Source organism: Nesterenkonia aethiopica (assembly GCF_039534665.1).
Classification (GTDB): Bacteria; Actinomycetota; Actinomycetes; order Actinomycetales; family Micrococcaceae; genus Nesterenkonia; species Nesterenkonia aethiopica.
In genome coordinates this window covers 112,028-160,902 of record NZ_BAAAVT010000010.1, presented here as the reverse complement: position 1 = coordinate 160,902, position 48,875 = coordinate 112,028, and the positions used below count along the sequence as shown (strand labels likewise).

General features: G+C 69.6%; 45 protein-coding genes (1 of these 45 cut by a window edge). 29 read left to right on the top strand and 16 right to left on the bottom strand.

The annotated features are described in order from the left end of the window. A partial coding sequence (locus tag ABD658_RS09430) for a PhoX family protein (protein WP_344744348.1) occupies nucleotides 1-1,917 on the top strand: 1,917 nt, incomplete at its 5' end. Nucleotides 1,918-1,986: 69 nt separating this feature from the next. Beyond that, a complete protein-coding gene (locus tag ABD658_RS09425) occupies nucleotides 1,987-3,015 on the top strand; it encodes a LacI family DNA-binding transcriptional regulator (protein WP_344683704.1) in 1,029 nt (342 codons plus the stop codon). On the opposite strand, the gene ABD658_RS09420 is transcribed toward ABD658_RS09425, so the two are convergent. The 4 genes from ABD658_RS09420 to ABD658_RS09405 are packed head-to-tail and all read right to left on the bottom strand — an operon-like array spanning nucleotide 2,978 to nucleotide 7,695. Next, nucleotides 2,978-4,402 (bottom strand): glycoside hydrolase family 32 protein, encoded by a 1,425-nt coding sequence (locus ABD658_RS09420; RefSeq protein ID WP_344744346.1) that lies wholly within the window; start codon nucleotides 4,400-4,402, stop codon nucleotides 2,978-2,980. The genes ABD658_RS09425 and ABD658_RS09420 overlap by 38 nt on opposite strands. Next, the gene (locus ABD658_RS09415) at nucleotides 4,399-5,265 is read right to left on the bottom strand and encodes a carbohydrate ABC transporter permease (RefSeq protein ID WP_311025870.1); all 867 of its coding nucleotides are present in this window, start codon (nucleotides 5,263-5,265) and stop codon (nucleotides 4,399-4,401) included. Before ABD658_RS09415 ends, ABD658_RS09420 begins: the two co-directional genes overlap by 4 nt. A gap of 58 nt (nucleotides 5,266-5,323) precedes the next feature. Then, nucleotides 5,324-6,286, bottom strand: a complete 963-nt coding sequence (locus ABD658_RS09410; protein WP_344683709.1) for a carbohydrate ABC transporter permease — start codon at nucleotides 6,284-6,286, stop codon at nucleotides 5,324-5,326. Next, the gene (locus tag ABD658_RS09405; protein ID WP_344683711.1) at nucleotides 6,283-7,695 is read right to left on the bottom strand and encodes an extracellular solute-binding protein; all 1,413 of its coding nucleotides are present in this window, start codon (nucleotides 7,693-7,695) and stop codon (nucleotides 6,283-6,285) included. Before ABD658_RS09405 ends, ABD658_RS09410 begins: the two co-directional genes overlap by 4 nt. A 286-nt stretch (nucleotides 7,696-7,981) precedes the next feature. Between ABD658_RS09405 and glyA the strand changes: the two genes are divergently transcribed. Both glyA and ABD658_RS09395 read left to right on the top strand, forming a co-directional pair. Continuing rightward, nucleotides 7,982-9,283, top strand: coding sequence for a serine hydroxymethyltransferase (glyA, locus tag ABD658_RS09400; protein ID WP_344683713.1), 1,302 nt, complete (start codon nucleotides 7,982-7,984; stop codon nucleotides 9,281-9,283). After that, a complete protein-coding gene (locus tag ABD658_RS09395) occupies nucleotides 9,283-10,182 on the top strand; it encodes a bifunctional methylenetetrahydrofolate dehydrogenase/methenyltetrahydrofolate cyclohydrolase (protein WP_344683715.1) in 900 nt (299 codons plus the stop codon). The genes glyA and ABD658_RS09395 overlap by 1 nt, the downstream gene beginning before the upstream one ends. 143 nt (nucleotides 10,183-10,325) lie before the next feature. Here the strand turns inward: ABD658_RS09395 and ABD658_RS09390 are convergent, their stop codons facing one another. Continuing rightward, complete coding sequence (locus ABD658_RS09390) at nucleotides 10,326-10,970, bottom strand: GntR family transcriptional regulator (RefSeq protein ID WP_344683717.1); 645 nt, start codon at nucleotides 10,968-10,970, stop codon at nucleotides 10,326-10,328. A gap of 211 nt (nucleotides 10,971-11,181) precedes the next feature. Here ABD658_RS09390 and ABD658_RS09385 point away from each other — a divergent pair, with 211 nt between their 5' ends. Beyond that, nucleotides 11,182-12,198 (top strand): 1-aminocyclopropane-1-carboxylate deaminase, encoded by a 1,017-nt coding sequence (locus ABD658_RS09385; RefSeq protein ID WP_344683720.1) that lies wholly within the window; start codon nucleotides 11,182-11,184, stop codon nucleotides 12,196-12,198. Between the two features lie 40 nt (nucleotides 12,199-12,238). Here ABD658_RS09385 and ABD658_RS09380 read toward each other — a convergent pair whose 3' ends face one another. Both ABD658_RS09380 and ABD658_RS09375 read right to left on the bottom strand, forming a co-directional pair. Further along, nucleotides 12,239-14,023 carry an ABC transporter permease gene (locus ABD658_RS09380; RefSeq protein ID WP_344683723.1) on the bottom strand — a complete coding sequence of 595 codons (1,785 nt, stop codon included), beginning with the start codon at nucleotides 14,021-14,023 and terminating at the stop codon, nucleotides 12,239-12,241. Then, complete coding sequence (locus ABD658_RS09375) at nucleotides 14,016-15,038, bottom strand: ABC transporter ATP-binding protein (protein ID WP_083277797.1); 1,023 nt, start codon at nucleotides 15,036-15,038, stop codon at nucleotides 14,016-14,018. The genes ABD658_RS09380 and ABD658_RS09375 overlap by 8 nt, the downstream gene beginning before the upstream one ends. A gap of 168 nt (nucleotides 15,039-15,206) precedes the next feature. Between ABD658_RS09375 and ABD658_RS09370 the strand changes: the two genes are divergently transcribed. The 3 genes from ABD658_RS09370 to ABD658_RS09360 all read left to right on the top strand — a co-directional run bounded on the left by ABD658_RS09370 (nucleotide 15,207) and on the right by ABD658_RS09360 (nucleotide 17,969). Further along, nucleotides 15,207-15,971: an ABC transporter ATP-binding protein gene (locus ABD658_RS09370; RefSeq protein ID WP_344683726.1), complete on the top strand. Its 765-nt coding sequence runs from the start codon at nucleotides 15,207-15,209 to the stop codon at nucleotides 15,969-15,971. Then, nucleotides 15,968-17,278 carry an ABC transporter permease gene (locus tag ABD658_RS09365; RefSeq protein WP_344683728.1) on the top strand — a complete coding sequence of 437 codons (1,311 nt, stop codon included), beginning with the start codon at nucleotides 15,968-15,970 and terminating at the stop codon, nucleotides 17,276-17,278. Before ABD658_RS09370 ends, ABD658_RS09365 begins: the two co-directional genes overlap by 4 nt. Nucleotides 17,279-17,363: 85 nt before the next feature. Further along, a complete protein-coding gene (locus ABD658_RS09360) occupies nucleotides 17,364-17,969 on the top strand; it encodes an FUSC family protein (protein ID WP_344683730.1) in 606 nt (201 codons plus the stop codon). 122 nt (nucleotides 17,970-18,091) lie between these two features. On the opposite strand, the gene ABD658_RS09355 is transcribed toward ABD658_RS09360, so the two are convergent. After that, on the bottom strand, nucleotides 18,092-18,847 hold the full coding sequence (locus ABD658_RS09355) for an alpha/beta hydrolase family protein (RefSeq protein WP_344683732.1): 756 nt from the start codon (nucleotides 18,845-18,847) through the stop codon (nucleotides 18,092-18,094). Between the two features lie 27 nt (nucleotides 18,848-18,874). Continuing rightward, nucleotides 18,875-19,897: an LLM class flavin-dependent oxidoreductase gene (locus ABD658_RS09350; protein ID WP_344683734.1), complete on the bottom strand. Its 1,023-nt coding sequence runs from the start codon at nucleotides 19,895-19,897 to the stop codon at nucleotides 18,875-18,877. Nucleotides 19,898-20,044: 147 nt separating this feature from the next. Between ABD658_RS09350 and ABD658_RS09345 the strand changes: the two genes are divergently transcribed. Continuing rightward, nucleotides 20,045-21,472: a gamma-aminobutyraldehyde dehydrogenase gene (locus ABD658_RS09345; RefSeq protein WP_344683736.1), complete on the top strand. Its 1,428-nt coding sequence runs from the start codon at nucleotides 20,045-20,047 to the stop codon at nucleotides 21,470-21,472. Between the two features lie 77 nt (nucleotides 21,473-21,549). Here the strand turns inward: ABD658_RS09345 and ABD658_RS09340 are convergent, their stop codons facing one another. Continuing rightward, nucleotides 21,550-22,209, bottom strand: a complete 660-nt coding sequence (locus ABD658_RS09340; protein ID WP_311025991.1) for a TetR/AcrR family transcriptional regulator — start codon at nucleotides 22,207-22,209, stop codon at nucleotides 21,550-21,552. A gap of 166 nt (nucleotides 22,210-22,375) precedes the next feature. Between ABD658_RS09340 and ABD658_RS09335 the strand changes: the two genes are divergently transcribed. From ABD658_RS09335 to ABD658_RS09310, 6 genes are all read left to right on the top strand, one after another. Further along, on the top strand, nucleotides 22,376-23,782 hold the full coding sequence (locus ABD658_RS09335) for a flavin monoamine oxidase family protein (RefSeq protein ID WP_344683741.1): 1,407 nt from the start codon (nucleotides 22,376-22,378) through the stop codon (nucleotides 23,780-23,782). 31 nt (nucleotides 23,783-23,813) lie between these two features. Further along, complete coding sequence (locus ABD658_RS09330; protein ID WP_344683743.1) at nucleotides 23,814-24,683, top strand: universal stress protein; 870 nt, start codon at nucleotides 23,814-23,816, stop codon at nucleotides 24,681-24,683. Nucleotides 24,684-24,697: 14 nt separating this feature from the next. Then, nucleotides 24,698-26,251, top strand: a complete 1,554-nt coding sequence (locus ABD658_RS09325; protein ID WP_311025994.1) for an APC family permease — start codon at nucleotides 24,698-24,700, stop codon at nucleotides 26,249-26,251. Nucleotides 26,252-26,280: 29 nt separating this feature from the next. Continuing rightward, nucleotides 26,281-27,408, top strand: a complete 1,128-nt coding sequence (locus ABD658_RS09320; protein ID WP_344683745.1) for an agmatine deiminase family protein — start codon at nucleotides 26,281-26,283, stop codon at nucleotides 27,406-27,408. Nucleotides 27,409-27,424: 16 nt separating this feature from the next. After that, complete coding sequence (locus ABD658_RS09315; RefSeq protein ID WP_344683747.1) at nucleotides 27,425-29,170, top strand: amidase; 1,746 nt, start codon at nucleotides 27,425-27,427, stop codon at nucleotides 29,168-29,170. A 95-nt stretch (nucleotides 29,171-29,265) separates the two neighbouring features. Next, nucleotides 29,266-29,607: a hypothetical protein gene (locus ABD658_RS09310; protein ID WP_344683749.1), complete on the top strand. Its 342-nt coding sequence runs from the start codon at nucleotides 29,266-29,268 to the stop codon at nucleotides 29,605-29,607. Nucleotides 29,608-29,616: 9 nt separating this feature from the next. On the opposite strand, the gene ABD658_RS09305 is transcribed toward ABD658_RS09310, so the two are convergent. Beyond that, a complete protein-coding gene (locus ABD658_RS09305) occupies nucleotides 29,617-31,131 on the bottom strand; it encodes an MFS transporter (protein WP_344683751.1) in 1,515 nt (504 codons plus the stop codon). Between the two features lie 95 nt (nucleotides 31,132-31,226). On the opposite strand from ABD658_RS09305, the gene ABD658_RS09300 reads away from it, so the two are divergent. From ABD658_RS09300 to ABD658_RS09260, 9 genes are all read left to right on the top strand, one after another. Further along, complete coding sequence (locus tag ABD658_RS09300; protein ID WP_070161518.1) at nucleotides 31,227-31,514, top strand: hypothetical protein; 288 nt, start codon at nucleotides 31,227-31,229, stop codon at nucleotides 31,512-31,514. Between the two features lie 43 nt (nucleotides 31,515-31,557). After that, nucleotides 31,558-32,160, top strand: coding sequence for a hypothetical protein (locus tag ABD658_RS09295; protein WP_344683754.1), 603 nt, complete (start codon nucleotides 31,558-31,560; stop codon nucleotides 32,158-32,160). Between the two features lie 202 nt (nucleotides 32,161-32,362). Next, nucleotides 32,363-33,127, top strand: a complete 765-nt coding sequence (locus tag ABD658_RS09290) for an exodeoxyribonuclease III (RefSeq protein ID WP_425574502.1) — start codon at nucleotides 32,363-32,365, stop codon at nucleotides 33,125-33,127. A 49-nt stretch (nucleotides 33,128-33,176) separates the two neighbouring features. After that, entirely contained in the window at nucleotides 33,177-33,458 is a 282-nt protein-coding gene (locus tag ABD658_RS09285; RefSeq protein ID WP_344683758.1) for an Lrp/AsnC family transcriptional regulator, read from the top strand. Nucleotides 33,459-33,484: 26 nt separating this feature from the next. After that, complete coding sequence (locus tag ABD658_RS09280; protein WP_344683760.1) at nucleotides 33,485-34,369, top strand: tryptophan 2,3-dioxygenase; 885 nt, start codon at nucleotides 33,485-33,487, stop codon at nucleotides 34,367-34,369. 19 nt (nucleotides 34,370-34,388) lie between these two features. After that, nucleotides 34,389-35,732 carry a kynureninase gene (gene kynU, locus ABD658_RS09275; RefSeq protein ID WP_344683763.1) on the top strand — a complete coding sequence of 448 codons (1,344 nt, stop codon included), beginning with the start codon at nucleotides 34,389-34,391 and terminating at the stop codon, nucleotides 35,730-35,732. After that, on the top strand, nucleotides 35,729-36,568 hold the full coding sequence (locus ABD658_RS09270; protein WP_344683766.1) for an alpha/beta hydrolase: 840 nt from the start codon (nucleotides 35,729-35,731) through the stop codon (nucleotides 36,566-36,568). The genes kynU and ABD658_RS09270 overlap by 4 nt, the downstream gene beginning before the upstream one ends. A gap of 98 nt (nucleotides 36,569-36,666) precedes the next feature. Next, a complete protein-coding gene (trpS, locus tag ABD658_RS09265; RefSeq protein ID WP_344683768.1) occupies nucleotides 36,667-37,710 on the top strand; it encodes a tryptophan--tRNA ligase in 1,044 nt (347 codons plus the stop codon). A gap of 36 nt (nucleotides 37,711-37,746) precedes the next feature. After that, nucleotides 37,747-38,832, top strand: coding sequence for a YihY/virulence factor BrkB family protein (locus ABD658_RS09260; protein ID WP_311026004.1), 1,086 nt, complete (start codon nucleotides 37,747-37,749; stop codon nucleotides 38,830-38,832). Between the two features lie 952 nt (nucleotides 38,833-39,784). Here the strand turns inward: ABD658_RS09260 and ABD658_RS09255 are convergent. The 5 genes from ABD658_RS09255 to sdhC all read right to left on the bottom strand — a co-directional run bounded on the left by ABD658_RS09255 (nucleotide 39,785) and on the right by sdhC (nucleotide 43,780). After that, the gene (locus ABD658_RS09255; protein WP_344683771.1) at nucleotides 39,785-40,000 is read right to left on the bottom strand and encodes a hypothetical protein; all 216 of its coding nucleotides are present in this window, start codon (nucleotides 39,998-40,000) and stop codon (nucleotides 39,785-39,787) included. A gap of 195 nt (nucleotides 40,001-40,195) precedes the next feature. Continuing rightward, nucleotides 40,196-40,987 (bottom strand): succinate dehydrogenase iron-sulfur subunit, encoded by a 792-nt coding sequence (locus ABD658_RS09250; protein ID WP_070161503.1) that lies wholly within the window; start codon nucleotides 40,985-40,987, stop codon nucleotides 40,196-40,198. Then, the gene (gene sdhA, locus ABD658_RS09245; RefSeq protein ID WP_344683773.1) at nucleotides 40,987-42,774 is read right to left on the bottom strand and encodes a succinate dehydrogenase flavoprotein subunit; all 1,788 of its coding nucleotides are present in this window, start codon (nucleotides 42,772-42,774) and stop codon (nucleotides 40,987-40,989) included. Before sdhA ends, ABD658_RS09250 begins: the two co-directional genes overlap by 1 nt. A 124-nt stretch (nucleotides 42,775-42,898) precedes the next feature. After that, nucleotides 42,899-43,396: a succinate dehydrogenase hydrophobic membrane anchor subunit gene (locus tag ABD658_RS09240; RefSeq protein ID WP_070161499.1), complete on the bottom strand. Its 498-nt coding sequence runs from the start codon at nucleotides 43,394-43,396 to the stop codon at nucleotides 42,899-42,901. A gap of 3 nt (nucleotides 43,397-43,399) precedes the next feature. Next, a complete protein-coding gene (gene sdhC / locus ABD658_RS09235; protein ID WP_344683776.1) occupies nucleotides 43,400-43,780 on the bottom strand; it encodes a succinate dehydrogenase, cytochrome b556 subunit in 381 nt (126 codons plus the stop codon). A gap of 519 nt (nucleotides 43,781-44,299) precedes the next feature. Here sdhC and ABD658_RS09230 point away from each other — a divergent pair. The 5 genes in view from ABD658_RS09230 to ABD658_RS09210 are tightly spaced (at most 59 nt apart) and all read left to right on the top strand, a layout consistent with a single transcriptional unit that may run on beyond the window. Continuing rightward, complete coding sequence (locus ABD658_RS09230; RefSeq protein ID WP_344744362.1) at nucleotides 44,300-45,379, top strand: mannose-1-phosphate guanylyltransferase; 1,080 nt, start codon at nucleotides 44,300-44,302, stop codon at nucleotides 45,377-45,379. Then, nucleotides 45,369-46,607: an amidohydrolase gene (locus tag ABD658_RS09225; protein ID WP_070161494.1), complete on the top strand. Its 1,239-nt coding sequence runs from the start codon at nucleotides 45,369-45,371 to the stop codon at nucleotides 46,605-46,607. Before ABD658_RS09230 ends, ABD658_RS09225 begins: the two co-directional genes overlap by 11 nt. 51 nt (nucleotides 46,608-46,658) lie before the next feature. Beyond that, nucleotides 46,659-47,165, top strand: coding sequence for a cytidine deaminase (locus ABD658_RS09220; RefSeq protein ID WP_083277677.1), 507 nt, complete (start codon nucleotides 46,659-46,661; stop codon nucleotides 47,163-47,165). A 59-nt stretch (nucleotides 47,166-47,224) separates the two neighbouring features. Then, complete coding sequence (locus ABD658_RS09215; RefSeq protein ID WP_344683781.1) at nucleotides 47,225-48,580, top strand: thymidine phosphorylase; 1,356 nt, start codon at nucleotides 47,225-47,227, stop codon at nucleotides 48,578-48,580. A 35-nt stretch (nucleotides 48,581-48,615) separates the two neighbouring features. Continuing rightward, a protein-coding gene (locus ABD658_RS09210; RefSeq protein ID WP_344683783.1) for a DedA family protein crosses the window boundary here: on the top strand, nucleotides 48,616-48,875 show its 5' portion. Its footprint extends 463 nt past the window's final position; only the first 260 of its 723 coding nucleotides appear in the window; the start codon lies at nucleotides 48,616-48,618; the stop codon falls past the right edge of the window.

Genomic DNA, 48,875 nt, shown 5'->3' with positions numbered 1-48,875 from the left:
CCGTCGCGGTGGGGGCCACCCGCCGGGCCGCAGGCGGCACCGGCGTCCGCGAGCACAGGATCCCGGCTGACGTTCCGTCCGATCAGCCCCGTCCACCGCGACGTCGACGGGCTGATCGTGCCGGAGGGCTACACCTGGGAGCCCGTCATCCGCTGGGGCGACAAGGTCTTCGCCGACGCCCCGGAGTTCGACGCTGGGCACCAGACTGCCGAGGCGCAGGCGAAGCAGTTCGGGTACAACAACGACTACCTCGAGATCGTGGAGGTCCCCGGATCGAAGGGGCGTCGGGCGGTGCTGTTCGCCAACCACGAGTACACCAACGAAGACATCATGTTCCCCGAGGGCACCGACGAGGCCACCCGCCGGTCCGTGGGCATGGCCGCCCACGGGCTGACCGTCGTCGAGGTGACGCGGAAGAATCGGAACCATGCCTGGCAGGTCGACGTCGACGGCGTGCGCAACCGCCGCTTCCTGCTGGACACCGAGTTCGAGCTCACCGGTCCGGCCGCCGGCTCGGAGCTGCTGGTCACCGCCGACGACCCCGAGGGCCGGAGGGTCCGCGGGACGCTGAACAACTGCGCCGGCGGTCTCACCCCCTGGGGCACGTTCCTCTCCGGGGAGGAGAACTTCCACGGGTACTTCGTCTCCGAGGGGACCTCCGAGGCGGACCGTCGGTATGGCATCGACGCCGAGCCCACGGTCCGCGGCTGGGAGCAGGACGAGCCCCGATTCGACACCCGGAACCTGGGGTATGAGAACGAGAAGAACCGTTTCGGCTGGATCGTGGAGGTCGACCCCTGGGACCCGGAGTCCACCCCCGTGAAGCACACCAGCCTGGGCCGGTTCAAGCATGAAGGCGCCACCGTCATCCTCTCGGAGTCCGGCCATGCGGTGGCCTACGCCGGTGATGACGAGCGCTTCGACTACCTGTACAAGTTTGTCTCGCGCGGGACCTACGTCGAGGGGGACCGGGAGCACAACAAGACCCTGCTGACGGAAGGCGACCTGTATGTCGCGAAGTTCACCGGGAACTCCCCGGCGGCCGAGATCGACGGGACTGGGGCGCTGCCCTCCGACGGCGCCTTCGACGGCACCGGTGAGTGGCTCCCGCTGCTGGTGGACGGCGAGCCTCAGGTGCCGGGCTTCACCGCCGAGGAGGTGCTGGTCCATACGCGGCTGGCCGCCGACGCCGCGGGGGCCACGGCGATGGATCGCCCCGAGGATGTGGAGCCCAACCCGCACACCGGCAAGGTCTACATGGCCTGCACCAACAACTCTCAGCGCGGGCCGGACGGCGCCGCCGGCGCCGACGAGGCGAACCCGCGGACGGCGAATCGCGACGGGCACGTCGTGGAGATCACCGAACGCGGCGGTCAGACCTCCACGGTGTTCGACTGGACGCTGCTGCTGGTCTGCGGAGACCCCTCCCGGGATGACTCCACCTACTTCAGCGGGTTCCCGGCGGACCAGGTCTCTCCGATCTCCTGTCCGGACAACGTCGCCTTCGACTCCCAGGGGAACCTATGGATCTCCACCGACGGCGCCCCCAGCGGGATCGGTCTCTGCGACGGGCTGTTCAAGGTCCACCTGGATGGGGAGGCCCGCGGCAAGGTGGAGCAGTTCCTGTCCGTGCCCGCCGACGCCGAGACCTGCGGGCCGGTGATCCACGATGACCAGCGCAGCGTCTTCGTGGCCGTCCAGCACCCCGGCGAGGACGGCGTCTGGGGCGACCAGCGGTCGGCGTTCCCGGACTATGTGGGCGAGGACGGGCCGGGGCTGGCCGCCGTGCCGCGCCCCGCCGTGGTGCAGGTGCTCCCCGGCAGGCCGAAGAAGGGAACGGCCGACGCCCGACAGCGCCGGCTCATCGGCGACGTCCACGCCGGGGAGGAGCTGAAGCACGGCCTCGCCACGGGCTGAGGCGCCGGGAGGGATGCGTCGGACCCCGCCGCTAGACTGGTCGCGGAGTCCGACGGATGAGGAGACGACGTGCAGCGACAGGTGCGCCGACAGGTCACCGCGGCGGACGTCGCCGCCCGGGCCGGGGCGTCACGCAGCGCCGTGTCGCTGGTGCTCAACGGGCGTGCCGACGGCAACGTCGCGCCAGCGCTCCAGGAGCGCATCCGAGCCGCCGTCGAGGAGCTCGGCTACATCCCGCAGAGCGTCGGGCAGTCGCTGCGCAGCCGCAGCACCCGGACCATCGGCGTCATCACCGATGAGATCGTGACCTCGCCCTTCGCCGGCGGCATCATCAGCGGGGCCGACGCCGTCGCGCGGGAGTCCGGCTATATGGTCATGGTGGCCGACACGGAGGGCGAGGAGGCGCGCATCGGGCGGATGTGCGAGGTCTTCTTCGCCCGCAACGTCGACGCGCTCATGCTCGCCACCGGAGGGCTGGTGACGGTGGACCCTGCGGAGACGTTCTTCTCCGCGCCCGCCGTGCTGGCCAACTGTCTGGATCTCTCACGACGTGCTCCCGCGGTGATCGCCGACGAGGCCGACGGATCGGTGCAGGCGGTGCGCCATCTGCTGGAGCTCGGTCACCGGGACATCGCCCTGCTGTGCGGCACCGAGGAGTCACCGGCCACCCCCCTGCGCAGGGACGGTTTCCTGCAGGCCGCCGGGGAGGTGGCCACGCAGGTGGTCCCCTGCGGCTGGGAGATCGCCGAGGGCTACCGTGCTGCCTCCGCGCTTCTCGACGGCGCCGCGCCGCCCACCGCCGTGCTGGCCTCGAACGACCGCACGGCGGTGGGAGTCCTGCTGGCTGCCGCGCATCGCGGCGTGGACGTCCCCGGTGAGCTCTCGGTGGTCGGGGTGGACGATCAGGCGCATGTGGCCGCTCAGGTGGTCCCTGCGCTGACCACGGTGGCGCTGCCCCACCAGGACATCGGGCGACGGGCCATGGAGATCCTGCTGGCCGGGATCTCCATGGCGGACACGCAGGCGCCTCACGAGCCGGAGCTGCTGCCGACTCAGCTGATCAGGCGGGACTCCACGGGCGCAGCGCCCACCAGGTGACGGCGGCACCCTGGGGGATCAGCTGCCACTGCTGCCCCGGCGCGGGTTCCGCCCGCACCGTGCGCGCCGGCCCGTCCTCCCGGTAGACCTCGATGATCGACCGGTCGATCACGATCCGGGAGGCGGGCCCGCTGTAGACCGTCTCGGCCGTCTCCGATCCCGTCTCCGACCCCGTCAGCGGACTCGTGGGCATCCGCAGCGTCACGACTGCCGGGCTCCCCGTCGAGCCGTGGGGCTCGACGACGACGTCACAGGCGTCCGGGAGGATGACGACGTCGTCGTCGGCACGGTGCGCCGGGCCCTCGCGCCATCCCTCGCATTCCGGGACGGGCCGGCTGACCAGTGCGCCGTCGTGCAGCGTGAGCACCCGGGGCCAGGTGAGCAGTCCCGACCACCCGGCCGCGTCGCTGAGCTCCTGAGCACGGCGCTCGCGGGCCCACCCGATCATCAGCGCCCGGTCGGGCTCGGCGAGCACCTGCGGCGCGTAGAAGCTGGGGCCGTCGTCGACCGCCGAGGTGCCGACGATGCGCGGAGTGGGGACCGTCGTGGGGGCTCCATGCGGCGCGGCGTCTGCAGGGGCGGCGTCCTCGATCTCGAGCAGCAGAGCCTGGGTGTCGCCGAGCTCGTGGCCGCCGTCGGGCCTGCGGTGCCACCGGGACACGACCAACGCCCAGGTCTCGGTGTCCGTCAGCCGCACCAGCTGCGGGCACTCCCAGATGTCGGCGTCGACGGCGGCAGGAGCCTGACCGGAGCTCAGCCAGACGCCGTGATACGTCCACCGGTCCAGATCCTCGGCGTCATAGAGCAGGACGGCGGCCTGTCCGTCCGCCAGTCCTGCGCCCTGCAGCGCCCACCGGCGTCCCGCGATGCGCACCAGGAACGGATCCCGCACCCCGATGACCCGATCGTCCTCGGGCATGCCGGCGGCCACGTGACGCTCGGCCGACCACTCACGCAGGTCCGCGGAGCCTCGGGCCAGGGTCACCTCCGAGGCGTTCTCGATGCCCTGGACCCCGCTGTAGACGGCCACGGGGGCGCCGTCGTCGTCGAAGCCCATGACGCCGGACCAGCATCCGTCACGGTCCGGACCGTCGGTCGATGGGACGAGTGCCACGGGTTCCTCGGTCCAGTCCACGAGGTCCGGGGAGGAGAGGTGGCCCCAGTGGATCCGGTCGTGTCGGGCGGAGTGCGGATTGTGCTGGAAGAACACGTGCCAGACGCCGTCCACCCGGCACAGGCCGTTGGGGTCGTTGAGCCATCCCCTCGCGGGCCGGGGGTGAGCCACGGGGAAGGCGGGGTCCGGGTGGGAGGCGGTGGGGCTGGGCATGGAGTCCTTTCCGTGGGTGGCCACGAGCGGGTCGGTGGTGAGAGGGGCAGCAACGGTCATTTGCCGGCTCCGGCGGTGAGGCCTTCGCGCAGATAGCGCTGCCCGAAGAGGAACACGATGAGCGCCGGAATCATGGAGAGCACCACACCGGCCAGCACCACTGAGATGCTCCCGGTCCCGAGGTGCCCCTGCAGGGAGACCAGGCCCAGGGGCAGCGTGAAGTTCTCCTCCGAGTTGACCAGCACCAGCGGTCGGAAGAACTCGTTCCAGTGGTAGTTGAAGGCCAGGATGCCCACGATCGCCATGCCGGGAGCGGAGAGCGGCAGGTACACGGAGAAGAACACTCGCCACGGCCCGGCGCCGTCCAGGGAGGCGGCTTCGGCGTAGTCGCCGGGGAGGTTGAGGAAGTACTGCCGCATCAGAAACGTCCCGAAGGCCGTCGGGACCGCCGGGATGATGAGCGCCAGCAGGGTGTCGGCCAGCCCCATGCCCCGGATGAGCATGAACACCGGGACGATCGTGACCTGCACGGGGATCATCATGGTGGCCAGCACCAGGGCGAAGAGGAGCCCGGAGCCCCGGAACCGCATGCGGGCGAAGACGTAGCCGGCCATCGCCGCGGTGAGCATCTGCCCGCCGGCGATCAGCGCGGTGACCAGCGCGGAGTTCAGCACCAGCCGGGTGACGTCGATCTGGGTGAATACCTCGCGGTACGCCGAGACGTCGAAGCCGAGGGGGATGAAGTGCGGAGGCAGGTCGAAGGACTCCGCCGGCGCTCGCAGGGAGGTGGACAGCGTCCACATCACCGGGCCGAGCACGGCCACGGCGGCGACGATCATGAACAGCAGGGCGGCGGCCCGCGAGGGAGAGGGCAGGCGCAGGCGCCGGCGGGGTCTGTCGGTGACAGGCTGGAGGGTGGTCATGGGTTCAGAGCTCCTTCGTCCACGGCGCGACGGCACGGAGGCGGCGGCGTCGGACGGTTCACTGGTAGAAGACGAATCGGCGGGAGAGGCGGAACTGCGCCCAGGTGATGAGCATGATGATGAGCATCAGCACCAGTCCGGCGGCCGAGGCCAGCCCGAACTCCAGGCGCTGGAAGGCGGCCTCGAAGACCACCATGACGGCGGAGCGGGTGGAGTCGCCGGGCCCTCCGCGGGTGAGCACGTAGGGCTGGTCGAAGACCTGCAGGGCCATGATCATCGCGGTGACGGAGGCGACCAGCAGCGAGGGGGAGACCAGCGGGAAGGTGACGTTCCTGAAGGCTCCCCAGCCGCGGGCGCCGTCGAGCTCGGCGGCCTCGTAGAGCTCCTTCGGGATGGAGGCGATCCCGCCCAGCAGGATGAGGAAGGAGAACCCGAAGTTCTGCCAGACGAAGACGAAGATGACGACGGCGGCGGCACCGGTCGGCGTCGTCAGCCAGGGGACGTTCGGGATGCCGACCAGGCCCAGCAGCCAGTTCACGACGCCGAACTGCTCGTTGAACAGGTAGCTCATGAAGATGGAGACCCCTGCGGCCGAGAGAACCAGCGGGAAGAAGAACGTGGAGCGGAAGAACAGCCGCAGCCACTCGGGCATCCGGGACTGGACCATCACGGCCAGGAACATCGCGAGGCTGAGCTGCAGCGTCACGGCGACGATCACGAACACGATGGTGTTCAGGAAGGCCGTGCGCACCGTGGGGTCGGCGCCGAGGGTGAGGAAGTTGTCCACGCCGGCGAATTCGGGGGCTGAGAGCAGGTCCCAGCGGAAGAACGCCAGGGCCAGGGAGCCGGCGATCGGCAGCAGGGTGAAGATCCCCATGCCGACCACGGTGGGGGCCAGCAGAAGCAGGATCACCCAGCGTTCGGAGCGGGAGCGGCTCCGGGGAGCGGGGGAGGGCTTCGCCGACGACGCCGCGGCGTCGGCGGGTCCGGCCGGCGGTGTGACAGGTGCGGTGGTGGTCATGTGGTCTTCTCCATGGCGACGGCGAGTTCACGGTCGAGGCGGTCCAGGGCCGTCTCCAGCTGGGCGGGGCCTCCGCTCATGCCGAGGGCGACGTTGCGGGCCAGGGCGTTCTCCACCTCCGCCTGCTGGGGCGGGGCGGGAATGGGCCCGGAGGAGGGGAATTCGTCGAGGGTGTCGTAGAAGACCTTCCAACTGCGGGGCCCGGTCTCGCGGTAGAAGGCCTCGTTCACCATCGAGCGGCGGGTCGGGGTGGTCGTGGGCTCTGGCATCGCCAGCTCCATGGACTCCTTGCGCGTGGTGAACTCCAGCCAGCGCCAGGCCTGGTCCTTGCGCTCGGAGGTGCGCATGATCGAGTAGCCGGCGGTGCCGAACTGGTGGCGCTGGCTCCGCCACCTAGGGAAGTACTGGACGTCGAAGTCTTTCTCCGACATCCCGTTCTCATGCAGCCCCTGGGCCCAGTACCCGCCGGCCGGGGTTGCGCCGATGCGGTCTGCGGCGAACAGGCCGATCAGCGATGTCCCGCCGCCCTCCTCCGGGCGGATGCTCAGCCCCTCGGAGACCCAGCCCTGCAGCCGCTCGAAGGTCTCCACGACGCGGGGGTCGCCGACGTTGGAGGACGTCCACCGGTAGCCGCCCTGGCGGCCTGCCGTCTGCTCCGGGGTGTAGAACCGGTCCCAGAGCCAGTCGCCCCCGTCGAACCGCTCCTCGGTGAGGATGCTGGTGTCGTTGGCGTAGAGCCAGGGGACGATTCCGCCGAAGAGCCGGTTGGTCCAGAAATAGGGGACGAACCCGCCGTCTGCGGTGTCCCGCATGGTGCGCAGCATGCGCTCGAACTCGTCGATGTCCCAGTCCGGGGAGGGCATGTCCAGCCCCGTCCGTTCCAGGGTCGGCAGGTTGAGGTACATGTTGGCCGCGTTGAAGTCCAGCGGCAGCACGTAGAGGCTGCCGTGGTACATGAAGGCTTCGATGAGGGATGGGTGGACGTCGCTGAAGTAGTCGGTCAGCCGTGTCTGGTCCTGGGTGATCCAGTCGTCCAGCGGTTCGGCGAGCTGCTCGGCGAAGAGCTGCGCGCCCTCGGTGGCGACGTAGACGACGTCGGGTGCAGTGCCCGCGGCCACCATGGTGAGGATCTTGGTGAAGAAGTCGCCCCAGTCGACGGCCTGGATCGCCTCGATTCGGACCGGAATGTCCGGGTGCTCGGCGGTGAACTCGTCCGCCAGGGCCTGGCGGGCGGCGGCGTCCGCGGCGGTGCCCTGGATGGCGACGCGCAGGACGTCCTCACCGCGGCCCGGGATGTCCTGTCCGGAGAGCCGGGGCCACGCGGCGACCGTGCCGCCCAGGGCGGCGAGCCCGCCGACGCCGAGCAGCGTGCGCCGGGTGATGGTCCGTGACTGTGATGAGATGTGCATCCTGCCTCCTAACACGTGTGAGGAAATGTACTGTGAGTCAGCGCACACGTCAAGCTGCGCAGGTCAGCGCTGCGAGATGCCGGCCGGAGTCGTGATGCGGCAGATCGACGCGGAGAGATTCCGCAGGAGTGTGGGACGAGGAGGCGTCGCGGCGATAGACTGTCTCGGGACTGCGGCCGGGAGCCGGAGCTCCGTCTCCCACGGCATGTCTCTGCGACGTGCCAAGCGCCCCTCCACGAGGCCGGGCCGCGGTCGTCCCTGAACGCACAGCGAGGAGACCGCGTCGATGACCACTGCCGAGTCCACCGTGAACATCAACACTGCGCCACTGTCCGAGGTCGACCCCGAGATCGCCCAGGCGATCTCCGACGAGCTGGGGCGCCAGCGGGGGACTCTCGAGATGATCGCCTCCGAGAACTTCGTGCCGCGAGCGGTGCTCGAGGCGCAGGGGTCGGTGCTGACCAACAAGTACGCCGAGGGGTACCCGGGTCGGCGCTACTACGGCGGCTGCGAGTTCGTCGACGTCGCGGAGAACCTCGCGATCGAGCGCGCCAAGGCGCTCTTCGGCGCGGACCACGCCAACGTCCAGCCCCACGCCGGCGCGCAGGCCAACGTCGCCGTGATGACGGCCTTCCTCAAGCCCGGGGACAAGCTCATGGGCCTCTCGCTGGCCCACGGCGGACACCTGACCCACGGCATGAAGCTGAACTACTCGGGCAAGTTCCACGAGGTCGCCGCCTATGAGGTGGACCCGGAGACCGGTCTGATCGACATGGAGAAGGTTCGGGAGCAGGCGCTCGCCGAGCGTCCGGACATGATCGTGGCCGGCTGGTCCGCCTACCCGCGGCAGCTCGACTTCGCCGCGTTCCGTGAGATCGCCGACGAGGTCGGCGCCATCCTCTGGGTGGACATGGCCCACTTCGCCGGCCTGGTGGCCGCCGGCCTGCACCCGAACCCGGTGCCTCACGCCGACGTCGTCACCACCACGGTGCATAAGACGCTGGCGGGCCCTCGCTCCGGCATGATCCTCTGCAAGGAGGAGCACAAGAAGAAGATCAACTCCGCGGTGTTCCCCGGCCAGCAGGGCGGCCCGCTCATGCACGCCATCGCCGCGAAGGCCATCGCGTTCAAGATCGCGGCTTCCGAGGACTTCGCGGCGCGCCAGCGGCGCACGGTCGCCGGCGCACAGATCCTCGCCGAGCGCCTGGTGGCCGACGACGTCACCGCCCACGGGGTCAACGTGCTCACCGGGGGCACCGACGTCCACCTGGTGCTGGTGGACCTGCGGAACTCGGAGATGGACGGCAAGCAGGCCGAGGACCTGCTCCACGAGGTCGGCATCACCGTCAACCGCAATGCTGTGCCGAACGATCCGCGCCCGCCGATGGTGACTTCCGGGCTGCGCATCGGCACCCCGGCGCTGGCCTCCCGTGGCTTCGGCGACGTGGAGTTCGCCGAGGTGGCGGACATCATCGCGGAGGTGCTCAAGCAGGGTGCCGCCGGCGAGACCGACCTCGAGCCGCTCCAGGCCCGGGTCGCCGCGCTGGCCGCCGACTTCCCGCTCTACGAGGGCCTCGAGGAGTGGTGATGGCTCAGCAGGACACGACGACGGCACGTCGCCTCGACGGCAAGGCGGCCTCCGCACAGATCCGCGCGGAGCTGACCGAACGGGTGGCGGCGCTCAAGGAGCAGGGCGTCACTCCGGGCATCGCCACCGTGCTGGTGGGCGCGGACCCGGCGTCGCAGCTCTACGTGGGGATGAAGCACAAGCAGTCCCAGGCCATCGGGATGAACTCGATCCAGCGGGAGCTGCCCGAGGACGCCACACAGGAGCAGGTCGAGGCGCTGATCGACGAGCTCAACGCGGATCCGGCCTGCCACGGCTACATCGTCCAGCTGCCGCTGCCGAAGCACCTCGACACCGACCGGGTGCTGGAACGCATCGACCCGGCCAAGGACGCCGACGGGCTGCACCCGGTCAACCTGGGTCGTCTGGTGCTCAACGTCAACGAGCCGATCCATACGCCGCTGCCCTGTACTCCGCGCGGAGTCATCGAGCTGCTGCTGCGCCATGACTATGACCTCGCCGGCAAGCACGTGGTCGTCGTCGGCCGCGGCGTGACCATCGGCCGCTCCATCGGGCTGCTGCTGACCCGTCGCGAGCTCAACGCTACGGTGACCCTCACCCACACCGGCACGGTGGACATGTCTCACCACCTGCGGCAGGCTGACGTCATCGTGGCCGCCGCCGGAGTGAAGCACCTGGTGCGTCCGGAGGACGTCAAGCCCGGCGCCGCGGTGCTCGACGTCGGCGTCACCCGGGAGCCGGACCCTGCCGGAGGCAAGGCGAAGGTCTACGGGGACGTCCACCCCGACGTCGCCGACGTCGCCGGCTGGCTCTCCCCGAACCCCGGGGGAGTGGGCCCCATGACGGTGGCGCTGCTGATGACCAATGTGGTGGAGGCCGCCGAGCTGCAGGCGGGCTGACGCCGCCGTCCCCCCCTCCCCTCCCCCATCGAGTGGCCACGAATCCCGGCATCTCCCCATGCGACACGGCGTGTCCTCGGGGAGGTCGCGGGATTCGTGGCCACTCGCGTGTCACCCGTCGGCAGTGTCACCGGCCGGCAGTGTCAGGTTGCTCGTAGGCCCGCCCAGTTGAGGCGGGTCAGCCGGGCCGCCTCCTCGGCGTCGCCGGCGCGCAGCGCTGTCAGGATCTGCTCATGCTGGGCGGGGGAGTCGGCGCCGGTGAGGCTGCCGAAGTGGAGGTGCTCGGTGCGCCGCAGCAGGGCGACCACCTGGTCCAGGGCGTCATCCAGGACCGGGTTCTCCGCCCGCTGCAGCGCCACGGCGTGGAACGCCTCGTCCGCGGCGACGGCGGCGGGCGCGTCCCGGTCCTCCAGCGCCCGGGCCAGTCTGCCGTTGGCCGCGGCCATCTGCTCCAGATCCTCGGGTGTGATCCGGGGTGCGGCGCTGCGGACGGCCAGCTCATGGAGTGCTGCGGCGACGTCACGGGCATGGGCCACACGCTCCGGATCCTCCTCGGCCACGGTGGTGCGGCGACCCGGCTGGGCGTTGACGAGCCCCTCGCGCTCCAGGCGCAGCAGGGCTTCCCGGATCGGAGTGCGGGAGACTCCCAGCCAGTCCTCCAGGTCGGCATCGCGCAGCAGCTCACCGGGGGAGAGATCCCCGGTGACGATCGCCTGACGGATGGTGCGGTGGACCTCGTCGCGCAGCAGGGTGCGGCGGTGGACGCCGCGAGCCGCGGGGACGGGCATGGTCGGCTCCTCAACAGGTGGGGCGGCGTCGGGGGCCGCGGGCGGGCAGGGTCGTCTCGGGCAGGGTCGTCTCGGGCAGGAATGTCTCGAGCAGAATCGCGACTCGAGCAGGGCCTTGACATCATCGCATCCACCGCGTGGAATGCTGAGTGCAATATATCGCATATCGTCGGGACGGCCGGTGCCGCCCTGGCCCATCCCGAGGAGCCCCATGGCCATCACCGACTTTCCCCGCTACGAGCTGACCTTCGGCCCCAGCCCCGTCCATCCGCTGGATCGGCTCACGGCTCATCTGGGCGGGGCACAGATCTGGGCGAAGCGGGAGGACGTGAACTCAGGCCTAGCCTTCGGCGGCAACAAGACGCGGAAGCTGGAGTACATCGTCCCGGACATCCTGGCCTCCGGCGCGGACACGCTCGTCTCGATCGGTGGCTACCAGTCCAACCACACCCGTCAGGTGGCCGCCGTCGCCGCGCGGCTCGGCCTGAAGGCGCGTCTGGTCCAGGAGCGCTGGGTGGACTGGGACGACCCCGTCAACGACAGGGTCGGCAATATCCTGCTCTCCCGCCTCATGGGCGCCGACGTCCGTCTGGACGACGCCGGCTTCGACATCGGCATCCGCTCCAGCTGGGAGGAGGCCATCGCAGAGGTCGAGGCCGAGGGTGGCACGCCCTACCCCATTCCGGCCGGCGCCTCGGAGCACCCGCTCGGTGGCCTGGGCTTCGCGAACTGGGCCTATGAGGTCGCCGCCCAGGAGCGCGAGCTCGACGTCTTCTTCGACACGATCGTGGTCTGCACGGTCACCGGATCCACCCATGCCGGGATGATCGCCGGATTCGCGGCCCTCGAAGAGGCCGGCGGTCGCCCCCGGCGGGTGATCGGCATCGACGCCTCCGCCACGCTGGAGAAGACCCGCGCCCAGGTCGAGCGGATCGCCCGGCACACCGCCGAGCTGATCGGGCTGGGTCGGGAGCTGCGCGCCGAGGAGATCACCGTGCTGCCCGGCTGGGCGGGTGAGGAGTACGGCATCCCGGTGGAGTCCACCGTCGATGCGATCCGCACCACCGCCCAGCTGGAGGGTGTCATCCTCGACCCGGTCTACGAGGGCAAGTCCATGGCAGGGCTGATGGACCTGGTCCGCGAATCCGAGATCCCCGCCGACTCGACGGTGCTCTATGCGCACCTCGGCGGGCAGCCGGCGCTCAACGCCTACAGCCAGGTCTTCTGAACGGCGCCCCGGCTGGGCAGCTGTCCAGGGCCGCAGCCGCTCAGCGCAGGAACAGCCGACGCATCCGCAGCGTCGCCACGGTCATCCCGACGGCGACCATCATCAGGTAGTAGCCGATGTGCACCAGGGTGAGCCCGCTGAAGGAGAAGGCGGCGATGTCCCGCATCAGCTCCACCGCGTGCCACAGCGGCAGCGCCTGGATCATCCACTGGACACCGGCCGGGTAGACGTCGATGGGGAACAGCGTGGCCGAGAACAGGAACATCGGCATCATGACCATCATCATCCAGTCCATCTGCTGGAACCGGCTCATGAAGGAGGTCACCGCCATGCCCACCGACGCGAAGCCCAGGGCGATGAACAGGGCCGTGACCAGCATGATCACGGCGGCCAGCGGACTCACCAGGCCTGCGGCCACCAGCACCGTGAGGAAGCCGAGCGCGTAGATCCCGCCGCGGAACAGCGCCAGCAGGATCTCCCCGACGGCGACGTCCAACGGGCCCAGCGAGGTTGCCATCATCGACTGGTAGAGCTTGGTGATCTTCAGCTTGAAGAACACGTTCCAGGTGGAGTCGAAGACCGCGCCGTTCATCGCGGAGACCGCCAGCAGAGCGGGCGCGATGAACGCCGCGTAGCTCACCTCGCCGCCGTCGGCGGCCTGCACTCCGGAGATCATGGGGCTGATGCCCAGGCCGAAGGAGGTCAGGAACAGCACGGGCTCCAGGAATCCGGAGAGGAAGATGACCCCGCGGTTGTTCCGGATGGCCGACATCCCCCGGGAGAACACCGCCCGGATGTTGCCCGAGTAGTAGTTGCCGGCCGGTCCGGTGCGGACCTTCACCGGTGGGGTGCCCGGTGCGGGCGGCCCGGCCGCCAGGTCCTTGGCCTCCAGTCGGGCCTCCCGCTTCAGTCGAGACTTCTCGCCAGGGGTGCGGCCCCGCCATTCGCTCAGCCCGAGACGTCGGATGTAGATCCTCCGCACCCACAGCCAGGCCGCGCCGGCCAAGACCAGCAGGTAGCCCAGATGCACCGCGGCCATCCCCAGGGTCATCGGCTGCCCGAAGGCCAGCAGGCGCCCGAGCTCATTGGCATGCCAGATGGGGGAGACCCAACCGATGAGCTGCAGCGGTCCGGGCAGGTTGGTCAACGGGTAGAACGTGCCGGAGAACAGGAACAGCGGCATGATGATGAATCGCTGGATCAGCGCCGCGTGGCCCTTCTCATCCCGCAGGGAGGCGATGTAGGCCATGATGGGCAGGCCCAGGGCCAGCGACCCCAGGGCTGCGGTGAACACCTGCAGCCAGGCCCAAGGGCTCGTGGTGGCCCCGAAGGCGACCAGCACGGCGGTGAACACCACGCCGTGGACGCCGAACCGTGCGCAGACGGCCAGAATGTGCCCGGAGGCGATCTGGGTGGGCGTCAGCGGGGAGGCCTGCGCACCGTAGTAGATGCGCCGCCACTTGAACTTCTCCATGACCGGAAAGGTGAACTCGATGCCCGCTGACATCGCCATGGTGGAGGCCAGGATCGCCGGACCGATGTACATCAGGTAGGACTCGGCGCCGTAGGCGGTCAGGTCCGCGCGGTCGCCCACCAGCACACCGAGGCCCAGGCCCATGGCCAGGATGTACAGGATCGGCTGGGCGATGGAGCTGGTCAGGATCACCACCGCATAGGCGCGCATGCCGCGCAGCGTGTGCTCCGCCTGGTACAGGATCCCGCGGGACCGCACCCGGGAGGCCAGCGCCGCCTTGTCCGCGGCCGGCGACGACGGCGCGGCGCCGGGTCCCGAGGAGGTGACGTCGGAGGGCCGCGTCTCAGTCAATGAGGCTCCTCCCGGTCAGCCGCAGGAACACGTCCTCCAACGAGGACCGGCGCACCAGGGAGGTCACCGGACGGTGACCGGCGGCGTGGACCTGCTCCAGGGCCTCCTCGGCCCGCTCGGCGTAGACCAGCAGGCGGTCCGGCAGCACCTCGATGCGGTCGAAGCCGGCGTCGCCGGGCGTCAGGACGCCCGTGAGCTCCTCGGCCTGTTCGGCGTTGCGGTCCATGCCGAAGCGCAGCTCCAGGACCTCCCGGGTGGAGTGCTCCCGGATCAGCCCCGAGGGGCTGCCCTCGGCCATGATCCGGCCGTGATCCACCACGATCAGCCGGTCGCAGAGCTGCTCGGCCTCATCCATGTGGTGGGTGGTCAGCACCAGGGTGGTGCCGGTCTCCTTGAGCCTGAAGAGGCGGTCCCACAGCACATGGCGGGCCTGCGGGTCCAGCCCGGTGGTGGGCTCGTCCAGCAGCAGCACGTCAGGCTCGTTGACCAGGGCGCGGGCGATCGTCAGACGCCGCTTCATGCCTCCGGAGAGGTCCTCCACCCTGGCCTTGGCCTTCTGGGTCAGCTGCGCGAACTCCAGCAGCTCCTCGGCCTTGCCCAGCAGCCAGCGGCGCGGCAGGCCGAAGTAGCGGCCGTACATGATGATGTTCTCCCGGACCGTGAGCTCCTCGTCCAGGTTGTCCTGCTGGGGGATCACGCCCAGCCGGGCGCGGACCTCCGGGCCCTGCTTCTCGGGGTCCAGGCCGGCCACGGACAGCTCGCCGGCGGTGCGGGAGGCGACGGCGGCGATCATCCGCATCGTGGTGGACTTTCCGGCACCGTTGGGCCCCAGCAGACCGAAGGACTCGCCGCGGGCCACGCTGAAGTCGATCCCGTCGACGGCGGTGAAGTCGCCGTAGCGCTTCGTCAGGCCGACGGCGGTGATGGCGTCGGAGGGGGCGGCTCCGCCGTCGGGGCGGGAGCTGACGGCGTCGGCGGCCGCGGGCGCACGGGTGGCACGGGCAGAATCGGGCATGTGGCGCAGTTTACGCGGGCAACCAGCGCCTGACCAGGGCTCCGCCGGGTTCTCCGCTGTCAGCGGCGGCGGGTGAATCATCCTCACGGTCGATGTGCCCGGCGCCCTCATCCTGAAGAATGATCAGCGTTCCATCACCCGCTTCCATCCCATGGAGAGGACATCATCATGTCCACCCCTGTCCTCGAGACGGAGAACCTGGTCAAGGTGTACGGCCGTGGGGCCGCACGCTTCGACGCGCTGAAGGGGCTGACCTTCGAGATCCACGACGGTGAGTCCGTGGCGATCGTCGGCAAGTCCGGCTCCGGCAAGTCCACCCTCATGCATCTGCTGGCCCTGCTGGATGAGCCGACCGCGGGCGTCGTCGCCCTGGAGGGCAGCCCGGTCTCGCAGCTGGACCCGAAGAAGGTCTCCCGCCTGCGCAACGAGACCTTCGGCTTCGTGTTCCAACAGTTCTTCCTCAACGCGAACCAGTCTGTGCTGGACAATGTGACCCTGCCGCTGAAGATCGGCGGGTGGGGCCGGTCCCAGCGCAACGAGCGCGGCATGGAGGTCCTGGAGCAGCTGGAGATCGCCGACAAGGCCAAGAACCGCGCCACGGACCTCTCCGGCGGGCAGAAGCAGCGCGTCTGCATCGCCCGTGCCCTGGTGAACCGGCCTTCGGTGATCTTCGCCGACGAGCCCACCGGCAACCTGGACTCCGCCACCTCGGAGGTCGTCGAGGACATCCTCTTCGGTCTGCACCGGGACCAGGGGATCACCCTGGTGGTGGTCACCCATGACGAGGAGCTGGCCGGCCGATGCGAACGGCGCCTGCACATGCAGGACGGGCTCATCGTGGCTGAGGAGCACGGCGTCATCACGCCCGGGCAGCTGGACACGACGTTCGACCCGGCCCAGCTGGGCCTCGAGGATGAGGAGGACCGGGCATGAGGACTCTCGACGTCACCCGGACCGCACTGGGGAACACCATGCGGTCGAAGCTCCGCACGTTCCTGACCGTGATCGCCATCGTCATCGGCGCGTTCACGCTGGCGGTGACCACAGGGCTGGCCGCCGGTGTGAACCAGACCATCGAGGACATGGTCGACGGCTACGGGGAGCAGGACCAGATCTATGTGATGCAGGCCAGCGCCATGGGTCAGGGAGAGGACACCGGCCCGGGCCCGCAGGAGTACGACCCGGACACCGCCGGCCAGCAGAGCGAGTTCGGTCAGGCGATGCTCACCGAGGAGGACATCGAGACGATCGAGGGGATCGACGGGATCACGAATGTGGACCCGATCTTCTTCGTGTCGCCGGACTACCTGGAGGCCCCTGACGGCGGGCAGTACCTGCTCAGCGAGCTGGGGCTTCCTGCCGACGCTGCGGGCATGGAGCTTGTGGCCGGCGAGGCCCCGGGCCGGGACTCCATGGAGATCACGGTCCCGGAGACCTGGCTGGCCATCTTCGACGACGCGGCCGACGACTACGAGGACGTCGACCCGGAGTCGGTCCTGGGCGAGACGGTGGAGCTGGGCATCTCGGACATGGTCCGTGAGTCGCACACCGTCGAGGCCGAGGTGGTCGGCGTCTCGGTGCAGAACCTGGCCGGCATCGGCGGGTCACCCATGCCCTCGCACGCTCTGAACGATGAGCTCTACGAGATCCAGAGCTCCGGGCTGGACGTGGAGCAGGACGACGCCTTCGTCCAGGCCGCCGCCGACGTCGAGGATATGGAGGCCTATGAGGACTCCATCAAGGAGGCCCTGCAGGAGGAGGGCCTGGTCGGTCTCACGGTCGAGGACTTCATGGGCATCATCCAGACCGTCATCGACGCCATCGCGTGGGTCCTCTACGGCTTCGCGGTGATCGCCCTCATCGCGGCCTCCTTCGGCATCGTGAACACCCTGCTGATGTCGGTGCAGGAGCGGACCCGGGAGATCGGGCTGATGAAGGCGCTGGGCATGTCCGGCGGCCGGATCTTCGGGCTGTTCTCCATGGAGGCCGTGATGATCGGTCTGCTCGGATCGCTCATCGGCGTCGGCGGCGGCGTGCTCACCGGTGTGGTGGCCAATGCCCTGCTCACCGGCAGCGGCGGGCCGCTCGGCGACGTCGGCGGGCTCATCCTCTATGCGGTGAGTCCGGTGGCGATCCTCAGCATCACCGCCCTGGTGGTGGGCATCGCCTTCCTGGCAGGAACCCTGCCGGCGGCGCGTGCGGCGAAGAAGGACCCGATCGAGGCCCTGCGCTACGAGTAGCTCTGGGCGGCGCTGAGCGGCGCTGCTGGGATGTCGGTGGGCATCCAGGTAATGTGAAAGACATCATCTTGAGGAGGAGAGAGCCATGACCAGCTCGCCCTATGAGAATCCGCAGGACCCGCAGCGGCCGGGCCAGAACCCCTACCAGCAGCCGAGCCCCGAGCGGCCCAAGTTCGGCACCGATCCCTACGACCCGAGCGCGGTCGGAGGGCCGATGGCGGCGCCGGCCAAATTCAGTCTGCTGAAGAAGCTGACCCTGGTCTCGCTGGGCATCTATGTGCTGTCGGGGATCATCGGGATCTTCCCCGCCATGGATGAGGACATCATTGGGGAGGAACTGGCCGCCCAAGGGGTGACGGTCGGGGAGGCCGAGCTGTCCGCCGCCGTCGCCATGGGTCTGGCGATTGCGATCGCCATGCTGATCATTCCGGTCGTGCTCTACATCGTGGCCTATCTCGGCATCGCCAAGGTGAAGAATTGGGGGCGCATCCTCGGCACAGTGTTCGCCGCGCTGGGCACCTTGTTCACCCTCTGGGGGTTCACCGGCATCGGTATGATGCTGGACATGGGAGCGATCGGCATCCTCTCGCTGATCCTCTCCATCGCGTTCATCGCCGTGAACGTCTACTGGTTCCTCACCGCGTTCAACAAGGACGTCAGTGCGTACTTCGAGCAGGGCAAGGCCGCCTGACGGCTCACCTCCGCTGGAGCGCACCAGGAGGGGCGGGGTCCACCAGGGGTGGGCCCCGCCCCTCCTGCTGTCCACGAGCCGTGCGCAGGCGGGCCTTCGACGGCCACGGTCTCCCTGTCATGTCACTGCACGTACTGATCAGCCCAGGCGCTGATGATCTTCCCTGCCCGCGCGGCCTGGCCGTCAGCAGTGAGCAGATGGTCCGAGCCCTCGAGGGCGACGAAGCTGCGGGGATGCTTCGTGGCCCAGAAGAGCGTGCTGGCGTTGTCGATGCCCACAGTGTTGTCCGTGGGGGAGTGCATCACCATGAACGGCAGGGACAGGGCGCGGATCTTGTCATCGATGTCCGCACGGCGCACGTCCTTCACGAAGTCGCGTTTCAGCGTGAGCGCTCGGCCGCCGACCAGCCACTTGGCCTCACCGTCAGCCACAGCACGGTCGGCGATCGCGTCGAAGTGATGCTCCACATGGCTCGGATCGGCGGGCGCCCCGATGCTCACCACGGCGCGGACGCCGGGGGATCGCTCGGCTGCGGCGATCACCGCGGCTCCGCCCCAGGAATGTCCCACCAGGATGTCAGCCGGGGTGCCTCGCTCCGCCATGAACTGGCACGCCCGGACGGTGTCGTCGACCTTCACGGTGAAGGATCCGTCGCCCCAGTCGCCGTCTGAGTCACGGAGGCCGAGGGCATCGAAGCGGAGCATGCCGATCCCTTCGGCGGCGAGCTGCTTGCAGATCCGCGAGGCGGCCGGAGTGTCCTTGCCGAGGGTGAAGCCGTGGACGAATACGCCCCACCCGCGGACGTCACCCTCGGGCAGGTCGATCCGACCGGCCAGCATCGGCCCGGTCGAACTCGGAAACTGGACAGATTCAGCCATGATCACTCCCGACGACAGACACCATCATCAGCGCCAGCCTAGCGGGGGTGCCACCGCTGTGAGGATCGACTCCATCAGGTGCGCGTTGTAGTCCACCCCAAGCTGGTTCGGCACGGTGATCAGCAGCGTGTCCGCGGCGGCGACGGCCTCGTCGCGGGCCAGCTCCTGCACCAGCTCCTCGGGCTCGCCGATGTAGCTGCGCCCGAAGATCGCCCGCGTCCTCTCGTCGAGCATGCCGACCTGGTCCTGGGCCTCGCGCTGCCCGAGGAAGTAGGCCCGGTCCTGGTCGCTGGTGAGCGCCACGATCGACCGACTCACCGAGACGCGCGGAGTGAAGCCGTGGTCGTGGCCCTCCCACTCGTGGCGGAAGGCCTCGATCTGTCGCCGCTGCTGGACGTGGAAGGGCTCCCCGGTCTCGTCGTCCTTCAGGGTCGAGCTCATCAGATTCATCCCCTGCCGGGCGGCCCACCGAGCCGTGGCGTCGGAGCCCGCGCCCCACCAGAGGCGTTCCCGCAGTCCGGGGGAGTGCGGTTCGGGCCGCAGCAGCCCGGGAGGGTTCGGGAACATCGGCCGTGGATTCGGCTCGGCGAAGCCTTCACCTGTGAGCACCTGCAGGGCTGCCTCGGTGTGGCGGCGGGCCATGTCAGCGTCGGACTCGCCCTCGGCGGGACGATGCCCGAAGTGTCGCCAGCCATCGATGACCTGCTCGGGGGATCCCCGTGAGATGCCGAGCTGCAGCCGGCCCCCGGAGATCAGATCCGCCGCCCCGGCGTCCTCGGCGAAGTGCAGGGGGTTCTCGTAGCGCATGTCGATCACCCCGGTGCCGATCTCGATCCGGCTGGTGCGTGCGCCGATCGCGGCCAACAGCGGGAACGGGGAGGCCAGCTGGCGCGCGAAGTGGTGGACCCGGTAGTACGCCCCGTCGGCGCCGAGCTCCTCGGCGGCCACGGCCAGGTCGATGGACTGCAGCAGCGCGTCCTGCGCTGACTGCGTCCTCGAATGGGGCGAGGGAGTCCAGTGTCCGAAGGAGAGGAATCCGATGTTCTTCACATTTGAAGGAACCGGCGATGACGCCGAGGTATTCCCCCTGTCGATCCCCTGGGCGTGTTGCGCATCACGTCATCCATCCATAAAATGAACCCAAATCATTAAAGGCTCAGGGCCATCCGCCCACCACGACAGATCAGGAGGCTCATCATGGCTGAGCGACTGCAGAACTTCATCGGGGGTCGGTTCGTGCCGGCCGAGGGCGCCGGGGATTACGAGGTGGTGGATCCGGCCACTGGGGAGATGGTGGCGGTCTCGCCGATCTCGGGGGCCGCTGATGTGGATGCCGCGTTCGAGGCGGCTGAGCGGGCTTTCACTGACTGGAAGCAGGTGACCCCGTCGGTGCGGCAGAAGCATCTGCTGGCGTTGGCCGATGCCATCGAGGCCCACAGTGAGGAGCTGGTTCAGGCTCAGCATCGCAACACTGGTCAGCCGCGGGGGATCATCGCTGAGGAGGAGGTCGCTGCCGGGGCGGATCAGCTGCGGTTCTTCGCGGGGGCGGCTCGGATGCTGGAGGGCCGGGGCGCGGCGGAGTATATGGAGGGTCATACCTCCTATGTGCGGCGGGAGCCGGTGGGGGTGGTGGCGCAGATCGCGCCGTGGAACTTTCCGTTGATGATGGCGATCTGGAAGATCGGCCCGGCGTTGGCGGCGGGGAACACGGTGGTGCTCAAGCCCTCGGAGACGACTCCGGAGTCGACCCTGGTGTTGGCCCGGTTGGCTGGGGAGATCTTCCCGGCCGGGGTGGTCAATGTGGTCCTCGGTGATGGGTCGACTGGGCGGCTGCTCACGGAGCACGGGTCCGCGGCGATGGTCTCGTTGACCGGGTCGGTGCGGGCCGGGGAGGCGGTGGCCGCCTCGGCGGGGTTGAAGCGGACTCATCTGGAGCTGGGTGGGAAGGCTCCGGCGGTGGTCTTCGGTGATGTGGATCTTGCGGCGGTGGCGAAGGCTCTGGTGGAGTTCGGCACGTTCAATGCGGGGCAGGACTGTACGGCGGTGACTCGGGTGTTGGTCGAGGAGTCAGCTCATGATGAGTTGGTGGAGCATCTGGTGGCTGCGGCGGAAGCGACCCGGACCGGCAATGTCGATGATGGGCTCAATGATTTTGGGCCGTTGAACAATGCGCGGCATTTCGCGGCGGTGCAGGCCAAGATCGAGGGGTTGCCGGGGCATGCGCGGATCGTCACGGGGGGTCGCCGGGTGGAGGGCAGTCCCGGGTTCTTCTTTGAGCCCACGATCATCACGGGGGTTGAGCAGTCGGATGCGATTGTGCAGGAGGAGGTCTTCGGGCCGGTGCTCACGGTGCAGTCGTTTGCCTCGGAGCAGGAGGCGTTGGAGCTGGCCAATGGGGTGGAGTATGCGTTGGCTTCGAGTGTGTGGACCGCTGATGGGGCGCGGGCGATGCGGTTCACCAGGGATCTGGACTTCGGGTGTGTGTGGGTCAATACGCATCTGTTGTTGGTCGCGGAGATGCCTCATGGGGGGTTCAAGGCTTCGGGGCATGGGAAGGATCTCTCCGGGTATGCGGTGGAGGAATACACCCGGGTCAAGCACATCATGCACGCGATCGAGGTCTGAGCGGCCGCTCCTGAGTATCCGCCCGAGCGGCCGCCTGAGGGGCTCATGCCCGCGCCTCCCCAGAGGTCGCGCGACGCTCACTCGGTGGCCACGCGGCGGCGCAGTCCGTCGATCAGAGAGTCCAAGGTGAACAGGAAGGCGCGGTCCGCCGCGGCGCGGGCGTCCTCGTCCCGCGCCGCAGCGGCCCGGCCGAAGCGCGGGGCCAGGTCCGCCCGGCGCCCGGGGTCGAAGATGTCGGCCGGTGCCGAGGCGTCGTAGGCGGCGCCGAAGACGAGGGCCTCGACGCCGACGATCACGTCCACGGCGTCCGGCCCGGGGATGCCGGCGTCCTCCAGCGCGGCGGTGACACGTTCGTACATCACCAGCGTCTGGGGCGCGTCGGCCACCGGGAGGACAGCCATGATCGGGATCAGCTCGGTGTGCCGGATGTAGCAGTCCCGGTAGGAGATCGCCCACCGGCGCAGCGCCTGGTCCCAGGGCAGGGACTGGAAGCCGGTGGTGTCGATCTGTTCGTTGAGCCGATCCTGCAGGAGCAGCATCACATCTCGCTTGGAGGAGACGTGGTTGTACAGCGCCGAGGTGGAGACGCCGAGCTCGCGGGCGAGGGACGCCATCGTCAGGTCCCGGTAGCCACGGGTGCTCACGATCCGGATCGCCGCGGTGGTGATGCCCTCGCGGGAGAGTACGGGGGAGGACGGTCGGCCGCGTCGTCGGGGTCGGGTCTGCTCCGGGCTCACGGTGGTCCTTCGGGTCGAGGTCAGCTGGCGCCCTCAGTGTAGGCGGCGCCTGGGTGAGAACCACGACGACGGCCCGCAGGGCGGGGGAAGTCATCGCAGGGCTTGACAAGGTGGGTGTCCATGCCCGTTAATGAATATAGTTCATTTAATTGTGAAGGAGAGCACAGTGACAGGGATCCGCTCCGTGGGAAGCATCGAGGCACTCGACCGTGACGTCGTCGTGGTGGGGGCCGGACCGGCCGGGCTGCGCGCCGCCCGCGCCCTGCAGCAGCAGGGCCGCAGCGTCGCCGTCCTGGAGGCTCGCGACCGCGTGGGAGGCCGCACCTGGTCGCAGGAGATCGACGGCGCCTTCCTGGAGGTCGGGGGCCAGTGGGTCTCGCCGGACCAGACCGAGCTGCTGGGTCTCCTCGACGAGCTTGGGCTGGAGACCTTTCAGCGCCACCGCGACGGGGCCAACGTCTACCTGGCCACCGACGGCACCCGCCACGAGTTCACCGGTGAGATGTTCCCCGTCGGGGAGCACACCGAGGCCGAGATGGAGCGCGTCATCGAGATCCTCGATCGGCTGGCTGCCGAGATCGGGGCCCAGGAGCCGTGGGCGCACCCGCAGGCCCGGGAGCTGGACTCGGTCACGTTCGCCGAGTGGCTGCGGCAGCAGACCGACGACGCCCCGGCCCGCGAGAACCTCGCGATCTTCCTCGCCGGCGGCATGCTGACCAAGCCGGACCACGCCTTCTCCGCGCTGCAGGCGGTGCTGATGGCCGCCTCCGCAGGCTCCTTCAGCCACCTGGTCGATGAGGACTTCATCCTGGACCGTCGCGTCGTCGGCGGCATGCAGAGCGTCTCCGAGACGATGGCCGCTCAGCTCGAGCCGGGCACCGTGCACCTGGAGACCCCGGTGCGCACCATCGCCTGGGAGGAGCCGCACGGGGTCACCGTGTGGTCGGACCGGGTCACCGTCCGCGCGCAGCAGGTGATCGTGGCCGTCCCGCCGAACCTGTACTCCCGCATCAGCTTCGAACCGGCCCTGCCGAGGCTGCATCACCAGATGCACCAGCACCAGTCCATGGGCCTGGTCATCAAGGTCCATGCCGTCTACGACCGCCCCTTCTGGCGCGAAGCAGGCCTCTCCGGCACCGGTTTCGGGGCCGCGGAGATCTGCCAGGAGGTCTACGACAACACCAACCACGGGGACTCCCGCGGAACCCTCGTCGCCTTCGTCTCCGACGAGAAGGCCGACGAGATGTTCGCCCTCCCGGAGGAGGAGCGTCGTCGGCGGATCCTGGAGTCGCTCGCGCACTACCTGGGTGAGCAGGCGCTGAGCCCAGAGGTCTACTACGAGTCCGACTTCGGCTCGGAGGAGTGGACCCGCGGAGCCTACGCCGCCAGCTTCGACCTCGGCGGACTGAGCCGCTACGGCGCCCACCAGCGTGAGGCCGTCGGTCCGATCCACTGGGCCTGCTCGGACCTGGCCGCCGAGGGCTATCAGCACGTCGACGGCGCCCTGCGCCAGGGCCGCCGAGCCGCCGAGGACGTCCTGGCCGAGCTGCCGACGTCGGCCGCCACGGTGTGACCGACGAGCCTGCGAGAGGAGACCCCCCCCGATGAGCCCCCACCCAGACACCGGAACAGACACCGCAACCGGCACTGAGGCCGTCACCGTCACGGAGACGGAGACCCCGCCCGCGGTGACGGCCCCCGCCCTGCGGCGCATCCTGGTCGGATACGGCGGTGACGAGCGCAGCCGCGATGCGGTGCGACTCGGCGTCGCCCTCGCCCGGGCCGCCGACGCACACCTGCACCTGCAGCTGATCCTGCGGCAGGACTCCGCCTTCACCCCGGCGTACCCGCCGGTGGGCGACGTCGGCGGGATCATCGCCGACCAGGCACGCGGCTGGCTCGCCGAGGCGCAGCAGATGATCCCCGACGACGTCGCGCACAGCAGCGCGATCAGCCCCGCCCCCTCGGTGGCCGAAGGTCTGATCGCCGCCGCCGAGGAGCACGGGGCCGACCTGCTGGTCACCGGTTCCGGAGTGGGCGCCCGTCGGCTCACCACCCATCCGGCGGTGGATGCTCTGCTGCACAGCTCACCGGTTCCGCTGGCGCTGGCGCCGGCCGGTCACCGCGGCGAGACACCGGTCGGCCACGTGCTGGCCGCCGTCTCCCCGGGCGGTGGCGTGCACCAGGTCGCCGACGACGCCGCCGCCTGGGCGGCCCAGCTCCAGGTGCCGGTGACCCAGGTGACCTTCCCCCAGGGCGGGGACCCCGCCCGCGCCGTCGCCGCGCACGACTGGCCCGACGGCGGGCTGCTCATGATGGGCTCCTCCCGCCTGGCCGGCCGACGTCGGCTCTTCCTGGGTGACACGGCCGCCCGCATCCTCACGCAGCTGCCGATCCCGCTGATCGTCATGCCGCGCCATGACACCCCTGACCACCGGAACGACCACCCGAGCCCCGCGGACTCCGTCCGTTGAGGGAGGACACCACCATGACCCAGATCGGCAGCGGCGCCGCCACCGGCGCCCCCGGATCCGCACCCGCAGGGACGGACCACAGGAAAGGTCTGAGCGCCGGAGCGATCGGCACGCTCGGCGCCGTCGTCATCGGCGTCTCCACGATCGCCCCGGCCTACACGCTCTCCGGCGCGGTGGGGCCCACCGCCTCGGCCGTGGGTGAGCACCTGCCGGCGGTGCTGATCGTCGGCTTCATCCCGATGCTGCTGGTGGCCCTGGGCTACCGCCAGCTCAACCGGGCCATGCCCGACTCCGGCACCACCTTCACCTGGGCCTCCCGGGCCTTCGGCCCATGGATCGGGTGGATGGGCAGCTGGTGCCTGCTGGCCTCCACGATCCTGGTGCTGTCCAACCTGGCCGGCATCGCCGTGGACTTCTTCTACCTGGCGATCAGTCAGCTCACCGGCCTGGACTGGATCGCGGACCTGACACGCAACGTGCCGGTCAACATCCTCACCTGCCTGGCCTTCATGGCCGTGGCCGCCTACATCTCCTACCGCGGACTGGAGGCCACCAAGGCGTTCCAGTACCTGCTGGTGTCCTTCCAGATGGTCGTGCTGGTCTGGTTCTCCGTGGTGGCCTTCCGCCACGTGGGCAGCGGCACCGCCTTCGACGCGACCCACTTCAGCTGGGACTGGTTCAACCCGTTCGGTGTGGAGACCTTCTCCGCCTTCGCCGCCGGCATCGCCCTGTCGGTGTTCATCTACTGGGGCTGGGACGTCGTACTGACGATGAACGAGGAGTCCAAGGGCACCACCACCACGCCCGGCAAGGCGGCCGTGCTGACCATCCTGGTCGTCGTCGGGCTCTACACCCTGGTGACGCTGGCGACCCTGTCCTACGCGGGCGTCTCCACCGGGGACTTCGGCCTGGGCAACCCGGACATCCAGGAGAACGTCTTCGCCGCGCTGGCCGGCCCGGTGATGGGGCCCTTCGCGATCCTCATCTCCCTGGCGGTCCTGTCCTCCTCCGCCTCCTCGCTGCAGTCCACCATGATCTCCCCGGCGCGGACCATGCTCGCCATGGGCCACTACGGAGCGCTGAGCCCCAAGTACGCGAAGGTCAGCCCCAAGCACCAGACGCCGGCCTACGCGACCATCGTCTCGGTGGTCATCGCCGCGGTCTTCTACGCGGTGATGCGCGTGATCTCGGAGAACGTCCTGTGGGACACCATCACCACTCTGGGCATGATGGTCTGCTTCTACTACGGCGTCACGGCGCTGGCCTGCGTGTGGTACTTCCGTGCCGAGGCCACCGCCTCCGTGGGATCCTTCATCAACAAGCTGCTGGCCCCGCTGCTGGGCGGCATCCTGCTGCTGATCTTCTTCTTCCAGACCGCCTGGGACTCGATGGACCCGGCCTACGGCTCCGGCTCCGAGATCGGCGGCGTCGGCCTGGTGTTCATCCTGGGGGTGCTGATCTTCGTGCTCGGCGTGGCCGCGATGCTCTACCAGCACCGCCGCAACCCGGAGTTCTTCCGCCGTCGCTTCGAGACCACCGAGTACCCCACCGAGCACCCGACCGCCTGACCGCCCCGCGGAGGACCCTGAGGAGAGACATGGACACCCCCATCTCACAGCCGACGACGGCGCAGCCGGTCGGCGCCACGACGGAGACGACCGTGATGCCGCCCGAGTGGGCGCCGCATGAGCGCACCTGGATGGCCTTCCCCCCGGCCAACGAGACCTTCGGTCCGCACGGCTCGCAGTCGCTGGCACGCGCCCGGCGGGCCTGGTCCCAGGTGGCGCGTACCATCGCCGCCGTCGAACCGGTCACCGTGGTGGCCGACCCGGCGGACGAGCAGGCCGCCCGGGAAGCGCTCGGCGAGGTCGCCGAGATCGTCACCATCGCCCTCGACGACGCCTGGATGCGTGACATCGGGCTGACCTTCGTCCACACCGCCTCGGGCGCCGTCGCCGGAGTGGACTGGATCTTCAACGGCTGGGGCGACCAGCCCTGGGCCCCCCATGAGCGGGACGCCAAGGTCGGAGTGGAGATGGCCGGTCCCGCCGGCGTCGAACGGATCGGCAGCCCGCTGGTCAACGAAGGCGGGGCCTTCCACGTGGACGGCCGCGGCACCGTGCTGCTCACCGAGACCGTCCAGCAGGATCCGGGGCGGAACCCCGGGCTGAGCAGGGAGCAGATCGAGGCGGAGCTGCACGCGAAGCTGGGCACCCGCCACGCCGTCTGGTTCCCCCGTGGTCTCAGCCGGGACTACGAGGAGTTCGGCACCCGCGGTCATGTGGACATGTTCGCCTGCTTCACCCCGTCCGGCAGCGTGCTGCTGCACCGGCAGGACGACCACCGGCACCCGGACCACGAGGTCACCCGCCGGCTGCGCGAGGTCCTGGAGGCGGCGCGCGACGCGGAGGGGAACCCGTTCGAGATCATCGACGTCCCGGCCCCGCGCACCATCGTGGACGCCGACGAAGAGTTCGTGGACTGGACCTACATCAACCACTACGTGGCCGACGGCCTGGTGGTGCTGTGCGGCTACGACGACCCCCACGACGCGCAGGCCGCCGAGATCCTGGCCCGGGCCTACCCGGACCACCGGATCCAGCTGGTGGACGCCCGGGACATCCTCTGCTTCGGGGGCGGCATCCACTGCATCACCCAGCAGCAGCCGCGGCCGCGCCTCCGCCCGGAAGCACCCGGCCGGGCGCAGGCGACCCCTCACGCGTGAAAGGAACAGATCAGCGATGACGGCAGCATTCGACGTCGTGGAGGCCACGATCCCGCAGATGCGCGCGGCTCTGGAGCGCGGCGAGACCACCAGTGAGGAGCTGGTGGGCGCCCACCTGGCGCGCATCGAGGCCTACGACCAACAGGGGCCGCGGCTCAACGCCGTGGTGGTGCGCAACGAGCAGGCCCTCGCCGAGGCCCGCGCCTCGGACGCCCGCCGTGCCCGCGGCGAGCTCCTGGGTCCGCTCGACGGCATCCCCTACACCGCCAAGGAGAGCTACCAGGCCGGCGGGCTGACCGTCTCGGCCGGCTCGCCGGCCTTCGCCGAGCTGGTCGCGCAGCGGGACTCCTTCACCGTGGAGCGGCTGCGAGCCTCAGGGGCGGTCCTGCTGGGCCTGACCACCATGCCTCCGATGGCCAACGGCGGCATGCAGCGAGGTCTGCGCGGCCGGGCCGAGAGCCCGTACAGCGCCGAGCACCTCACCTCCGCCTTCGCCTCCGGCTCCTCCAACGGATCCGGCACGGCGACGGCGGCCAGCTTCGCGGCCTTCGGCCTGGCGGAGGAGACCTGGTCCTCCGGGCGCGCGCCGGCGTCGAACAACGCCCTGTGCGCCTACACCCCGTCCTGGGGGATGATCTCGATCCGGGGGAACTGGCCGCTGGTGCCCACCATGGACGTGGTGGTGCCGCACACCCGCAGCATGGAGGACATGCTGGAGGTGCTCGACGTCATCATGGTCGACGACGCCGAGACCCGGGGCGACTTCTGGCGGGTGCAGCCGTGGGTGGAGATCCCGAAGACCTCTGCGGTGCGTCCGGAGAGCTTCACAGACCTGCGTCCGGCCGATCCCGCGGAGGCCGCGCGGCTGCTCGCGGGGCTGCGGATCGGGGCGCCCGCCCTGTACTTGGGCCTGGACGCCTCGGCCGGGACCGCTGAGCCGTCGCCCGAAGGGGTCACGGGCATCGGCGGCTCCACCGGGCGGCCGATCACCCCGCGGCCCAGTGTGCTCGACCTCTGGGAGCAGGCGCGCGCGGACATGGAGTGCCACGGGGCCGACGTACGCATCACGGACCTGCCGGTGGTCACCAACTACGAGGGAGACCGCCCAGGGGCCCCGACGATCCGCACCCGAGGGCTGGTCAGCTCCGAGTATCTGGACCGAGAGATCCTCGACCTCTCCGCCTGGGGGTGGGAGGACTTCCTGAACGCCAACGGGGACCCCGGGCTGTCCAGCCTCGCGGCGGTGGACGGGACGCAGATCTTCCCGCACCCGGAGGGCGCCCTGGAGGACCGGTACCACGGCTTCGACGACGACATCGCCGCCTACCCGCAGTTCATCCGGGACAACCCCGAGCTGTCGATGCATCAGATCCCGCACCTTCAGGAGGGCCTGCGCGGTCTGGTGCGCACCCGGGAGGTCGATCTGGAGGCCTGGATGGACCGGCTGGGCCTGGACGTCATCGCTTTCCCCGCGGTGGCCGACGTCGGACCTGCGGATGCGGACGTCAACCCAGACTCGGCGGAGCTCGCGTGGCGCAACGGCGTCTGGGTGGCCAACGGGAACCTGGTCTGGCGGCATCTGGGGGTGCCGACGGTCACCGTGCCGATGGGCACCATGGCCGACACCGGAATGCCGGTGGGGCTGACCTTCGCCGGGCGCGCCCACGACGACGTCAGGCTGCTGCAGATCGCCGCGGCCTTCGAGGCCACCGGGCGCCGCCGCACCGAGCCGCCGCGGACGCCGCGGCTGGATGCTTCGTAGGATGGAGGCGCGGCGGGTCAGCGGGAGCCGGCCCGCCGCGAGTCGGGGCTGACCTGCTCCGGCCCGCCAGACGCCCCGTCCTTGCGAGGAGAGACATGACCGAGCTTCCTGAGACCACCGTCGGCGCCGAGGAGACCCGGCGCACCACCTTGATGCGCCGCTACAGGCTGGACCCGGAGCTGGCGCAGGAGTTCGTCGCGTTCCTGCGCGACGAGGTCTTCCCCGCCCGGGAGGAGCGCGGCTTCACCGTCGAGTCGGTGTGGCTCGCCGCGGACAGCACCGAGCTGACCTGGTATGTCAGCCGCTTCGGCACTGCCGAGGAGTTCGCGGCCGCCGAGAAGGAGTGGGAGGAGTCCGAGGAACGGGCTCGGATCTTCTCCGGCCGGCCGAAGTACGTGCTCGACAAGGACCTCACCCAGGTCACGCGCCTGCGCTGACCGGGCCCCTCACGAGGCGGCCGCCGGGGCCCGTCGCGCCCGGCGGGCCGCCAGCACTGCGGCGAGCACTGCGCTGAGCATGCATGCGGCGATCGCCAGGGAGGCCACCAGCACGGCGGCATGGTGGTCCACGGCTGCCGCGATGCTGAAGTAGACCCCGGTGACCAGAGCGATGCCGACCGCCGTGAACAGCCTCTGGGAGGTCTGCGCGACGCCGCCGGCCGCGCCTGCCATGCGCGCCGGCACATCCTGCATGGACAGGGTCTGCGCGCTGGGGATGATCAGCGCCTGGGAGAGCCCGTTGAGCGCCAGGGCGGCTCCCACCAGCCACAGGGACCCGGAGCCGGCGCCCATCAATGCGGTGGCCCCGGCCAGGGCGAGCATGGAGAGCACGGCGATCACCGTGCCGACCACCAGCATCCGAGGGCCCGAGGTCTCCACGCGGCGCCCCACCGCGGTGGAGAGCAGCATGACCATCACCGCCGAGGGCAGGGTCACGACGCCGGCCACCAGCGCCCCATGGCCCAGCCCCTGCTGCACATAGACCGCGACGACCGCCCACACAGCCGGCATTCCGAGGAAGTACAGGGACAGCACCAGGGTGTTGAGGGTGTAGCTGGGACGGGTGAACAGGGCCAGGTTCACCATGGGCGCCTCGGCGTCGAGCCGTCCCAGGCGGCGCTCCCAGAACGCCCAGACGGTCATCAGCGCCAGACCAGCGGCGCCGAGGAACGCTCCGGTTCCGGAGCGGAACTGGATGAACGGCAGCATGACCAGCACCACGGCCGCGGAGAGCAGCGCCACGCCCAGCGGATCCAGCGCGGCCAGGCCTCGGCGGCCGCCGCTGCCGGTGCGGGTGCCGGTGCTGCTGGTGGTGCCGGTGACGGCCCCTCCACCGGTGCGCGGGAGCCACAGGAAGGCGAGGACGAAGGCCAGCAGGGTCAGCGGCGCATTGATCAGGAACGTCGTCCGCCAGCCCAGGTCGTCACCGACGACGTCGATGATCAGCCCGCCGATCGCCGGTCCGGCCGCCACGGCCACGCCGATGACGGTGCTCATCAGCCCGTAGGCCCGGCCGCGGGCCGACCCACGGAACAGCTGCTGGATCATGCCGATGATCTGTGGGGTCAGCAGCCCCGCCCCGACTCCCATGAGCACGCGGGCGATGTTGAGCACCATCGGGGTGGGCGCCAGGGCGGACATCAGGGAGGCCAGCCCGAACACCGCCACGCCCAGCAGGAAGAAGCGGCGGCGGCCCCACAGGTCGCCGGCCCGGCCCGCAGGCACCAGCACCACCCCGAAGGCCAGGGCGTAGCCGGACAGGACCCACTGCAGATCTGAGGACCCGGCGCCCAGCCCTGATTCGATCGCCGGCAGCGCCACGTTGACGATGCTGATGCTCATCAGCGCGGCGAACAGCGGAGTCAGCAGCGCCACCATCACCCGGCGGGCCGGGGGATCAGGCGGCGCGCCGTCCGGGGCGGCTGAGCCGGCGTCGTCGGGTGTGGGGGAGGCTGAGGTCACACTCTGCCCAACCGTGCTGACCCGGGAGATCTTCCCCCGGGTGTGACCCCGGGCCTACACTCACCGGCACAGCCGTCGCCGGTGAAGGAACAGGGGTGAGGGAGATGCTGAGAGCCACGTTGATCCTGGAGGTCCCACGCGGGCTGCTGATCAAACAGGAGGAGCACCACGACAACGACGTCGAGGGCTACACCGGGCAGCACCTGATCCGCGGGGAGGAGGGGTTCACCTTCACAGTGGACCAGTACACCTACTCGCAGCATGAGGAGCACGTCGACATCAGGCTCTCTGAGCCGGTGGACGACGAGGGTCTCCACCGCGATCCCATGCAGGCGCTCCCGAGGCACGGCTGGGAGCACCATCTGACCTGGCCGACCCGCTGACGCGATTCGCCGTCCCACCCCGGTCTCGGAGATAATCGGGACCATGAGTTCGCAGCCTCCTCTCGAATCCGGGTCCACGGGCCGTCGTGCCGACGACGCCCTCCGCAGCTTCGGGCGCCGATCCTCCGGCATCACCTTCGCCGTGATGATCACGGTGCTGCTGGTGGCGCTGGTGTTCGCCGCCAACCAGAACGACGTGATCGGGTGGATCATCGTCGCCATCTCCGCCGGCTGGCTGATCCTCGCCGCGATCCTGGTGACCTCGGTGCGCCGGGGGGCGCAGAAGATGAGCCAGACGCTCGACTCGGCGCGGGCCGACGCCGCCGCGCGCCACAGCCAGGACGCAGGCGGAACCGCCGTCGTGGACGAGGACGCCCACACCCGCAATATGAAGCTGGACCACTCCTTCAAGATCGTGCACGTCCAGCGCAGGGTCATCGGACAGGAGCTCGCCAAGGGCGAGGAGGCCGACCTGGAGATGGTCGAGCGTGCCCTGGACACCATCGAGATGACCGCGACCAACGGTCGTGACATGCTCGCCGAGCACGTCGGCCGCGGCGGTGAGGAGCAGCGCCGCGGGCGGGAGCAGCGTGACGACCGCCCGCGCGATGACGATCGGCCCATCAGCGGCGAAGTCGTCGACTGAGCCGCACCGGCCGGAGCCGGCGTCGCGGGCCGCGGCGCCGGTGCACACCAGACTGAGCTGACAGACGAGAGGATCCTCTGTGCCTGACGAGACCACCCCCTTCGGCGAGTTCCCGCATCGCGTCGTCGACCCTAAGCCCGAGGGCCTGACCCGCGTGGCGTCGGTGAACGTCAACGGCATCCGCGCCGCCCACCGCAAGGGGATGGGGGAGTGGCTGGCCTCCCGCGACGTCGACATCCTCGCCCTGCAGGAGGTCCGTGCCGACGAGTCCATCGTCACCAAGCTCATCGGAGAGATGACCGAGCCCACAGGCGTGGCATGGCACATCCACGAGGAGGAGGCCGCACAGAAGGGGCGGGCCGGCGTCGCCATCGTCTCCCGCACCGAGCCCACCGAGGTCCGCAGCGGCATCGGCGACGGCCACCCGGAGGACCAGGGCCGGTGGGTGGAGGCGGACTTCACCCTCGGAGACGGCAGCACGCTGACCGTAGTCAGCGTCTACGTGCATTCGGGTGAGGTCGGCTCCGTGAAGCAGGAGCACAAGATGCGGTTCCTGGAGTACATGCGTCACCACCTGCCGCAGCTCGCCCGCACCAAGGACCACGTGCTGGTGGTCGGGGACCTCAACGTCGGGCACACCGAGCTCGACATCAAGAACTGGAAGGGCAACGTGAAGAACTCGGGCTTCCTGCCGGAGGAACGGGCGTACTTCGACGGCTACTTCGGCGACGAGGGCGGATACGTCGACGTCGCCCGCACCCTGGCCGGTCCCGTGGAGGGGCCCTACACCTGGTGGTCCTACCGCGGGAAGGCCTTCGACAACGACACCGGCTGGCGCATCGACTACCAGATGGCGACCCCCGCACTCGCGGAGATGGCCGAGAAGTCCGCCGTGGACCGGGCGCTGGACTATTCGCTGCGCTGGTCCGACCATGCGCCCCTCGTGGTGGACTACCGCCTCCCGTAGGCTGAGCGGGCCACCCCACTGATCACGAGAACTCGATGAGGAGCATGCGATGGTCACAGCCTTCGTGATGATCAAGACCGACCCCCAGGGTATCCCGGAGGCCGGCCAGCAGATCGCCGACATCGACGGCGTCCAGGCCGTCTATTCGGTCACCGGCCCCTGGGACCTGGTCGCGATGGTCCAGGGCCCCAGCTTCGACGAGCTCGCCGAACTGATCCCGGACCGCATCTCCAAGGTCTCCGGGATCCGGGACACCGAGACCCTGCTGGCGTTCCGCACCTACTCCGACCAGGACCTCGAGGCCGGATTCGCCCTCGGGCTGGACGACTGAGTCCCGGTCCGGGGCAGAGAGGCGCCATGACAGAGTCGTCGACGGCCCGACCCAGTGAGACGGCCGAGCACAACGAACGCGAGCTTGAGGCCGGGATCCACACCGACCTGCGGGACCGCATGACCTACGGGTCCTATCTGGGGCTGGAGCGGCTGCTCTCCGCCCAGCATCCGGTCAGCGAGCCCGAGCACCATGACGAGCTGCTGTTCATCATCCAGCACCAGACCACCGAGCTGTGGCTGAAGCTGGTCATCCATGAGCTGCGCGCCGCCCGGGACCTGATCGCGGCCGATCAGCTGCAGCCCGCGCTGAAGTGCATCGCCCGGGTCAAGCACATCCAGCGGACGCTGACCGAGCAGTGGTCGGTGCTGGCCACGCTCACTCCCAGCGAGTACGCAGAGTTCCGCGACTTCCTGGGCAGCTCCTCGGGATTCCAGTCCTGGCAGTACCGGGCCGTGGAGTTCCTGCTCGGCAACAAGAACGCCGGCATGCTGAAGGTCTTCGACGCCGAGCCCGAGGCACAGCGTCAGCTGGCCGAGCTGTTGGAGCAGCCCAGCATCTATGACGAGTTCATCCGCCATCTGGCCCGCCTGGGGCACCCGGTGCCCCAGGAGCTGCTGGACCGGGACGTCTCCCGGGCCCACACCGCCCACGACGGCCTCACGGAGCTCTTCCGCGGCATCTACGAGGATCGCGAGCAGCACTGGCTGATCTATGAGAGCTGCGAGGAGCTGGTGGACCTGGAGGAGAACTTCCAGACCTGGCGGTTCCGCCACCTGCGCACCGTGATGCGGATCATCGGCGGAAAACCCGGCACCGGCGGCTCCAGCGGGGTCGCGTTCCTGCAGAAGGCACTGGAGCTGACCTTCTTCCCTGAGCTGTTCGCCGTCCGCTCCGAGATCGGACGCTGAGGTCACCGAGGAGATGCCCATGGACGCCCAGCAGCCTGCCCAGCACCACGCCCGGCAGCACGCACCAGCCGCAGCGCCGGCCGCCGTCGACCGCGCCGCCGTCGACCGTGCCCTCGTCGACCGTGCCGCCGTCGACCGTGCCGCCGCGCTCGACGCCGCCGATCCGTTGGCCCACCTCCGGGACGAGTTCGTCCTGGACGAGCAGGTCCGCTCCTACCTGGACGGCAACTCCCTCGGGCGGCCCACCAGGACGGCGGCCGAGCGACTGGGCCGCTTCGCCGTCGAGGAATGGGGCGCTCGGCTGATCCGCGCCTGGGACGAGTCCTGGATGGAGCTGCCGCTGCGCCTCGGGGACCGGATCGCCCGGCTCACCCTGGGAGCCGCCGAGGGGCAGACCTTCGTCGGGGACTCCACCACCGTCATCCTGTACAAGCTGCTGCGCGCCGCCGTCGACGCCCAGGCCGCGGCCGGCCGCCATGAGATCATCCTGGACACCGGTAACTTCCCCACCGACCGGTATCTGCTGGAGGGCATCGCGGCCGAACGCGGCATGACGCTGCGCTGGATCGACACCGACCCGGTGGAGGGCGTGGCCCTGGCGGACGTCGAGGCGCTGCTGGGGGAGCGGACCGCCGTCGTCGTGCTCAGCCACGTGGAGTACCGCTCCGGGCATCTGGCGGATCTTCCGGGCATCACCGCCGCGGCGCACCGGCACGGCGCGCTGGTGCTGTGGGACCTGTGCCATTCGGTCGGGTCGGTGCCGATCACCTTGGACGCCCATGAGGTGGACCTGGCGGTGGGCTGCACCTATAAGTACCTCAACGGCGGCCCGGGCTCCCCGGCCTTCGGCTATGTGGCTCGCCGTCACCTGGGCCGCCTGCGGCAGCCGGTCCAGGGCTGGATGGGCGCGGCAGACCCGTTCGCCATGGGGCCGGAGTATGCCCCGCACCCGGGCATCCGGGGGTTCATCAGCGGCACCCCGCCGGTGACCGGCATGCTCGCCATGGAGGGGATGCTGGACCTCATCGAGCAGGCCGGGATGGAGGCGGTGCGGGAGAAGTCGGTGGCGCTGACGGGCTTCGCCGAGGAGCTGGTGGACGAGCTGCTGACACCGCTGGGCGTGCGTCTCTCCTCCCCACGGGATCCGCAGCGGCGCGGGTCCCACGTCACCGTGGACCACGAGGACTTCGCCGCCGTGCTGCCGCGGCTCTGGTCCCAGGGCGTGATCCCCGACTTCCGGCCTCCGCACGGGCTCCGGCTGGGCCTGTCCCCGCTGTCCACCAGCTTCGCGGAGGTGGAGGTCGGCATCCGCGCGATCCGGGACAGCCTGGTGGAGGTTCGCGACGGCGCAGGGTCGGCATGAGCCGCGCCGGCACGCGCAGGGTCGGCGCGGGACATGACGGTACGACGCCGGCGCAGCGGGAGTCCGCCCAGCTGGCCTCCCTGCTGGCCCGCGGGACCGCCGCCGGGACGCGCCACACTTACGGGGACCGGCCCGATCAGCACCTGGAGCTCTACGGCGACCCGGCCACCGCCGAGCAGGGGATCATCCTGGTCCACGGCGGGTACTTCCGTCAGCGCGTCGACCTCACCCACGCGCGCCCTCTGGCCGCCGAGCTCGCCGGGGGAGACGCGTCCGGGCGAGGGGGCGCCGTCGTGGCCCTGCTGGAGTACCGGCGGGCCGGCGGAGACGGCGGGCATCCGCGCACGCTGGAGGACGTCAGCACTGCGGTGGCGCACTGTGTCCGGCTGTGGCAGGAGCTCGGGATGCGTCCCGAGGGGGCCGCCGCCCCGCTGATCGCCGGACATTCGGCCGGAGGCTGTCTGGCCCTGGCCTGGGCCACCCACCACGGGGCGGACCTGCCGCAGGCCCGGGTCCGGGCGCTGGCGCCCATCACCGACCTCATCCGTGAGGCGCGCGGTGGGCTCGCCGAGGGCGCGGTGCTCGACTACATGGGTGCGCTCCCGGACGAGGCGCCGGAGGCGTACCGCTGGGAGGATCCGCGCTCGCGGGCCGCGCTGCTGCCGGACGGATTCGACGCGCGGATCATCCATGGCACCGATGACGCCACCGTGGACATCGGATTCTCCCGAGACATGCCGCTGCCGCGCACCGAGCTCGACGGCGCCTGCCACTTCGACGTCATCGACCCGGCGTCGCCGTACTTCGCCGGCGTGCGGGACTGGCTGGCGGGCTGAGGCGCGGTCCGCCCTCGCGGCACCCGACGCGCTGGTAATCTGACGGAGGCAGCGACACACCACGCCAGGGGCTCCTGGCACGATCGATGAGGGAGAACATGGCCGAGCAGAGTGCGCAGCTGGTGGGCATCTCCGACGAGCACCGGGTGCTCTCCGGGATGCAGCCCTCCGGAGACTCCCTGCACCTGGGGAACTACGTGGGCGCACTGGTCAACTGGGTGACGATGCAGGAAGATTATGACGCCTTCTTCTTCATCCCGGATCTGCACGGCATCACCGTCCCCCACGACCCGGCGGAGCTGCGGCATCGGACCCGAATGACCGCCGCCCAGTTCCTGGCAGGCGGGATCGACGTCGAGCGCTCCACCCTGTTCGTGCAGTCCCATATGCCGGAGCATGCCCAGCTGGCGTGGGTGCTGACCTGCCTCACCGGTATGGGCGAAGCCTCCCGGATGACCCAGTTCAAGGACAAGTCCGCCAAACAGGGCGCGGACTCCGCCGGAGTGGGTCTGCTGACCTACCCGATGCTCATGGCCGCCGATATCCTGCTCTACCAGCCCGACGGCGTGCCGGTGGGCGATGACCAGAAGCAGCACGTGGAGCTGGCCCGGAACCTGGCCCAGCGGTTCAACCACCGGTTCGGAGAGACCTTCCGGGTCCCGGAGCCCTTCATCCCTCAGGTCGGAGCCCGCATCTATGATCTGCAGGACCCCACCACCAAGATGAGCAAGTCCGCCTCCTCACCGAACGGGCTGCTCAACATCATGGACACGGATAAGAAGATCGCCAAGAAGATCAAGTCCGCGGTCACCGACGACGGCACCGAGATCCGCTTCGACCGGGAGTCCAAGCCGGGGGTGTCGAACCTGCTCAGCATCTATTCGGCGGTCTCCGGAAAGAGCATCGACGAGCTGGTCGAGGAGTACCAGGGGAAGATGTACGGGCACCTCAAGGTGGACCTGGCCGACGCCGTGGTGGCCACGCTGGGACCCATCCGCGACCGTACCCTGGAGCTGCTGGAGGACCCCGCGGAGCTCGACGCGCTGCTCGCCCGCGGTGCGGAGAAGGCACGCGGCATCGCCGGACCGCTGCTGGCCGACGTCTATGGGAAGGTCGGCTTCCTGCCCGCTGCGGGCTCCTGAGGCGGGCGGGCGGCGAGGACCGGAGGTGAGGCGCAGGTGACCACGAACCCTTCCCGCCTCCGGCCGCGGAACTCCCACCACAACGCGCTGCTGCAGTCGGCCCGCACCCGGATCGAGAAGATCGACGACCGCACCGAGGTGCACGCCCGCCCGGACCCGATCGACGCCGCCGCCCTGAAGCAGGAGGAGCTGCGCGCCCGGATGGCGTTCGGCCGTGCCCGCCGCGACGCCCGGGGCCCCATGGCTGTGGGGATGGCCTTGGTGGAGTGGGGGCTGGCCCGCTGGGCACGGTTCCGCCCCGTCCGCGCGCTCAACCTGTTCTTCTTCCACTACGGCACGGTCATGGCCGCCGGTGCCGCGTACATGATGTTCTTCTCCGTGGCTGCCATGCTGGTGGCGGTCTTCTCCGTGGCCGGTCTGGTGATCGGCGGGGACGAGGAGATGCAGGACTTCATCGTGGAGGCCGTCGAGACGGCGGTGCCCGGGGTGATCGACACCGGCGACGGTGGACTGGCCCGGCCGGAGACCCTCTTCGACACCGCCGGGTTCAATGCCGCCCTGGTGGTCTCGCTGATCGTCATGGTGGTCGCCTCGCTGAGCTGGATCCACGGCCTGCGCTCGGGCATCCGCAGCATCTTCGACCGGCCGCTGATGGCCGAGTACATCTGGGTGGTGAAGTCCCGGGACTTCCTGATCATGCTGGTGCTCGGTGCGGTGCTGGCCACCACGACGGCGGCGAACCTGCTGACCACGGTGTTCTTGGACGCCACTCTGGGCTTCTTGGGCTGGGAGGTGCTGGACGGGCCGCTGACGCGGCTGACCACCATCGGAGTGTCCTTCGTGCTGGACGTCCTGGTGGCGGTGCTGCTGATGCGGGTGGCCTCGCGCATCGTCATTCCCGTCTCGGCGCTGTGGCAGGCCGCGATCATCGCCGGGCTGGGGTCCTCGCTGCTGCGACAGCTCTCCACCCAGCTGATCTCCGGGGCCACCGCCAACGAGCTGCTGCTGCCGTTCGCCACGGTGTTGGGGCTCTTCTTCTACTTCTACGTGTTCAGCCTGGTGTACCTGCTGGCCGCCGCCTGGGGCGCCGTCGTCGCGGCTGACCGCTCCTCGACGGCCTGAGCCGCCTCCCCCGACTCGCCCGTCGTGCGCCGTCCAGCACGACACCGAGCGAAAGATCGTCCCTCTATGAGAGATCGTGCCTGTATGGACGGGCGATTTCTCATAGAGGGACGATCTGTGAGGACGGCAGCCGCGGGACGCGGCGGCACACAGACGCGTGCCGAGTGTGGTGGGGCGTCGCAGGTCCTCCCATCCCCATCGCACCACCGTGCGGCCGGTGCGGCGGATCCCGTCCTCGCGGATCTTCTCTTCATAGACGGCCAGGGCCGCGCTCCGTCCCGTCTCCAGTGCCACTCGGGTCTGAAGCTCCGGCGTGACGAACCCCAGCTCATGGATCCTCACGCGCGACCATGATTCTCCCGGAGATTCGGCCCGCGGGTCGGCGAATGCGAGACGCCTCTGCAGCAGAGCGCGCCGGCGTCGTGAGCTGACGTGGTCCTTCCACGCGAGAAGCAGACGCCGCGCTTCATGCTCCTCCGTACCTTGCGCCATGAGCCGGGCGAGCACGGCATCGAGGATGACGACGGCGTCCGCGGCGGGCAAGCGGGTCGCTGTGTCCACCGCGGCGAGTTCCAGAGGCTCAGCTCGGTACCCGGCGGCAGGGCCCTGGCAGATTCTCAGCGCCGTGGGCGGGAGCATCTGCTGGGGGAGGAGCAGCTCTTCGGCAGATCGCCTGTCCTGCTGGGCCTGAGACCGCATGGCAGAGCGGTGCTGGTCAGGTGGAATCATCGGCTCATGGCGCTGCGTGGGCATGCCCTGCAGAATCGCTGCCCGTGCCGGAGGATGGCGGTGCTTGGCCAGAACGGCGTCAGCGGAGAGCCGGCCCGTCATCGGCGTCTGCCGTGTGATGCGCACGGAACTCCTGCGCATCGTCCGCACGTGGATGCGCTGAGGAGGATGCAGCAGCGGGATGCCGTGCAGAAGCAGGGCGCTGGTGCGGCAGAAGACCGTCTCAGGGTCGGCCAGGGCCGTGGCTGCGATCATCAGGACGGGGTCTTTCCCACGGTGCGGCGTCGAGCCATTCCTGCGCGGGGACGTAGACGCCGCGTCGCAGCCTGAGCATGTCGCCCGTCCGCGCTCCGTAGCTGAGGTCGGTGCCGGTGTGCAGACCGTCAGGGGTGGGCCGGGCGAGGTGCAGGGGGATCTGGGGCCGGGAGGGGATCTCCATGGAAGCACACTCTGCCGCACATCGGCCTGATGCCGCCCACGTTATCCACAGGTCCGGGGGCACTGTCCGCAGGAGGGGAGGGGCGGCGAAGGAGCAGACGCAGAGGGTGCAGACGCAGAAAGTGCAGACGCCAGGAGGGGCCCGCCGCATCATGCGGCGAGCCCCTCCTGGTGCCTGGGAACGTAGGTCAGCCGGTCACATGGCCCGGGTCAGGATGGCCGTCTTGACCTCCTGGATGGCCTTGGTGACCTCGATCCCGCGCGGGCAGGCGTCCGAGCAGTTGAAGGTGGTGCGGCAGCGCCACACGCCCTCCTTGTCGTTGAGGACCTCCAGGCGCATGTCGCCGGCGTCGTCGCGGGAGTCGAAGATGAAGCGGTGGGCGTTCACGATCGCCGCGGGGCCGAAGTACTGGCCGTCGGTCCAGAACACCGGGCAGGAGGACGTGCAGGCCGCGCACAGGATGCACTTGGTGGTGTCGTCGAACCGCTCGCGGTCCTCCGGGGACTGCAGCCGCTCCGCCGTCGGGGCGGGGGAGTTGTTGACCAGGAACGGCATGATCTCCCGGTAGGACTGGAAGAACGGCTCCATGTCCACGATCAGGTCCTTCTCCACCGGGAGGCCCTTGATCGGCTCCACCGTGATCGGCTTGGAGGTGTCGAGGTCCTTCAGCAGGGTCTTGCAGGCCAGGCGGTTGCGGCCGTTGATGCGCATGGCGTCGGAGCCGCAGATGCCGTGGGCGCAGGAACGACGGAACGTCAGCGAGCCGTCGATCTCCCACTTGACCTTGTGCAGGGCGTCCAGCACACGGTCCGTGCCGTACATGGTCAGGGTCCACTCGTCCCAACGGGCCTCATCCGAGAACTCGGGATCGTAGCGGCGCACCTTCAGCGTGATGTCGAAGCTGGGGATCTCCCCGCCTCCGCCCGAGCTCTGGGCGAGATCGACCTTGGAGGCAGGCTCTGCGACGTCTTGGGTGGGGGTGCTCATCAGTACTTACGCTCCATCGGCTCGTAGCGGGTGAAGACGACCGGCTTGGTCTCGAAGCGGATGCCCTTCGTGCCCTCGGTCTCCGCCTCGGGGTCCTGGTAGAGCATCGAGTGCAGCATGAAGTTCTCGTCGTCGCGGTCCGGGAAGTCCTCGCGGTAGTGACCTCCGCGGGACTCCTGCCGGTGCAGCGCGGCCACGGTCATGACCTCGGCCATGTCCAGCAGGAAGCCGAGCTCCACGGCCTCGAGCAGGTCGAGGTTGAACCGGCGACCCTTGTCCTGGATCTGCACCTGCTGGTAACGCTCCCGCAGGTCCTCGATGACGCCGAGGGCCTCCTTGATGGTCTCCTCGGAACGGAACACCTGCATGTTGGCGTCCATGGTCTCCTGGAGCTCGGCACGGATGGCGGCCACCCGCTCTCCGCCGTTGCCGTTGCGGACCGTGGCGAGCATCTCCTCTGTGCGGGCTGTCGGGTTCTCCGGCAGCTCCACGAACTCGGCGGTGGCGGCGTACTCGGCGGCGGCGATGCCGGCGCGCTTGCCGAACACATTGATGTCCAGCAGGGAGTTGGTGCCCAGCCGGTTGGACCCGTGGACGGAGACGCAGGCGACCTCGCCGGCGGCGTAGAGGCCGGGGACGGTGGTGTCGTTGTCCTGCAGCACCTCGGAGGTCACCGTGGTGGGCACGCCGCCCATGGCGTAGTGGCAGGTGGGGAACACCGGAACCGGCTCCGTGTACGGCTCCACACCGAGGTAGGTGCGGGCGAACTCGGTGATGTCCGGCAGCTTGGCGTCGATGTGCGCCGGCTCCAGGTGGGTCAGGTCCAGCAGCACGTAGTCCTTGTTCGGGCCGCAGCCGCGCCCCTCCCGCACCTCGTTGGCCATGGACCGGGCGACGATGTCACGCGGTGCCAGGTCCTTGATGGTGGGGGCGTAGCGCTCCATGAAGCGTTCGCCCTCGGAGTTGCGCAGGATGCCGCCCTCACCGCGGGCCGCCTCGGAGAGCAGGATGCCCAGCCCGGCCAGTCCGGTCGGGTGGAACTGCACGAACTCCATGTCCTCCAGCGGGATCCCGGCGCGGTAGGCGATGGCCATGCCGTCCCCGGTCAGCGTGTGCGCGTTGGAGGTGGTCTTGAAGATCTTGCCCAGCCCGCCGGTGGCGAACACCACGGACTTGGCCTGGAAGACGTGGATCTCACCGTTGGCGAGGTCGTAGGAGACGACGCCGGCGACGCGCTTCTGCTTGTAGGGGGTGCCGTCCTCGCGGGTGGCGTCCTCCTCCACGGTGAGCAGGTCCAGCACGTAGTACTCGTTGTGGAACTCCACGTTGTGCTTGACGCAGTTCTGGTAGAGCGTCTGCAGGATCATGTGGCCGGTGCGGTCGGCCGCATAGCAGGCGCGGCGCACGGCGGCCTTGCCGTGGTCGCGCGTGTGGCCGCCGAAGCGACGCTGGTCGATCTTGCCCTCGGGGGTGCGGTTGAAGGGCAGCCCCATCTTCTCCAGGTCGAGGACGGCGTCGATGGCCTCCTTGGCCATGACCTCGGCCGCGTCCTGGTCGACCAGGTAGTCACCGCCCTTGACGGTGTCGAAGGTGTGCCACTCCCAGTTGTCCTCCTCGACGTTCGCGAGGGCGGCGCACATGCCGCCCTGGGCGGCGCCGGTGTGGGAGCGGGTCGGATAGAGCTTCGTCAGCACGGCGGTGTGGGCGCGCTGGCCGGATTCGATGGCGGCGCGCATCCCCGCGCCGCCGGCGCCGACGATGACGACGTCATACTTGTGAACCTGCATCAGCTTGGGTGTCTCTCTTCGGTCGGAAGTGGTGGAGGCGTCTCGGACGGGGCCCGCGCTCCCCGCCGTCGTCGTGCCCTGGGCGGAGCCCGGGGTCAGCCCGGCGGGGAGGGGCGCTCGTCGATCAGTTCGGGCAGACCGCCCGCGGCAGCGGCTCGCCGGTGGTGCTGTCCAGCAGGCACGGCTCGAAGGTGAAGATCACCATGGTGCCCAGGATGATGATCACCGTGCTGCCGATGTAGAGGATCGACTTCAGCCACAGGCGGGTCGAGTCCTTCTCGGCGTAGTCGTTGATGATGGTGCGCATGCCGTTGGTGCCGTGCAGCATGGCCAGCCAGAGCATGGTCAGGTCCCAGAACTGCCAGACCGGGTTGGCCCACTTGCCGGCGACGAAGCCGAAGTCGACCTGGTGGATGCCGTCACCCACCATGAGGTTCACCCACAGGTGCACGAAGATGAGCACCACCAGGGCGATGCCGGAGACGCGCATGAAGACCCAGGCGGCCATCTCGAAGCTGCCGGAGGTCGTCTTGCTGCGCAGGTACTTGGGGTCCACTCGTCCCGAGCGGGGGGCCTCGATGCCCTGTGCCGGGAGGACTGCTTCAGAGTTGGTGGCGGTCATCGATCAGTTCCACCCTTCCAGGAAGAGCATCAGGTGACGGGCGCTGAAGGCGACCATCGTCACGATCCAGAGGGCGAGCACGCCCCAGAGCATCTGCTTGTGGTAGCGCGTGCCCTTCTTCCAGAAGTCCACCAGGATGATCCGCAGACCGTTGAAGGCGTGGAAGACGATCGCGCCGACCAGGCCGATCTCGCCGATGATCATGATGGGGTTCTTATAGGCGCCGATGACGGCATCGTAGGCCTCCGGAGACACGCGCACGAGCGAAGTGTCGAGCACGTGGACCAGGAGGAAGAAGAAGATGCCGACGCCGGTGATCCTGTGGCCGACCCAGGACCACATGCCTTCTCGGCCCCTGTACAGGGTGCCTTTGGATTGCGTCACGTGTGTAAACCTCCCTGCATCGTCGCATGGCGTTCCGCCCGCCCTTCCTTGGGTGCGCATCTGATCGCAGTTGGCGGAGCGGATGTGTGTGACGCCTGTGCGAGTGCGATCTACGTACCAGGGTAAGCCACCGTCGCCGGTGACGCGGGCGTCGGCACATTCCTGGACGCAATGTTGCGCGGATCATCGTAGACCTTCCGTCCGGGAGGAGATGAATCATGACCTTCGCCACAGGACGGACCGCCAATATTTCTACGTGACGTAGAAATTCGACTTTCCCGGGGGCGCGAGAGCGGCCCCAGGTAGGGATGCGGGCCCGAGAGGGAGGCTCACGTCGCTCCGGGCGGGAGAGGACCCGCAGCGCCGGAACGGGCCGATGTCGCCGGACACGTCTACCCTGGGGGAGTGACTTTCGCACATGATGCCTCTCTGGCCGGGGCCGAGGCCCGGCACGCCGGGGACCACGACGCCGTCGCGGCCTCTGTTGCGCCCCCCGTCAGCTTCGAGCGCTTCTACACCGTGATCCCCGCCGGCGGCGTGGGCACCCGGCTGTGGCCGCTCTCGCGCGCGAACGCGCCGAAGTTCCTGCATGACCTCACGGGCTCCGGCACCACCCTGATCCGGGGCACCTACGAGCGGCTGGCTCCGCTGACCGGCGAACGCGTGGTGGTGGTCACCGGTGAGCAGCACCGGGACGCGGTGCGCGCCCAGCTGCCCGAGGTGGACGAGGACGATCTGGTCCTCGAGCCCTCGCCGAAGGACTCTGCGGCCGCAATCGGACTGGCCGCGGCGATCCTGCACCGGCGCAGTGCGGACATCATCATGGGGTCCTTTGCCGCCGACCAGGTCATCGCCCCGGTGGACGCCTTCCAGGCGGCCGTCCGGGAGGCCGTCGCCACGGCGGCCACCGGCAAGATCGTGACCATCGGGATCACCCCCACCCATCCCTCCACAGCCTTCGGCTACATCCGCCGCGGGGAGCGGCTCGAGGTGGACCACGCGCCGAGCGCTCGTCAGGTGGCCGAGTTCGTGGAGAAGCCGGGGGAGGCGCGGGCCGCCCAGTACGTGGCCGACGGCGACTACCTGTGGAACGCGGGAATGTTCGTGGCCCCGGTGGGGCTGCTGCTGCAGCATCTGCGGGCCGCCGAGCCGCAGCTGCACGCCGGTCTGGTGGAGATCGCCGAGGCCTGGGGCACATCGCGGCAGGACGAGGTCATGCAGCGGATCTGGCCGTCGTTGCCGAAGACCGCCATCGACTATGCCGTGGCGGAGCCGGCCGCCGACGCCGGGGACGTGGCCGTCATCCCCGGGGACTTCACCTGGGACGACGTCGGCGACTTCGCCGCCATCGCCCGACTGAACCCCGCGCATGAGCAGGATGAGATGACCGTGCTGGGAGAGAAAGCACGCGTCTACTCGGACCAGTCCAGTGGCGTGGTGGTCTCCGACACCCAGCGGGTCGTCGCGCTCATCGGTGTCCAGGACATCGTGGTGGTGGACACCGAGGACGCCCTGCTGGTGACCACCACCGATCACGCCCAGTCCGTCAAGCAGGCGGTGGAGGCGCTGCGTGAGAAGGGAGACTCCGATGTCCTCTAGCCCTGTCACCACCGATGAGGCGCTCCACGGGGCGGCCGCCGTCGTCGAGGACCTGGAGCCCCGGCTGCTGGCCATGCGCCGGGAGATCCACTCCCATCCGGAGCTCTCCTGGCAGGAGGTGGAGACCACGAACCGGATCGCCGCCTGGCTGCGGGAGGTCGGACTGGAGCCGCAGATGCTGCCGGAGACCACCGGGCTGTTCGTCGACGTCGGCGACGGGCCGCTGGTCGCCGGATTCCGCGGAGACATCGACGCGCTGCCGGTCACCGAGCTGACGGACCTGGACTACGCCTCGCAGCACCCCGACGTCGCCCACGCCTGCGGCCATGACATCCACACCACTGTCATGCTGGGGCTCGCACTGAGCCTGCAGCGGCTGCACGACGAGCGGCCCCATGGGTTGGGCGGCAGCGTGCGGATCATCTTCCAACCGGCGGAGGAGACCATGCCCGGCGGCGCGCTGGAGGTGATCCGTCGCGGCGTGCTGGAGCCGGTGCCGCGGGTCTTCGCGCTGCACGCGGACCCGCGCATCGACGTGGAGACCATCGGCACCCGCATCGGTGCGATCACGTCGGCGGCCGACGTGGTGCGCATCGAGGTCACCGGCCGCGGCGGACACACCTCCCGGCCGCACCTGACCGAGGACGTGGTCTCCGCCCTGGCGCACATCGCCACCACCGCCCCCAGCGTGCTGTCCCGCCGGGTGGACGTCCGCTCAGCGGTCTCCCTGGTGTGGGGCCAGATCCAGGCCGGCAGCGCGCACAACGCCATCCCGTCGACCGGCACGCTGGTGGGCACCATGCGGGTCCTCGACGCCGAGGCCTGGCGCGGTGCCGGAGAGCTGCTGGAGGAGATCATCGGCCAATGCGCGGCACCCTTCGGCGTGGACGTCGCCCTGGAGCATGTCCGGGGCGTGCCGCCGGTGAACAACGCCGAGGCGGAGACCATGCTGCTGGAGGAGTGCGGACGGGCCATGCTGGGCGCCGACGCCGTCGAACTGGCCCCGCAGTCCATGGGCGGAGAGGACTTCGCCTGGATGACCCAGGAACGGCCCGGAGCGATGTTTCGGCTGGGAACCCGCACCCCCGGCGGGGAGGACTTCGACCTCCACCGCGGAGACTACGCCCCGGACGAGCGGGCGCTGGCGGTCGGCACCAAGGTCATGGTCGCCACGGCGCTGCGCTGCCTGGCCGCCGGGCCGTCCGGAGCCTTCGGCAGGACCTCATGACGCCACCCGCCCCGGTCCACTCCCTGTCCGTACCACCCGTAGGATGACCCCATGAACGTCGATCACCCCCGCGACTCCGCCGAGCGCTCGACAGATCCGGCCGGCGGCCCTTCCGCGGAGCATGAGGATCTGGACTTCACCGGCAGCCTCCGGCTGGCCCCCGGCGGGGGCTCCGTGGACTGGGATGCATTGCACACCCAGGCGCGGATCGCCATGACCAAGGCCTATGTGCCGTACTCGAAGTACCCGGTGGGAGCGGCGGGGCTCCTGGACACCGGCAGCATCGTCTCCGGCTGCAATGTGGAGAACGCCTCCTACGGGCTGACGCTGTGTGCGGAATGCACCATGGTGGGCCAGCTGCAGATGTCCGGAGGCGGCCGTCTGGTGGCGTTCACCTGCGTCAATGGCGACGGCGAGCCGATCACCCCGTGCGGCCGGTGCCGTCAGCTGCTCCATGAGTTCGCCGCCGAGACGCTGTTCATCCGGACCGCGGACGGCGTGACCACGCTGCAGGACCTCCTGCCCCAGGCCTTCGGCCCGCGGGACCTCGAGGACTGAGCCTTCCCGCGCCGCCCTGTCCGATCCACGACACCGTCCACTCGAGAGGACACCTCCCCATGACCTCTGACGTCACCTCCGCACCGACCGGCTTCGACCCGCAGGCCTTCGACGTCGTCGACCTGATCCGCACCAAGCGCGACGGCAGGGTGCTCTCCTCGGCGGAGATCGACTGGGTGATCGCCGCCTACACCGCCGGCCGGGTGGCCGATGAGCAGATGTCGGCCATGGCCATGGCGATCCTGCTGCGCGGCATGGTCCGGGATGAGATCTCCTCGTGGACCCGGGCGATGATCGCCTCGGGGGAGCGGATGGACTTCTCCTCGCTGACCACTGCCGACGGCGCCCGCCGCCGCACGGCGGACAAGCACTCCACCGGCGGGGTGGGGGACAAGATCACCCTGCCGCTGGCTCCGCTGGTAGCGAGCTTCGGGGTGCCGGTGCCGCAGCTCTCGGGCCGCGGCCTGGGCCACACCGGCGGCACGCTGGACAAGCTGGAGGCCATCCCCGGCTGGCGGGCGTCGCTGAGCAACGAGGAGATGCTCGCTCAGCTGGACGACGTCGGCGCGGTGATCTGCGCGGCCGGAGCCGGGCTGGCTCCGGCGGACAAGAAGCTCTATGCCCTGCGGGACGTCACCGGCACCGTGGAGGCGATCCCGCTGATCGCCAGTTCCATCATGTCCAAGAAGATCGCCGAGGGCACCGATGCGCTCGTGCTGGACGTGAAGGTCGGTTCCGGTGCCTTCATGAAGTCCCGCGAGGACGCTGAGGAACTGGCCCGCACCATGGTCGCCCTGGGCACCGACGCCGGAGTGGCGACGACTGCCCTGATCACGGCCATGGAGACCCCTCTGGGGCTGACCGCCGGCAATGCCATCGAGGTTCAGGAGTCGGTGGAGGTGCTCGCCGGGGGCGGGCCGTCCGACGTCGTGGAGCTGACCGTGGCGCTGGCGCAGGAGATGCTCACCGCCGCCGGGGTAACGGATGCGGACCCGGCGGAGGCGCTGAAGGACGGACGAGCCATGGACACCTGGCGGCGGATGATCGCCGCCCAGGGCGGGGATCCGGACGCGGACCTGCCGACCGCGGCACACCAGCACACGGTGACCGCAGGGGTCTCCGGGACGGTGACCCGGATGGATGCGATGGCGGTGGGCCTGGCCGCCTGGCGTCTGGGGGCGGGGCGCGCCCGCAAGGAGGACGCCGTGCAGGCCGGGGCTGGGGTGCGGATGCACGTCAAGCCCGGTGAGGTGGTCCAGGAGGGCCAGCCGCTGTTCACGCTGCTCACCGATGAGGAGTCGCGGATGGCCCGTGCCGAGGAGGCGCTGCAGGGAGCGGTCGACGTCGATGCGGAGGGTGGTCCGGTGGAGCTCGGGGACCTGGTGCTGGACCGCATCAGCGCCGAGGACCTCTAAGCGGCACCGGCCGCGGCGCTGCTGAGGGGACCCCGATGACGCGTTTCCAGGAGTGGAGCGAGTTCTTCAACGCGCTGGTCATCGAGGTGGCCTCCGGCTGGTGGACCCTACTGGGCCTCGGGGGCTTCGTCTTCATCAATGGGGTCTTCCCGCCGCTGCCGTCGGATTCGTTGATCATCACACTCGGCTCGGTCCAGGACCAGCCGGGGACGCCCTGGTGGCTGTGGGTGATCCTGGTGGCAGCAGGCGCCGCCGTGCTGGGTGACTTCGTGGCCTACCTGTTGGGCCGACGGAT

Bases quoted from the DNA above. Each gene is read 5' to 3' on its own strand.
- ABD658_RS09420 (WP_344744346.1), bottom strand. From the start codon at position 4,402: ATGACCGTTGCTGCCCCTCTCACCACCGACCCGCTCGTGGCCACCCAC.
- ABD658_RS09415 (WP_311025870.1), bottom strand. From the start codon at position 5,265: ATGACCACCCTCCAGCCTGTCACCGACAGACCCCGCCGGCGCCTGCGC.
- ABD658_RS09410 (WP_344683709.1), bottom strand. From the start codon at position 6,286: ATGACCACCACCGCACCTGTCACACCGCCGGCCGGACCCGCCGACGCC.
- ABD658_RS09405 (WP_344683711.1), bottom strand. From the start codon at position 7,695: ATGCACATCTCATCACAGTCACGGACCATCACCCGGCGCACGCTGCTC.
- glyA (WP_344683713.1), top strand. From the start codon at position 7,982: ATGACCACTGCCGAGTCCACCGTGAACATCAACACTGCGCCACTGTCC.
- ABD658_RS09395 (WP_344683715.1), top strand. From the start codon at position 9,283: ATGGCTCAGCAGGACACGACGACGGCACGTCGCCTCGACGGCAAGGCG.
- ABD658_RS09390 (WP_344683717.1), bottom strand. From the start codon at position 10,970: ATGCCCGTCCCCGCGGCTCGCGGCGTCCACCGCCGCACCCTGCTGCGC.
- ABD658_RS09385 (WP_344683720.1), top strand. From the start codon at position 11,182: ATGGCCATCACCGACTTTCCCCGCTACGAGCTGACCTTCGGCCCCAGC.
- ABD658_RS09375 (WP_083277797.1), bottom strand. From the start codon at position 15,038: ATGCCCGATTCTGCCCGTGCCACCCGTGCGCCCGCGGCCGCCGACGCC.
- ABD658_RS09370 (WP_344683726.1), top strand. From the start codon at position 15,207: ATGTCCACCCCTGTCCTCGAGACGGAGAACCTGGTCAAGGTGTACGGC.
- ABD658_RS09365 (WP_344683728.1), top strand. From the start codon at position 15,968: ATGAGGACTCTCGACGTCACCCGGACCGCACTGGGGAACACCATGCGG.
- ABD658_RS09360 (WP_344683730.1), top strand. From the start codon at position 17,364: ATGACCAGCTCGCCCTATGAGAATCCGCAGGACCCGCAGCGGCCGGGC.
- ABD658_RS09355 (WP_344683732.1), bottom strand. From the start codon at position 18,847: ATGGCTGAATCTGTCCAGTTTCCGAGTTCGACCGGGCCGATGCTGGCC.
- ABD658_RS09345 (WP_344683736.1), top strand. From the start codon at position 20,045: ATGGCTGAGCGACTGCAGAACTTCATCGGGGGTCGGTTCGTGCCGGCC.
- ABD658_RS09330 (WP_344683743.1), top strand. From the start codon at position 23,814: ATGAGCCCCCACCCAGACACCGGAACAGACACCGCAACCGGCACTGAG.
- ABD658_RS09325 (WP_311025994.1), top strand. From the start codon at position 24,698: ATGACCCAGATCGGCAGCGGCGCCGCCACCGGCGCCCCCGGATCCGCA.
- ABD658_RS09320 (WP_344683745.1), top strand. From the start codon at position 26,281: ATGGACACCCCCATCTCACAGCCGACGACGGCGCAGCCGGTCGGCGCC.
- ABD658_RS09315 (WP_344683747.1), top strand. From the start codon at position 27,425: ATGACGGCAGCATTCGACGTCGTGGAGGCCACGATCCCGCAGATGCGC.
- ABD658_RS09310 (WP_344683749.1), top strand. From the start codon at position 29,266: ATGACCGAGCTTCCTGAGACCACCGTCGGCGCCGAGGAGACCCGGCGC.
- ABD658_RS09295 (WP_344683754.1), top strand. From the start codon at position 31,558: ATGAGTTCGCAGCCTCCTCTCGAATCCGGGTCCACGGGCCGTCGTGCC.
- ABD658_RS09290 (WP_425574502.1), top strand. From the start codon at position 32,363: ATGGGGGAGTGGCTGGCCTCCCGCGACGTCGACATCCTCGCCCTGCAG.
- ABD658_RS09285 (WP_344683758.1), top strand. From the start codon at position 33,177: ATGGTCACAGCCTTCGTGATGATCAAGACCGACCCCCAGGGTATCCCG.
- ABD658_RS09280 (WP_344683760.1), top strand. From the start codon at position 33,485: ATGACAGAGTCGTCGACGGCCCGACCCAGTGAGACGGCCGAGCACAAC.
- kynU (WP_344683763.1), top strand. From the start codon at position 34,389: ATGGACGCCCAGCAGCCTGCCCAGCACCACGCCCGGCAGCACGCACCA.
- ABD658_RS09270 (WP_344683766.1), top strand. From the start codon at position 35,729: ATGAGCCGCGCCGGCACGCGCAGGGTCGGCGCGGGACATGACGGTACG.
- trpS (WP_344683768.1), top strand. From the start codon at position 36,667: ATGGCCGAGCAGAGTGCGCAGCTGGTGGGCATCTCCGACGAGCACCGG.
- ABD658_RS09255 (WP_344683771.1), bottom strand. From the start codon at position 40,000: ATGGAGATCCCCTCCCGGCCCCAGATCCCCCTGCACCTCGCCCGGCCC.
- ABD658_RS09250 (WP_070161503.1), bottom strand. From the start codon at position 40,987: ATGAGCACCCCCACCCAAGACGTCGCAGAGCCTGCCTCCAAGGTCGAT.
- sdhA (WP_344683773.1), bottom strand. From the start codon at position 42,774: ATGCAGGTTCACAAGTATGACGTCGTCATCGTCGGCGCCGGCGGCGCG.
- ABD658_RS09240 (WP_070161499.1), bottom strand. From the start codon at position 43,396: ATGACCGCCACCAACTCTGAAGCAGTCCTCCCGGCACAGGGCATCGAG.
- ABD658_RS09225 (WP_070161494.1), top strand. From the start codon at position 45,369: ATGTCCTCTAGCCCTGTCACCACCGATGAGGCGCTCCACGGGGCGGCC.
- ABD658_RS09220 (WP_083277677.1), top strand. From the start codon at position 46,659: ATGAACGTCGATCACCCCCGCGACTCCGCCGAGCGCTCGACAGATCCG.
- ABD658_RS09215 (WP_344683781.1), top strand. From the start codon at position 47,225: ATGACCTCTGACGTCACCTCCGCACCGACCGGCTTCGACCCGCAGGCC.